Genomic DNA, 53,281 nt, shown 5'->3' on the forward strand with positions numbered 1-53,281 from the left:
GTGAGCGCAGGTTCATCATGTCGTCGGTCATCGGTGGTGTCCCTCAGGTTGGCTCTAAGCAACCCGACCCTACCGGAAATCACCGATGGCTATGAAATCCAGCTACACCACTCCATGGGACACGATCATTGATGGCGGAAAGGCAGCAGCTGCTCATACGGCGCTCAAGATTTTAAAGGCTGGACCGGATGCCCTTGTATCACTGCTTTGTCCGCTATCGTGCAGTAAATGTAGACTTGCTTAAGCTACTACATTATAGTTTTGCGACAGCCATGTTAGGCCGAAGCGCCGCCGATCGAGAGCGAGCTCAATAGACGCCTTAAGAGCCAAGGCCTTTGCAATCATAGTTATCGAACAGACAGAGACCGGAACAACTGCAACAAGGCACGCCTCAACATGGGCTCGATCATTCGCGTGAATTTCTTTGCTCGGTGGTCCAGGCCGGTTTACGTCGGCCTTGGCGATCACCTGGACACTACCATCACAGGCCCGGCTGATGCGATTAGGTACGTGGGGAGCAAGTTTCAAAGCCAGCGAGGAACAAACTATTTTCGGGCTCATGCAATATGCCACCACGCCTTGCTCGGAGAGGTTTGTCCAGACGTGGCTCGACAGCCTTTTCTTGATGCTTGGGTGGATCAAAATTTCCATCTTGCTTCCGAGTGAGGGGTTGAAGAATGAAATGTCGTCGATGTCGCGACACAAAATACGTGTGCTCCACTCATCTCTATAGGCCGGGAATCGGGCTGGTTTCGATGTGATTGCGGCGCTGACGCGATCACCTGTCCTCACTGCCCTGCAAGCACATGGCATGGACCTGCGACGCATGTTCTAACGGTCCTTGTCGATCCGATTATTGCTTTGAAAGCAAGGGCCCGATTGCTTTTAAGTCGGTATCGGATACGCCTGACATTCACTTGCGGAACGTAAGCCAAGATGCGGCCACATCCGAAACAAGAGGGTGGGTAACCGAGTGATATCGAATATCTAGCGCATCGCTGCAACTAACCGTGTGCTCCGTTTGTCCGCTATCGTGCACACAGGCATGGGCGTATTGTCGCCGCCGCCGCCGGGTCTTAAAGGAACCACTATTCGAGTATAAGTTTGCCACATCGTCCGCAGACTTTTTTGGCGCAGACGGCTGGGAGATCCGATTGCTCTTGCCCTTACGAGGAAGAGCAATGTCACCCCTGCACCAACGAGATTTTCAAAATAAACTCCTTCGATTGCTGACTGACGTCGATTTCACGACCCTTGTGGGCTATTTGGAACCTATCGAACTGCCCCGCCACTTTGTCTTTGCCTTAACAAATCGGATCACCGAACATACCTATTTCCTTGAATCCGGGATCTGCTCCGTCGTCGTCCGATCCAGTACTGGGCTGGAAGCCGAAGTCTGTATCATTGGTTCCGATGGGATGGTGCCCCCGACTTCGGTGCTCGGCGCCACTTCTGTACCGTTTGAAATCACAATGCAGACGGAGGGTTTGGGATATCGTATCGAGACGGCCACGCTCATCGCCGCCTACAATGCCAGCGTTTCGTTGAGAGGTATTATCAACCGCTACATTCACACTGCAGCCGTTCAGACTGCTTACAGCGCGTTTTCAAACGCCAACCATCAAATCGAGCAGAGACTCGCTCGCTGGATACTGATGTGTCATGATCGATCATTGACTGATACGATCAGATTCACACACGCGTCTCTTTCAGAGATGCTTGCCGTTCGTAGGCAAAGCATCACCACATGTCTCCACTTGCTCGAGGGAAAACAACTGGTGCGATCTCTTCGGGGTGCAATTGTGGTGCGTGACCGTGCAGGCCTGGAAAGATTGGCGTCGGACGCGTACGGTGTCCCTGAACATGAGTACAATCAGTTTGTGAAGCCGGATCGATAACCGGGCGCACGCTTTCTCCCGTTCATACCGATTTCTTTGGTTGTTCTGCCTCCGCTCTGGTCATAGCGAGAAAAGCGCCGCATTACAGCTGAGGTCAATCAGAGGGAACTGGCTTCGAATTGGATGGAGACGTTTAAGATGGGACGGCTCTGCTCATCCCTAGCTCTGATATCCATGGTCAATTCGGGGCCGTCATTAACAACCACGTCGTTCGCATACTCAGCGATCGCCCGACTTGCTTCGATGCGAGCAGCGTGATGATCTGACAACAGGTCACCGGTTGTGTCATGGGACTTTTCGTCACCATTCTCGAAATCAAAGTAATATATCGGCATTGCTAGGCTTCTTTCTCGATTGAAATAGGCTACGAAGTAAACGCTGCGACGCTTCTAACCACCTAGTCCAGCGCCTCTCCAGCGGTAACCTTTGCGAGCTCCCGGTCATCGCTGTCGCAGATGGTGATGCTAATCAACGTCAGTTGTATTCCTGCCTTGAGATATTGAGCTGCGATCTCGCGGATGGCTGCTCGAGCATCATCTCGCGCCGCTTCTAAGTCGGAAGCCTCACCGCCATCTGGATCGGCAATCGTTTCCTCAGCGAAATCAAAACTAAAAAAGTACCGAGGCATACCAGCTCCCGTCTAACCAGCCGCGACCTTCATCGTGACTTGAAGGAGAGAAGAAGTCATTGGACGGTAGCGGACAAATTTCCATTTGCACGGTAGCGGACGAAATTATGTTCGATTTGTGTGAGCAACAATTCGAGACGATCGAGTTCGCTGCAGATTTCCCCTTTCAAATGCTTTTCGCTCGTGGTCGTGTTGGAACATTTTTTCCCGGAAATGAAAGTCATCGACGACAAGCGGACCACGTGGACCGACACGAAGCGAGTTCTGATCGTCGGCCACCGGGCCCGCCCTGGGCAGTGGTCATCACCGGCGTGTCGCCATCGGCGGTCTGGTGAAGCTCCCCACCCGTACCACGCGTCAGTTTCTGATCGTGGATAGTCGCGGTGATAAACTTCGAATCTGCGGACGCAGTGGCTGGTTTTTGGCCATGGGTCAAGCTCCTGGACAGGGGTGTGAAAATGGGCGACTTGAAAGCAAAAAAGGCCGCCTTGAAAGGCGGCCTGATCATTTGCTGAGGGAGTTTAGCTGGCCTTCTTCAGCGCAGGTTTGGCGCTGGCTGAGGCGTCGCCCATGCCCTTGGCATTGGCTGTCCCTTCACTGAGGGCCGTCAGCTTCTGGTCGGTGGCGATCTCTTCCTGCAGGGTGGCATCGAGCAAGGTGACGGCTTCCTTCATGCCGAGCTGCTTGGCCCAGGATTTCAACGTGCCGTAGCGGGCGATCTCGTAGTGCTCTACCGCCTGAGCCGAAGAGATGAGGCCGGCATCGAGCGCAGCGGTGCCTTTGTATTCTTCCATGATTTCCTCGCCTTCGGCGAGAATGCCCTGGATGGCTTCGCAGGTCTTGCCGCGGGCCGGCTTGCCGAGGAGTTCGAAGATCTGTTCGAGACGTTCGATCTGGCCTTGGGTCTCGTCACGGTGCTGCAGGAAGCCGGCTTTGCCTTCTTCCGACTGAGCGGCACGCGCCATCTTTGGCAGAGCCTTCAGGATCTGTTTTTCCGCAAAATAGATATCCTTGAGGGTGTCAAGAAAGAGGTCGTTCAATGTCTTTTCGGTAGCCATTTGAGTATCCTTAGGTTGAAAATTTATGCGAATGCTAGATGTTGCGGCCGTAAGGGACGCGATCTGGATCACAGTGCAGCGTTGCGGTAACGGCCGCGTTCCTCTTCGACTTCGTTAGCTTTGTAAGGATCGAGCGTATCGTCAAACCTGGTCCAGCCGTGCTCTTTATAGGACGCGCGGCGCTCAGCCGGATCAACCCAGTTCGAGCGCTCCAGGATTACCTCGGCTTCGGGAGCGAGTGCATCGTCCACCTTTGCGGTTACCAGCGAACCGCCGCGGCGAACACCTTCGGCGTAGACATGCGCATCGTCCTCAGACACGCCAGAGCTTGTCAGCGCGCCGATAATACCGCCCGTCGCACCGCCTGCAACCGCACCCGCGACCGCTCCTACCGCGGTTGCCGCCAGCCAACCGGCCGCAACAACGGGTCCAACACCGGGAATGGCCATCAGGCCGAGGCCTGTTAGAAGACCGCCCGCCCCGCCGACGGCTGCGCCGATACCAGCGCCTGTGCCGGCACCTTCTGTCGCGTTCGACGTGTCGGCGTGACGATTATCGGCATTGTTGGAAACAATGCTGATATCCTTGGATGGCACGCCGGCGGATTCGAGCGCGCTGACAGCGGCACTAGCGTCGGAATAGTCGTCGAAAAGTCCTGTTACAGTTTTCATGATCAAAATTTCCTATTGAATGTGTTGAATTATTTGGCAACGACGTTGCCCTGGTAGTCGAGCGCGACATTGACGGATTTTCCGTCCTTCATGCCGGCAGCCATCCAGATGCCCTTGTCGTCCTTCTTCAGGTTCTTGACGTCGGAGAAGCCTGCCTTCTCAATGCGGGATTTTGCCTGATCCTGGGTGAAGCTATTGGCGCCCTCGACGGGTGCGATCGCATTCTTGGAATCGGGCGTTGCTACGGCCGGGGTGTCACCGCTCGAGTTAGCGGGCGGTGTCGTCTGGGCATGCGCAGATAGAGCGGACGCGCTGATGAGCGCCGCGGCAAGAATTATGTTTTTCACTGATGCTTCCTCTCGTATCGGACCTGTATTCACAGACCCGTGAGCATCTAACCTCTGCCGAGCAGTTTCGTTCCGAAATAAACCGGAAATTGTGATTGCCGTCGCGACTAGAGCCTGCAGCATCTTCTGCGCAAAGGCTGCCCGCCCGCCTCACGGAGGGGGGCAGCTCTTATCGCTCTACCACGATCAGGATTGTAGGCTTGCCGCTACATTTGATGGCAGCACCACACTGACCGGGAGAATACGATCCAGAGTATGCCACTACCAGCGCGCTACTTAACGATGTGGATCTTAGCATCTCCCCATCGATCCAAACATTCGTTGCCACGTCGTTTCCGTACCGATGCATTCGAAAATCGGCTGAAGATGAGCCGATCTGAACATTCCGCCGGACATCTCATCTAAGAATGTGGCATGGTCGGTTTACGGAAGCGGTTTTCATTCTAACTGTTGGCCTGCCCGAGACCAAGACACGGCCCCAGAATTCCGGAGGTGGCTGAAGCGGCCCATGCCTGCGGAGAGCAGGCAACCGGATATGGCGTCGGACCTCGACCTGGTTTCTGATAAAGCCACAAAATAACTCAGGCAGACGCCGCATCTCCTGCCCTTTGGTAGCGTCAAAAAGTCCTTCGAACACGCGCACCGCCTCCTCCTTAAGGTCGTATTGCGCAAAGCCGATTGCGATCGCGGCATTGTCATGCGGCCATATAGACCCGTTATGGTATGACATAGGATTATATCGAGCTTCACCCTGAGCAAGCGTCCCGTGGTCGAGCTGCGGACGAATGACGTGATCGAAGTAGTCTTGGTCCGTTGGATCGACCTTTGCAGCAATCTTCAGCGGAATTCCGGTTCGCTTTGCAATCTCGATTGCGCGGTCCGGCCGTTTCTCAGGCGCTACTCGGCCTAGAAAGGCGAGATAATCACGCTTTTGTTTATTTTTTGGCGCAGGTCCTTGTGGAAGTCCATGCTGAATGGTGGCCAGCCAGTTCGCGTTTGGCAGCGGCAAACGCTGATCCTTCGAGATGGAGACCAGCGGCATCTCCGGAAAAGCACGGTAGACCGGATGAAAATCCGGCAGATCAAGCCTCCCGTGTAACGTCGTCAAACACCGTGTCGTACCGAGAACTTAGCCTGTTCAATCATTGACGCACCGGCGGTCGAAGAAGGCGCAGTGGTCGCAGTTGGATCATGATTAGCCGAAGCAGAAACCCCGCCGCCGGAATGATCAAAGTCATGCCCTACCAGAAGACGAAATCAACCGTCAGCTAAGGCAGCGTCCAGAGGCTGACGAAAGGGGCAGCTGCGCCAGTCCGTTGCCAGCATACGGATTGCGATATCTCGTGACGATCTGTAGCCAAGCTTTTCCTGAAAGTCCTGCGGGCCGGTTTCAGCTGCTTCATGTTAATTGTTGCTTACGCGCTTTCTGGAGGGCTGCCGTCCGATAGAAGTGTTCTGCGTGCTGATAAAGATTCTCCGCCTCGATTCTGTCTCCCGCCTGGGCAGTTTCCCGCGCCAGAGCTAGGTATTGCTCATATCGCTTGGTCAGGCTCTGCCAGTTAGGAGTTTCGGTTGCGGTCAGGCGAGCCTTTGCAGGCCTGATGGTCGATGGGCGGGAATTTTGGCGTGATGAATTCAAAAGAACACTTCAAGCCTCACAAGGCTTGCCTCTTAAACGGAATTATTTCTGAGAATGATTGAGTGCCACGAATGTCGGCGAACGCGCCAATGACATAGCCGCATCGGCGCGGCGTCATGAGCTGAAGAGACTAAGCTCTCATTGCGGCTTAATGTTGTGTCCGCCCAACGATAATAAACTCGCACGACATATGATTATCTGTTGCGCTTAACTCATTCGCGACGAGTTTAAGAAAATGACTGCCAGCGCCCGTCAGAGCGCTGTCGGAATGCCCGACATACTTCCCTCCAGGTTCGGCTTGTATTGTTTGCGGAGTGCAACGGGCGCAGATTCAACGCCTCGCCCCTTTAATTCACCTGAACGGCGTGGATGCCTTCCAGAGTTTCAGAGACGGTTTGCGACCCCAGACGCGCAGCTTGCCGAGTTCGGTCTGCCGACCGGAAGGTCTCGTGTGAGGCGGCCAAAACAGAGGGTAAGAATCAATGCGACGCCATCGCCTTGTCCAGTTCTTCTTCAGACACCGGCCATGCCTCGGTCAGGCCATCCGAGGTCAGGAACAGTGTCATCGTTCGGTGATAGGCTTCCCACACCACATCGAGAGGTTCCTCGTCGATTTGGAGCTCGAACGTCCCTGGCGGATGTGGTGCGGCCATCCGAGGCAGTTGGAACGGTCGATCGATGGTGACCGTTTTTATAGTAGTCTTCATGGCTGAGATCCGTTTCTTGAGATGGAACTGTCCAGTGAAGCCGTGATCCGCATCGCGCCTTCATGGTTTGCAAGGCGCTCGGTTTTTGGAGCTATTTCCAGCCCGATGCGCTGTGACAATCACGAAGTCCTGCAAGGTCATCGCAGTCGCCGCTGTCAAAGTGAAAATGCGATCCGTCCTGTAAGGGCGAACCAACCCTTCACAACCCGCGCCTATCGGCCCGCGTTTCTGAGAAGATCTGTCTCTCTGGCGATTGGTCCGAGAAGCTTCCGTAATCTGTTCTCCTCGACCCGATCAAGTCGAAACCGTCTTGCGAAGTCGCTGACCAGAACCATTTTCGCTGTGCCGGGTGGGCTGGTTCCTGGAATGGTTGGCTGACGCATGGTCATATCCTTTAAGAAGACAGCCTGCTCAACCGAAATCCCGTAAGCTCAAGGAGATAGAATTCGATTGCGCTGACAAGTAAGCATTTGTGGCCACTTTTAGAATTCTCCGTCGTGACGCATCGAACGTGGTCAGGTAGTCGCTCTCGCTTGCGTGTCTGTGCGCTTTACCACAGGCGAGTACGTCAGTCGCGAGATAGAATTTGACCTCAAACATCCCGTCGTACCCGCTAAATCGAACACAGCGGTTCTTGTCATCGAAACTTCGAGCTTCATTCGGAAACCTAATACCCATCAACGCCCACCTTCGTCCCGCCACCGGTCGAGGGCATCTTCTTTCGAAAAACGGCCGAACCGGGCGCCGACCGTTGAAGACCGGCTGCGCCGAGTGAGCGCGTCCAATAGTTTGGCTTTGGTCCTGACCCCACCGCGAAATTCGGAGGTGAGAAAGATCAGTGCGTCGCGCTTCATATCGGAACTCGCATCGGTTTCGACGCCACGAAGACCGGCAGTCCTCAAGACGTCCCGGATCAGCTTGAAGCCGTCGTTGTCGATCTGCGCTGCTGCTGGTGGATTGGAAGACATGCTGTCCTCCTTTAGTTGGGGCAAGGATTTGCGACCTTGGCGACAGCGCCCTGAAGACAAACCGTCGCTGCACTATAAGTCGTGCTAATATATTCGATTACAAGGCTGAGCCGTGGTAATTGATCGCCCTCGAAACCGCGAATGAGAAGGAGGCACGGTTGCTCGGCGCAATTCAAATAGTAGTCGGCAGTTACTCGTAAGCAATTTAGATGCTTAGTTATTCTAAGTGAGCGCAACGGCTCCGAACCTGTTGTGTAATCGCCTGTATGAGGTCAAACGCATCGCTATTAAATTCGTCCGGCGCCGTGGGCACGGTTTGCTCCGCGGTCGACATACGGTCGCCGCATGATGGGTTTTCGAAGGGCGGGTCTTCCTGTGTTCAAGACGCAGTCTACATGAGCTGCCACCGATTCGACGGAATGACCCAACCCACGTCCACAGCAGGGACGCCCAGTATCTCAATTGGGTTGAGGCACTGAGGCAGGTAGGCCGGCTTTTCGCCTATGCGGTAGCACCGGCCAATGGATGGAACGCTTCTCGGGTTTTGAGCATCCTATGCATGATGACAGCAAGTTTTCGCGCAACAGCAACCGCGGCACGTTTGAAGCCCAGCCGCTCACGCAGTTTAAGCCCCCAGGACTTTAACGTTGTTGGAGAGTTTTTTGTAGGCGCCGCGATGCCGTTCATCCTTGGTCGAATCTGCAAGAAGGTCGCGGTGGAGCTGACGGATATGGTTCTCAGTGAACGAGATTGCGTCGTAAGCACTGAAGATTGTCTCCATCACTTCCGCGTAGCCGGCAACCTCTTGTTCGTCGCGCGTCGTAAAGGACCCCAGGCGAATGTTTGCAAGCAACCTTTCGACCTCTCGATCGGTGAGGCGCGCTCCTTCGATACGTGTGGAGGAACCGACACTCTCAATTGTCGCGACGCGCCGGAGGCTGGATAACCGCTCTGGCGCGATCCGGCCGATCGCGCGCCAAGCGCTTTTAATTCGTCGATTTCGGCAATCAAGGAGAGGATTTCGGGGGTGATGCGGACGGTCGTAGTATTTAGAGTTTCCGTTCTTTCATCCGTTTCCATCCAATTTCGATCAGGCGCTTGGTCCATCTAGCCGCTGGTTGTGATTCAGACGGTTCGCAAGTCTACAATAGAGCGGATCCAGACTTCGGCAGCCAGACAAAAGAAGATGTTTGAGAATGGTTGCCGCCAGAAGCTGAAACCGTCTTTAGAATTCACAGGGATTGAGATGGCGACCAAGAACTGGGGTTTAAGTCCCTGACTTTCTTGAAAAATCGGGAATGGAAGCGAAGCAAGATCAGGTTTCAGGTCCGGATACCTTCAAGGCGAAGTATCGCGCGTTGAGCTCTCGCGTGGTGGTCTCTCCATCCCCCGATTGAATGCGAGCTGGTCCAAAGCATCGGAATTTGCTCGACCCCAGCCATAGAGTAGCTCCAGCGGCTCCACAAATCGCTTACCTAGTGGGCTCAGCGTATAATCGACTGCCGGCGGCACTGTCCCGTAAACGCGCCGTGTTACCAGCCCGTCCGCTTCCATGTCGCGCAGCGTTTGCGTGAGCATCTTCTTCGATATCCCTGGAAGGCTACGCTGGAGTACGCCAGTGCGGGCGCGGCCCCCGTGTCTCGTATCGAGCACATGCAGGATCATGCTTGTCCATTTGCTCGAGAAAATTTCAAGCACACGGCGGGGGGCGCAGTCCTCGCGCCATTCGCTGTCCGGTGATCCTGCCCGCATAGTGGTTACCTCTGGGTGTCTATGTCCCGTTAGGGTGCCTTCTAGCGCATCTCGGCCTCTCAGCCTAGATCAGAGGCTGACGCAAAGGAGCAAACATGACGAAGAAAGCACTGATCGTTGGCGCGAGCGGTATTATCGGCAGCGCAACGGCGGATGTCCTGCACAATGACGGCTGGAAGGTTTGGGGTCTGGCTCGCAAGCCATCGCAGCAAGGGAATGCAGTTCCTGTCCCAGCAGATCTTCTGGATTCCGCTGGCTTGGTAAATGCGCTCGCTGGCCTCGATCCGACACACGTTTTTATCTCAAGCTGGCTGCGGCAGCCAACTGAGGCGGAAAACATCCGCGTCAATTCGGCGATGGTGCGAAACCTCCTCGATGCCCTGCGCCCCGTAGGATCAGTCCGCCACGTCGCGCTCGTCACCGGTCTGAAGCACTATCTCGGCCCATTCGAAGCTTACGGAAAAGGCGCGCTGCCGCAAACGCCATTTCGGGAAGAGCAGGGCAGGCTCGAGGTCGACAATTTTTACTACGCCCAGGAAGACGAGGTTTTTGCTGCGGCCGAGAAGGATGGTTTCAACTGGAGTATCCATCGCCCCCATACGGTCGTTGGCAAAGCGGTTGGCAATGCCATGAACATGGGCACCACGTTGGCCGTCTACGCAACGATCTGCAAAGAGACAGGCCGGCCGTTCCGTTTCCCGGGAGTGGCAGCCCAATGGGACAGTCTTACCGACATGACAGACGCACGTCTGCTGGGTCGACATATGCTCTGGGCATCAACGACGTCGGATGCGACCAACAAGGACTTCAATGTCGTAAACGGCGATGTTTTTCGGTGGAGCTGGATGTGGACGCGGATCGCGAAGTGGTTCGGAATCGAGCCTATAGCATTCGATGGACAGATAAGACCATTGCAGGAGCAAATGGCCAATGACTCCGAAATCTGGCGCGATATCGCCGGCCGGTATGAGCTGGTGGAAAGCGATCTGTCCCGCCTAACCTCTCCCTGGCATACAGATGCGGACCTCGGGCGACCGATCGAGGTGTTGACGGATATGTCGAGGAGCCGGAAACTAGGCTTTCTCGATTACCAGGCAACAGACGACGCGTTTTTTGATCTGTTCGAGCGGCTGCGTTTTGATCGCATTATTCCGTAACGCAGGCGTAACGGGATAGGTCACCCACTTGTCAGGCGAGGGCGTCCTATCCTCGTCGTGTTGGATTGGCAGTAGGCCTACCTACGATCGCCTGCAATCTCCGCTATCCGAAGGATGGCTGTTACTGCCACTATAAGGTAACTTCCTAGTCGAAGTCGCCTATCGTGCCTGATCGGAAGACGATTTCAGAATCACCTTCCTCTCCGACGACCGGATCTCCCTCCCGGTTCCAAAGGACGACGCCGGCATGCCGAGCAGCCAGATCCTCTGCTTCCTCAATAGCAAGCCAATCGGCGATACTAGCCATGCCGTTTCCTTTCGTCCGCGGTCGCAGGCGGACGCTGGAGGTTCAACATTGGTTTTCTCGTGGGGTCGTCAAGGCGCCAGACATTCGTCGCAAATGCCGCAGCCATCTTCGTCCATCATCGAGCGTAGGCGCTGGCGACAACAACAAGCGCAGATGGACGTTTCGCCTTCAGTGGTTTGCTCCGGCGCTAGGATTTCCAAGTCTGCGTCTGAATACGTGTGAATTGCTGAGCCGTCCATCTCGATGCTCCCAAGTCGAGGATTGAGCATCGAAATAGGATGAGATTTGCGACGAACAAGAGCCGTCAAATTCACTGGAAAAATTTTCCGATGAGGCCTTGAACGGAGAAATCCGAGAAACCAAATGGTTCGGCACCGACGGCCCAATGAGGGAGTCGGTTGACCAAGGAAGCGGACACATCGCCTCCTTCCATGTTGCTTTGCGGAGGATATGGTTATGAGAACTGAGCTTGATTTTGCACCGCTGTACCGCTCGAGCATTGGCTTCGACCGTGTGTTCAACCTGCTGAGCAATAGGCAGCGCCTCAATGCTATCGATACCTGGCCTGCCTACGACATCGTCAAGACCGGAGAAGACGACTATCGCATCACAATGGCCGTGGCCGGCTTTGGCGAGGGCGATCTGGATATCACCCAGGAGCGCAACGTCATGGTGATCAAAGGCGGCAAAGCTGAAGAGCTCCAGGGCGAATATCTGCACCGCGGCATTGCCGGTCGCTCGTTCGAGCGTAAGTTTGAGTTTGCGGATCACGTAAGGGTAGACGGTGCTGATCTCAGGCACGGCCTGCTGACGATTACTTTGAAGCGCGAGGTGCCGGAAGCTATGAAGCCCCGTAAGATCGAGATCGGTGTTGCACCGTCTAACGAACGGCTTCGCTTGGAAACTGACCGTCAAGTTGCCTGAACGAGAAGGCGGCAGCCCGCGGGGGCATTCGGTTGATAGGCCTCTGATCGTGATCGGGTCACATCCGACCGAAGGTCTCGTATAACCTACAGCTCGGCCGGCCTCATCGGGGCCGGCTTCCCCTTTCATGCAGAGCAAAGAAGGAGGTTCCGATGTTACTCGCTCTGTTCGATAAACCGCTCTATGCGCAGCGTCGGTATTTCGTGCAAGAAATCACCGGGCTGGATGATGTGTTCGATTTCCTCGACGAGTGGCCACACGAGAAGCGCAACCTCGCTTATGACACGCTTGTCCGTTATTGCCGCGAGGCGGCAAACGGTCGCTGGCCAATCGACGCGGTTCGCGAGAACTTTCGAGTGTTTCTTAAGCAGAATGGCAAACTTGCCGAACTCGAGGACGTCCCACCGCACCTCCGGCGCGACACCGGCGCCAAGATCGGCGGAATGTAAGTGCCGGCCTAGCTCCTTGGTGCCGGAATCAAACCGGCACCCTGATTATCATCTCCTAAAACGGACCTATCGCGGTGAAGCTCTTGTCTTTGGAGGAAAACGGTAGCGGAACCCTGTACGGCCGACGATCCCGAAACTCGTCTGGCGCTCTTCGACTTTGCCTTCGAGAACGCGCCGCTCGCACTCGTTGATCTTGAGGGCTGCATTATCCGCGGCAACGCTGCTTTCGCCAAGCGTCTTTCGCTTCCTATAAGGTTCTTGGAACACATTTCAGAGACTTCACTTATCCAGAGGATCTTGAAGCGGATCTGATCCACGGCGCCGCGATGCGCGATGCCGAGGGTATCGCAGGTGACCGATCCGCAGGTGAGGCGGCTGCAAGCATAATTCTCGAGCGGGTCCGGGAGCCGATTGCAATTGCTGGTCAAGTCGCTGACGTCCGTGCGAGCATTGGCGGAACCTGGACGAACGCAAAGCGCGATGTGACACAGCTCCTCGAGGAGGCCGCCGCGCTTCTTTATAATGCGAGGGCGGCCGGAAGAGACGCCGTCAGGTTTCAGTAGGCATTCCTGACGATGGGTTGATAGAACCACCATCGGCGTCAGGGATGTCGGTTGGTTTTGCATCGGGTACGTTCGGGTCCACTGCGCCAGCGACAGACCGCAGTCGTTGCGCCCGGCGGGCAGTTAGGTCGTTGTATCGAGAGCTTAAATCAGAAATGTCGTACTCGCCGCTGATCCATAGCACGACCCATCCCAGGAACTCGGGGGCGTCGTCAATGGCCGTTCCCCGCAACGCCGCTTTGGTGCGAACCTGTTCGAAAATCATTCACCGTCTGTCGCTGTCGATCACCAGACCGTATCTCCCGTCATGAAGGCGTCTAAAGAAAGACCGCGAGACATTCCGTATTGACGACGTATATGAATTCTTCCCATGCTTCGCGCGCAGACGAGAAAGGATCCATTTCATTCGGTGACCTGGGCTTCTAGGCTTTTAACCTCCATCGCCAATCATCACCAACTGAGGGGCGGAAGATTTCCACAATGACGTTGATGGCGCCTTAGAGAAACAAGCGTAGCGAAGTTGCTTCGGCAAAGCTCAGTCTTTGAGTTAGTTGCTTTATGATTTCGAGCTCAACGGGTCGTGCATCAAAAATCTTGTTCTGGCAACCTAGTCGTCCTTGGCCTAAGGAAAGACCTATGCCAGAACAGGACGACCATATCCACCCAGACGCAACCGTCGCTCCCGGCTATCTTGCTAACCACGCTGCCCGGGTGTTCAACCGTTTGATAGATACTGCCCTTCGGCCGTACGGGCTGTCACTTTCTCTGATTGCTCCGATCATGCTCCTGTCGTGGAAAGGGCCGATGCTCCAGCGCGACCTCGTGCGTTCCTCTGCCGTCAAACAACCGGCGATGGTCGCGCTTCTGGACAAGCTGGAAGCAATGGCCCTGATCCGCAGATCACCTTCGTTTACCGATCGCAGGGCGGCAATGGTGGAGTTGACGAGCAAGGGGCAGGAGGCGGCCTTGCGCGGACGCGACGCGCTCTTGGCTGCGAATGCCAAAGGGCTTGAAGGCTTTTCGTCGAAAGATGCGGCGACGTTGATACAGCTCTTACAACGGCTGATCGACAATTTCGAAAGCTAACGACGGAACAAATATATCATCAGTGATGTTCTTTGCGAAAAGGAGATCGTTGTATGTCCCGTCGCATCCTCATCACCGGTGCAAGCGTCGCCGGCAACACCTCTGCCTGGTGGCTCGGCCGCTATGGCTTCGATGTGACCGTCGTCGAACGCAGCCCCGAATTTCGAGATGGCGGTCAGAACATTGACATTCGAGGTGTCGGCCGTGAAGTGCTTCACCGGATGGGACTTGAACAGATGGCGATCGATCATGGGACAGGGGAAGAGGGAACCGTCTGGATCGATGAGCAGGGCGGAGAGGTTGCCAAATTTGTTACCTCCGAGCTCGGTAGTGACGGCCCAACAGCGGAGATGGAAATCCTGCGTGGAGATCTCGCTCGCCTACTCTACGAGCCAGCCCGTGAACGCGCGACGTTTCGCTTCGGCGATTCCATAGATCGGATTGAAGATGGTGCAGATGCTGTCTCTGTCACCTTCACCAGTGGGGAGACTGAACATTATGATGCGGTCGTCATAGCGGAGGGCGTAGGCTCATCGACACGCGAGCTCGTTTTCCCTCAAGAAAACGTGCCGCGATGGATGGACCTCACGACTGCATATTTCACCATACCGCGGCAGGCCGACGACGATCGGATGTGGCGCTGGTACCACGCGACAGATGGCCGGAGCATATCGCTGCGACCTGACACGCATGGAACGACGCGGGCCATGCTGACGCTGCAACAGCCACCAAATGGCGAGCAGGAATGGAGCGTCGAACGGCAGAAAGCCTATTTGCATGAACGCTTTTTGGACGCTGGCTGGGAGGCGCATAGGGTGTTGGCTGCCATGGAGGAAACCAAAGACTTCTACTTCGACGTGCTACGCCAGGTGCGAATGAAGCGATGGTCGAAGGGGCGCGTCGTTCTGACAGGCGACGCCGCCTGGTGCGCGACACCGCTTGCAGGCATAGGCGCTACGCTCGCGGTGACCGGCGGCTACGTGCTCGCCAGCGAATTGATGTGCAGCAGCGATATTGGGCAGTCTTTCTCGGCTTACGAGGAAGCCATGCGGCCAATGATCGAAAAGGGACAGGGCGTACCAAAGATTGCTCCTCGCCTGATGAACCCCCATACCAGACTTGGCATCAACCTCCTGCACAGCGTCCTCGACATCGCGAGCATGCCAGCTATCCGCGGCCTTGCTACTAAACTGTTTGCAAACGAACCGAAGACACCCGACCTTTCGCGTTATGATGAGCTAATGGTGCGCAACCAACAAATGGACTTAAACAATCAAGGCGTCGAAATTCTGTAGATTTCAAATGCGCTGATCGTTGGGCAAAGCGCCTGATAACTCTCCATCATCTATCGCGATCGAGTCAGGCGGCCTCCTCCTCGATCGCAAGTTCTCTCAGCAGGGCATGGATCTCGTCGCCACTCAGGCGAGAAGGGTCAAAACCACTGGAGGCGCCAATGCCGGCAAAGCGCTTGGCGAGGATGTCCGATGTGCCGATGAAGCCCATTACCCAATTCGGAAAAGACCGGGATCGATTGAATCCAAGGCAAGCAGCGACACATCTTTCGTTCGTCTTGCTGGATGGGCTCGAAGGCTGCCTCGACGGTTCTGTTGCGAATATTCCGGATGGCTGAGAAGGGGTTTTCGTACGCTTGAGTCACGCGGATTTGATGTCGCGATTCTGCTGGAGCATTGCCACCATTCCGGTAAGCGCGCTCGGCCCAATACCGATAGCGCGTTCAACGATGCGGGCCTCTTCGCGAATAGCCTTTCGATCACTGCTGCTTGGATCGAGGATACAGATGCGGTGCTGAGCGATAGGTGGACTTGCAATAACTCATTTATGGCAATAACCATGAGCTATAGAAAGGCTGCCTATAGCTCATGAAATGGAACTGGCAGAATGCCAAATGGCCAAATTTAAGGTATGACGCAGCAAGCGTGATACCGTTGGAACAGAAATTCCTGCAGTCTGCCGGCGAGGTCATTGGTGCCGTCCGGCATTTCAATGAGGATGACAGCAATCAACTTCGCACGGATTTCCGCATTGTCTTCACAATGACAGCGGAATTCCGCATGATCTCTACTGTTTTTCAGTCATTGGGTGCACAACTCCTCGCCGTTCGGAAAAAGCGTAACTTGAGCCAACCGGCACTGGCTGAGCGACTTGGCCGAAATCGTGCCCGCATATCCGAACTGGAACGTAATCTTGCCAATAATCGTTTGGGCAGGGACCGTCTGAGCCTGTTTGCCGAACTCTTCGATACGCTCAACGTACGGAATTCCGTTCTGCCAAGCTGCAGGTCACTGGTATCTCAATGGCGCAATCTCTAGCCACCCGAAGCTATCCGACAATAGTTTATCAGAACCCGCCGATCGTCACCCGCTGATGGGGCAGCTCGCTATAAGTTGAGGCGTCAAGCGACAGCGGAACATCGCCGGATGTCTATATCTGCTGTCTGGTCAATCTGCACAAGATGTTACAAAGTTTCAGATGTTTGGCCAAAGCGCTTGTGTGGGATTTAGGTTCAAATCCGTCCGCACAGCCTGAAAATAATGTGCGCGGTGCAGAAACTTTATCATTCGACGAACCGTCCTTGCTTCTATGTTGGAAACTTGAGCTCCACGTCAGCCGGAGGAAATATGGTATATCGCGACAAAGACATTGATGTCGTTCTTGCGGATTTCCTTTGGGCAACAGTTCTTTTCGGAGGAAGTTGTCTCGATAGTTTGCTTAATCGCAATGTGCGCATTTTGGGGCAGTGGCCCGGTGTCAGGACTATCCTGATAATCGACGATCGCCCGCTTAGGACCATCTCGTTTCGTCTTGATCGGTCGCTGCCAAGATTTATTGACCGAGCCTCCTTGTCTTTCCAACTCCACGATCTCTATAAAAGGTCGGCGACAAGGTTTTACCGGATGCAAACCAGTGACATCGCAGATTTGATCAATAGGGTCGCCATCGGAGATCGATCCGCATTTGCGTCTCTCTACCAGGCCACCAATCCGAGATTGTTCGCGATCTGCCTTCGGATCCTGAAGCACAGACCAGACGCGGAAGAAGCGCTACAGGAAGTCTATATCAAGGTCTGGCAACGAAGCAAAACCTTTGCCACCGGTTCGGGTTCGCCACTAACCTGGCTTTCCGCGATTGCCCGAAACCACGCGATCGACGTCATCCGTGCCCGTAAACCGGTAACCGATGATATCGATGAGGCATACGATCTCGCAGACGAGACTATCGCGACACCAGAGCAGCACATTCTGATTGCCGACGAGGGACGCCGCATCGACATCTGCATGCGCGAACTGGACGAAACCCATGCCAAAGCCGTCAGGCGTGCTTACGTGGAAGGGTTTAGCTATCTCGAATTGGCCGATCACCTGGATGTTCCCTTGAACACCGTTAGAACTTGGCTGCGCCGAAGCCTGTTGAAGCTCAGGGAGTGCATGCAGCGATGACACCAGGCGATCACATTCAAGACGGCGGCCGGGCGCAGGACGAAATCATTGCGGGCGAATATGTCTTGGGTGTGCTGTCCGAAGAAGCCCGCAGGCGCGTCGAGCAACGGATTTCGAGGGACTGGTCTTTCGCGCTGCTGGTCGAACGTTGGCAGTCGGACCTCTCCTCTTTCAACGAGGATTATCGGGAGGCAACGCCAGGAGCGGCAGTTTTTGCGCAGATCGAAGGACGACTGTTTGGTGCGCAATCGTCGCCTATTTCGGCCAGGCTTTGGAACGCCGCAAGCTTCTGGCGCTGGATGTCTCTCGGAACGTCAGCCATAGCTGTTGCAGCACTTGTCTACGCATCCGGCGTATTCCAGCCATCCTCGTCGCGCGCACTGGTGGTGGCGCAGCTTTCAGCCCCCGACAATCCCGTCAGTCTGCTGACTTCATTCGATGCGACCAGCGGTCGCTTGAGGATCGTCCCCGTCGCGGCCGGCGGAGCCCGAGAGAAATCCCTGCAGCTTTGGCTGGTGCCGGGAAGTGGCAATCCACAGTCGCTCGGCGTCGTTCAGCCGAATACAGAGGGTGAATTGCTGATCCCGGCGGATTTGCGCCAGACCATCGGCGCCGGTTCCACGCTTGCCGTCAGCGTGGAGCCATTCGGCGGTTCGCCGACCGGGCTGCCGACCGGTCCAATCGTTGCCAGCGGCATAGCGCGGCAACTTTAACCCATGCCGGTTCGATTTTTTTGTCTGATCGCCGCATTCCTGACCATAGGTTCCGTCGCTTTCGTGACGTCGCGCGCAGTTGCTGCGCCAAGCCATGACGACCGACCGGTCCGTATCGATGTCGGCGGCTTCAAGCTCAATAGCGTCTTGGTTGAGCCGAGCAGGAGGGCAGACCTTCCACCGATTATCTTCATCCATGGCGCCAGCGCCAGCCTCTACGACCCAATGTTTTCGTTTCGCGCGAAGCTGCAGGGTCGGGCAGAGCTGCTCTTCGTCGATCGTCCGGGCCATGGCAAATCCGACATCGGCGGCGACCAGAACATTTTGCCCGATGGTCAAGCAGACGCCATCGCCGTCCTGATGAAGAAGCGGGGTATCGCAAAAGCGATCTTCGTCGGCCATTCCTTTGGAGGGGCCATCGCTGCGTCGTTCGCGGTTCGCCATCCGGAAATGGTCTCTGGCCTCGTTTTCCTGTCTCCGGCCGTCTATCCATGGAACGGCGGGATCGCCTGGTACTACGAGGCTGCAAGTGCCCCGGTGACAGGGGCTTTATTTAGTACCCTGATCGTGCCACCCATCGGCATTGTAGCGATCGATCGCGCGACGAAAGGTGTCTTTGCGCCGAACCGGATTCCGCCCGGCTATGTCGAAAAGACCAAAGCAAGGCAGGCGCTACGACCAGTCGCGTTCCGGCACAATGCGAAAGAAGTAGCCGCCTTGAGCGATTGGGCCAGAGCCGCTTCCGTAGATTACCGCAAGATCACAGCGCCGACAGTTATCATCACTGGGGATACGGACGGGGTTGTCTCACCAGAGGTTCATTCCAGGCACCTTGCTCGCGATATACCCGGTGCACGTCTCATCGTCGTACACAATCTCGGGCACAAATCCGATTTCGTCGCCAGCGATCTGGCAATTGCGGCGATCGAGACAGTCGCTGGCCGCAAGGTGAATCTGGCTGGCGCAAGGCGGGATGTCGAAGGGCGGATCGCGCGTGATGGAAAGAACTGATGTCTGGCAACGACGTTGCCGTTGGGGATTATACGCTTTTTACGGTCTCGCGGGCATTCTGCATATGGCCCTGCCCAAACCATTTGTTCGCATTACCGGTGCCTGGGTTCCCGATCCAGAAACCGTCATTTTCCTGACTGGGCTGCACTAGATCGCCGGTGCGGTTGCGCTTTTTGTGCCACGGCTGCGGAAAGCTGCCTGCATTGGCCTTGGCGCTCTATGCCGTCTGCGTATTTCCGGCCGATATCAAGCAAGCTATCAACCGCCTTGGGGCCGAGAACGTTTTACTCTCGCAGTGGCTCTACCACCTCATCCGATTGCCCTTACCGCCTCTTTTGGTCTGGATGGCGCTCTTCGTAGCCAAAGTCCTCAACTGGCTATTCAGGCGAGCCAAGACATAGCTCTGCGATCGTTTGAGGAAAATTCGAAAAAACCGCATTCTGGCTGAAACTCTTTTCGTCATGCGCTCGTCTCTTGATGCGTCACCCATCAGGGGACGGCCTTGGAAGGCGCGCATTCGCGCCGGGGCGTTTAGAGGAAGAGGAAACCATCATGGTGAAGTTCGCACTTCGCGCGATTGCAGTCGCGACCATCGTATCCGCAACGGCCATCAGCGCCTATGCCGCCAATCCGAAAGTCGGCGGCGCGGCTATGTACGAAAACAAGAACGTCGTCGAAAACGCGATGAATTCCAAGGATCATACAACGCTCGTCGCCGCAGTGAAGGCCGCCGGCCTTGTCGAAACCCTTCAAGGTAAGGGTCCGTTCACGGTATTCGCGCCGACCAACGAAGCTTTCGCAGCCCTCCCAAAGGGCACTGTAGACACGCTTCTGAAGCCGGAAAACAAGGCCCAGCTTACCAAGGTTCTCACCTGCCACGTCGTTGCCGCAGACGCCATGTCCAAGACCATCGCGAAGATGATCAAGGACGACAAGGGTACCCATGACGTCAAGACGGTCGGCGGATGCATCCTGAAAGCCAAGGAAAGCATGGGCAAGATTACGCTTACGGACGAAATGGGCGGCGTGGCCCATGTGACGATCGCTGACGTCAAACAGTCCAACGGCGTCATTCATGTCATCGACAAGGTTCTTTTGCCCAAGATGTGAGCTGGCTCGATTGCGTCATGAGAAAGGCCGGCCCTTCAATGGACGCCGGCCTTTTCACTGTTCACAGGTGGTGGCCTGCTTAGCACTCTCCGGATTTACATTGCCTGCAGGATGGCGATATCGCGGACCTCGTTGTCGAGCCCGGTGACCGGGCCTATTTCGGTGGCCGCGCCGGTCTCGAGGTTGACGGTGTAGAGCGTCTTGTTTGCAGCATGGTAAGCCCGTGTTCTTACCGCCTTCCTCGCCGTGGATGTCAAAGGCCTAGGTGGCCGGCATTTCATTGGTGCCGAGCTTGCCGATCGCCTTCAGTGCACCGTCATTTGCTTTGGTCTGCTGGATTAGAGCGATGGTGGCGTCGATGTTTCCCGTCCAGGTATAGGTTTCAAAGGAGACAGTCTCCGCTATCGGTATTGGGAGAAGGTATTGACGCTGATGGGCTCTGCCAGACGATCTCGATACGGCACTTGCCGCCTGCGCCAAGGGTGATCGCAATGCGCTATGCTTGGTCTTCGATCGTAAGCCGGGGCGTCTGATTGCGGTCGCCGAGCGCATCGTCAAGCGCCGCGAGCTTGCCGAAGAGGTCCGACATTACCAACTCCAAGAAACGATCAGCTCCACGTGATCACGCTGGAACAGGCCGGCGGAAAGCCGACCGAGCGTCCGACCGGGCCGATCCTCGCCAAGGGCCTAGCGAAGTTGCCCCGTTAAGCGAGGAGCTGGCCACTATTTCTGCGGTAATCTGAAACTGAAAGTTTGCGTCCTCCGTACATCTAGTATGAGCCGCCAGTTCCGACTCAGGTCGGCTTGATCGGCCACAGGAAATCAACCCTGTAAAGCGGGAGGACGTTATCATGCTCGGCTTGTTGACATTAGACGAATTGACGGCTCAGGTCATCTCCATGGCAAGGGATTATACACCGAGAAACTCAATCGAGCTCGGTGTGATCCAAGGGTTCTGTGTGGATGTTGCAGGAGACCTATCGCCCGATCTCGTGCCTTTGCTGTCGAGCGTCAATGGTCTCGAACAACTCGTTTCCAGCCTGGAATCGATGCCGGACCTGATCAGACCGGCTGCTCCTGACAGAGCGTTGTGGAATTTCGTGCGGGGGGAAGCGTGAACCGCTTCGCGCTATTTAGATTATGCTATATATCGATAACCATCATTTAATTCGACGCTCACCGAACGCAATCCTTCCGCAACGCCGCAAGCGTGCCGCGGGGCTGATTTCATGACGGGTATTCGCATCCGCCTGGCGCAAATCATAGAAGCATGAAGTTAGGCCCGAGGGGTGCAGGTTCCTGAAACGCGCGGCCCTGCCGCATGATATCGGAAAGCTCGGTGTCGGTAACAGCGTACTCGACAAGCCCGGCAAGCTGGACGATCTGGAATCGATGCAGATGAAGTGCCATTCCGAATTCTTCCAGCATATCCTTTCGAAGATCCGTGCCTTTTCGAGCGCCGCTGTCATCGGTGGAGCAGATCACGAGCGACTGGACGGAAAGGGCTATCCTCGCGGGCTGCTGGCCGAAGAGATATCCATAGAGGTTAGGATCGTTTCAACGGCAGACGTATTCAACGCTCTGACAGCCGACCGGCCTTTTCGGTCAGCCTTGCCGATCGAAAAGGTAATCGCCATCCTATGGGAAGGCCAAGGCCAGTCACACGATCCGATCTGTATTGAGGCTCTCAAACGGGCCTTTGCCAAAACGGCTCTCAAACAGGCGGCATGATAAGCCGCTGTCCGCCTTCACAACCCGTCATTGACGGCATCGGCCGATAAGGTTGGTCGGAGCCGATCGGCGAGGCGCAGGCGAAGTCCTGGAGGCGGAGGTGCACGATCATGAGAACTTCGAGCGTCCGGCCATCATCATTCCTCCCGAGCAAATGCATCGGCTGGTTGACCGCGAAATCAGGAAACTCGTCCAGAGGCGGATGCCGTTTCGCGAGCATATCAGCTACAACGAGAACATCACGCCGTTCCTCGACGCATTGGAAGCCCTCAACCGGGAGATCCCTTTCAATGGACTGCGGTGGAGCCTCGAGCATGCCGAGACCATTACCCCGGAAAACATCGAACGGGTAAAGAAGCTGGGCGGAGGCATCGCGCTGGACCACAAAATGGCACTTCACGGCGACGTTTTTATAAAGAGCCGTGGACTGGATCAGGCCTTGCGGACGACGCGTCTACGCCAGCTTGTCGATAGCGTTATTCCGCTTGCAATGAGCACTGCATTTCGTGCCGCCACGTTCAATCCTTGGGTCGGTCTGAGCTGGATGGTCACCGGCAGGTCTGTGTCGGGATCCGAGGTGCTTGCTCCGGAAAACAGGCTCACCAGCGACGAAGCCCTGAAACTCTTCACCAAGGGGGCGCCTGGTTCATGAACACGGAATCGGAGATGGGCTTAATTGCTCCTGGCAACCTTGCAGATTTCGCCATCCTGGACCGGGACGACTTCTCGGTCCCCGACGATCAGATCAAGTCAGTGTCGTCGGTGCTCACCGTCATGGACGGCAGGGTGGTCTTCGGTGCACAGGACTACGCCGCCCTTTCGCCGATTTTGCCTGCGTGGTCGCCGGTCAAGTATTTCGGAACGTACTACGGAGAGAAATGAGCTCGCAGCTTCCTTTGAATTGCTGACATGGCGGCGCGACGGTTGGAAGGCATTCCCGCAAGGGCTGCACTCACATGACGGACGATGGCAACTTCGCCAGTTCCGGAACGAAGCGATGATCGGGCGGAAATGCGTGCAGCTCCCAGAAAAGCGTTCGTCCCGGCACGAAACCACACATCATCAACTCACGGAGATCGATTATATGAAACCCTCTATCAAGCCTTCAGGTGAAGACGCAGCCGCCACCTCGGCCCGACTGGAAATCGAAAAGGCGCTCGCGCAATATGACGCCGCCTTGAATGCTTCGGACACCACCGCCGTCGCTGAAATGTTCGTGGCCGACGCCGCGTTTATGGCGCCGAACAATCCTTCCGCTATCGGCCTAGATGCGATCCAAAGGGCCTATGACGGCATATTTCAGACGATCACCTTCGACATGGAACTGACTGTGGCGTAAGTTGTGCAGACCGCTCCAGAGTGGGCCTTCGTACGGACGAATTCGAAAGGGTTCGTCACCGTCAAGGCCATCGAACAACGCGTTCCAGACGCCAACCACGAGCTGTTCATTTTCCAAAAGGACGTTGGCAATCAGTGGAGAATAGCCCGCTATTCCTTTGCGACAACCAATCCGCTGCCGCATTGGATTCAAGCTGCGCTATCGACCTCTGGAGTCGCGGCAAGAATGCCACCTTGAACATGAGAGAGCGGCATCAAATAGCGCCGCTCTCGCCCGAAGGCTGCCTGTCCAGGTGTGGACGATCGAAACATTCAATAAGCATCTCCGTGAGCGTCTTCACTTTCTCCGACGGATAGGGACTGGGGCGCCCGCACGACGAATATTCCCGCCGGGGGCACAGGATATCGGTTCATGACGGCGACCAGCGCTCCTGAAGCGATGTGATCCGCGACGAGTGGTTCCGGGAGATAAGCGAGACCCACCCCCTCCACAGCGGCTGCAACCAGTGACAGTGCATTGTCTGCGATGAAGCGTCCGGTGGGGCGCACGGCAGTGATGTCGTCTCCGTCCACGAATTTCCAAACTTCTGCCTCCCGCATCACAACCCGATGGTTCGCGATCTCCTGAGGCGTCTGGGGCGCTCCTTCAGCATCGATGTAGCTCGGGCTTGCGACGAGCTTCCGAACATGGGGCCGACCGCTTTGCAACGAGATTCGAATCTGGAAGATGACCTACCCGGATTGCACAGTCGAAGCCTTCTCCCACGAGGTCCACGAAGCGATCCGTGTACGACGAAAGCACCTGAAGCTTTGGATGTCGTCGCGCTAGGCTGGCTATAACAGGAGCGAAATGCGTGGGTCCGAATGATAGCGGAGCGGCGATCCTCATTCGCCCCTGCAACTCGCCCGCCTGCGAAACCGCCTCCAGAGCCATGTCAACTTCGGCGCAGATGCGGGCGGCATTCGCCCTGAACGTCACTCCGGTTTCGGTAACGACCATGCCGCGCGTTTTTCTCGCGAGCAGTTGCGCGCCGAGATCGGCTTCCAACTGGGTAATCCGCCGGCTGATTATGGTTTTCGAGATGCCCAGACGGAGCGCGGCCGCGGAGACGCCGCCGGACTCTGCAACCTCCAGGAAAATCCTCAGATCTTCTATTTCCAAGGCTGAATCCTTTCTTGGTAGAAGGTACCGTGGGTTCGGGGGTCGGACCCCTCGGCCCACCTGAGCACAGCGAAGGGGACGGCCCTTCGTCCGAAGGCCGTCCGTGGGATGAATATGGCTCAGGCGATCGCGCCGCCATCCGCGGTGATCGTCGCGCCCGTGATGACGCTCGCGGCGGAGCTTGCCAGGAATACAACGGCGTTTGCGATCTCCTTTGGCTCGCCAAAGCGCCCGAGCGACGTCAGGCTTCGCTGGAAGTCTGCTGCCGCGCCGTCGGCCGGGTTGGCATCCGTGTCCGTCGCCCCAGGCTGCACCAGATTCACGGTGATGCCCGCTGGTCCAAGCTCACGCGAAAGGCCGCGCGTGAAGGACGTGAGCGCCGCCTTCGACATGGCATAAGGCGTTATACCGGGAAAGGGCACCCGCTCGCCGAGAGCGGAACCGATCGTGATGATACGGCCGCCGTCTCGCAAATGTGGGATGGCCGCCTTTGCAAACAGCACCGGTGCCCGAACGTTGACGTCCATGAGGGTTTGATATTCGTCCAGGTTCAGATCGGCGATGTTTCCTGAATGGCCGATCGCTGCGCTGTTGACGAGTATATCCAGCCCGCCTAGCGCGGCCACGGCGTCTTCGGTCGCCCGCGCGATCGCCTGCGGATCGGCGCTGTCGGCCTGGATGGCGACGGCTCTACGGCCGTGGCTTTCGACGGACCGGGCAACCGCCGCAGCCTTCTCGCTCGAACTTTGATAGGTGAACGCCACATCCGCACCATTCTCCGCAAGCGCTTCCACGATGGCCGCGCCGATGCCGCGCGAGCCGCCCGTGACCAAGGCGCGCTTTCCACTCAAATCGATCATAGGATTCGGTTCCTTTCTTCGTAGTCGTGAATTCGGGAGTGCCGCGGCTCTGCGGATGCGCGCGACAGGGTGTCCGGCCTATTTCGTGGCTCCAGCGCAGCGGTTGAAGTGGCGGTGAATGCGACAGCTTGTTGCACGGCGGGGAACGGCAACCGCTTTCCATCCCGCCGTTGCAAGTCGCGCAACATGGCGTTCCCGACAGGGAGCCCTTTCTCGGGACCGTGGACTACCTACATGTCTCCACAAGTTTCTTCTGAGAATGGAGTGAAGATGAAGGCTGCCGTCTACGACAATCCGGGACCACCGTCTGTGCTCAAATACGCCGACGTACCTGATCCGGTCTGCGGGCCGAACGAAGTCCTCATAAAGGTGGAAGTAATCTCTATCGAAGGCGGAGATCTGATCAATCGCAGATCGATGTCCCAGGTACCCCGGTGGGTGGTCGGATATGCAGCGGCTGGAACGGTCGTGAGCGTGGGCAAGGACGTAACCACCCGTACCGTTGGCGAAAAGGTCGCTGCCTTCAGTATGCAGGGATCGCACGCTGAACTCTGGGCCGTTGTTGCTTCGCGAACGTGGCTGATTCCTGCGGGCCTGGACATCGCAAAAGCCGCCGTGCTGCCCATCTCCTTTGGCTCCGCCTATCACAGCGTGGTCACCCGAGGAGGTGTCGGGGAGCGCGAAACCGTCCTCATCCACGCCGCGGCTGGAGGCGTGGGGCTGGCGGCGGTACAGCTCGCCAAGCGGGCAGGGGCAACCGTGATCGCGGTGGCGAGCGGGAGCGAAAGGCAGGCTCGTCTGATCGAACTCGGTGCCACCTTCGTCGTCGATCGCCTTCAGAATGACGTCGTAGGAGAAGCGCGCCGACTGACCAATGGGAAGGGCGTCGATCTGGTCATCGACCCGGTCGGCTCCACATTGCAAGCTTCGCTTTCGGCGCTCGCACCGGAAGGGCGTCTCGTCTTCCTTGGCAATGCTGGCGGCGGAAAGCTCGATGTCGATCTATGGCAGCCGATGCAGAACAATCTGACGCTGCACGGGGTATTTATGGGATCCATCTTTGAACGGCCTTCGGTGCGCGGCAGCGTCGACGATCTCCTTGCTGCCGCCGCAGCCGGAAAGATCGACGTCGTGATCGACCGATCTTTCGCGCTCGAAGACGCTGCGCACGCGCACGAGTACGCCGAAACGGCCAGGCCCCTCGGGCGCGTCGTGATGACCCCATGGACAGAAGGAAGAAGGGCCACCGTATGATAAAGCGGGTTACGTTCAGGAACAGAGATATCGAGGTCGTGGGTAATATCCACCTGCCGCCGGACTTCGAAGAGGTTGGCGCATATCCCGCGGTTGTCCTTGCGACGCCGGGCAGCAGCGTGAAGGAACAGATCGGCGCGATCTACGCCGAGCGACTCTCCGCAAAGGGCTTCATTGCGCTTACGTTCGACCCGTCATACCAGGGCGAGAGCGGCGGCGAACCACGTGATCTCGAAAGATCCGGCCGTTCGTGTCGAAGACATTCATTGCGCTGTCGATCATCTGGCGACGCTATCCTATGTCAATGATGCGCGGATCGGACTCCTTGGGATCTGCGCAGGTGGCGGCTACGCGATCAAGGCAGCACTGACCGAACGGCGCGTCAAGGCGGTGGGCACGGTCGTCGCCAATGACATCGGCGAAGCGATGCGCCGCCTGCTTCCCGACGCCGGTCAGACGCTCCTTGACGTCGCGGCGGAGCGCACTGCGCAGGCGCGCGGTGCCGCGGCACGGAGAGATCCATGGATTCCTGATAGCCTAGACGACGCCAAGGCCGCAGGAATAACCTATCCTGAATTGCTGGAGGCCGTCACGTTCTATCGGGAGTCGGCGTATCGGCATCCGAATTCGACGAACCACCTGCTGTTCGTCAGCTATGGCGCCTTGCTGGGTTTCGACGCGTTCAGCCTTGTGCCCGAGCTACTGACCCAGCCGCTGCAGGTGATCGTCGGCGGGCGCCGGGGGCCGACCGGACAATACGAGGCGGGGAGGCGTCTGTTCGACCTTTCGTCGAGGGCGAAGCACTTCTTCGAAGTCGAAGGCGCGGGACACTACGACATGTACTACAAGCCGGAATATGTCGGCCCGGCGGTCGCACGGCTGGCCGAGTTCTTTTCAGAACATCTAGCGCCGTAGGACCCGACGGGCTGCTAGGACGAGCCTGAGTCGTAGCACTCGATCAGCATCTCTGTCAGCACACGCACCTTCTTGGCAGGATGCTGTCCAGGAGGCCTGACCACGAAGATGCCGGCGGTGGGAGGCGGATACTTCGGCATCACTTCGACAAGGGCACCGGAGGCGATGTGTTGGTCCGTAAGACCGTTCGGAAGTCTGGCGATGCCTAGCCCTTCCAGCGCGGCAGCGAGCAATGCTACTCCATTGTCGGCCTTGAACCGTCCTTGCGGCCGGGTGTTGAGTACCTGGTCGCCATCTGTGACTTGCCAAGTCTCAGTTCCCTGCATGAGCGCCTCATGCTTGAGAAGTTCGCCCGGCGTCTCGGGCGAGCCATTCCGGGTGATGTAGTCGGGGCTGGCAACAAATTTCGCGTAGAGTGGTCCAACGCGCCTGGCAACGAGATTGGAATCCGGCAGGTATCCGATCCGGATCGCACAGTCGAAACCTTCCGTGATGAGATCGACGAAGCGGTCGGTGTAGCACGAGGTAACCTGGAGGCGCGGGTGTCGGCGCGCCATCTGAGACAGGACAGGAGCGAGGTGGGTCGGCCCGAACGACAGTGGGGCGGCGACCCTGATGCGCCCGCGAAGCTCGCCCGCCGGCAATATCGTCTCGCGGGCGGCATCGATCTCCGCCGAAACCCTCGCCGCATAATCTCGGAACGTCGCGCCTTCCTCAGTCAGTGCGATGCCGCGGGTCGTTCGCGCGACGAGCTGCACGCCCAACTCCGCCTCAAGACGAGCGATACGCCGGCTGACCATCGACTTGGAGACGCCTAGTCGCTCCGCGGCGGTTGTCACCCCTCCTGCGTCGGCGACTTCCACGAAGGTCCTAAGGTCGTTGATTTCCATCTTGCGTTCCCCTTTGTGCAACACAGCTCGCGTTTTCGAGGGCTACCGCATCAGGGCTGGCACTGACAAGGTTTTCGTGGATCGACGTCCAACGGACGCGTTCGCATCTGTCGACGAACAAACAAACAAGGATGTTTCATGACCTTTCGTAACGGCCTCGCCTCGCTTCTCCGCCCCGAAGATTCGGTTCTCGTCCTCATCGACCATCAGCCATATCAGCTCGCGAACGTGAACAGCCACGAACCGACGATGGTGGTCAACAACACGGTCGGCCTGGCCAAAGCGGCCAAGGCCTTCGACGTTCCGACTATCCTTACCACGGTGATCGCGGAACGCGGCGGCAAGCTGTTCCCGCAGATCGCCGACGTTTTTCCCGGCCAGGAAATCATCGACCGAACGCTCATCAACACCTGGCAGGATTCGAAGGTTGTAGACGTGGTCAAGGCGACGGGTCGCAAGCAACTGATTATCGCCGGCCTTTGGACCGAGGTGTGCGTCGCCATGCCGGCGATCCAGGCCGCGGGCGAAGGCTGGGACGTAACCGTCATCACGGACGCCTCGGGAGCAGTCTCCTCCGAGGCGCATCAGGTCGCAATCCAGCGCATGATCGCAGCCGGGGTCAACATGATGACCTGGCTGGCGCTCGCAGCCGAATGGCAGCGCGACTGGGCCCGTGCCGAACAGGCTGAGAAGATCACCGACGTCATCGTCCAGCATTCTGGCGGGAGCGGTATCGCATATCTATGGGAGCAGCAGTTGCTCAACACTGCCGCGCCCAAGGCTGGTGCTGGAGCGTAAGTACGCTTAAAAAGAGGAGCGGATGCGTCACGCGTTACCGCTTCTCGCTATGAATGGATGATCATCGGCCGAAGAAGAGGACGAAACACATGAGCTGAAACCCTGCGATCGAACCAGGATGCCCTGATGAGGTCGGCGTGGAGGCGATTGAGTCCTTGATCGTTCCGCGAGCTCGCGATCTTGGCGGTTTCGAAGTCCGACGGGCGCTGCCCGCGCCGAACCGACAGATGGTCGGCCCGTTCATATTCTTCGACCAGGCCGGTCCCGCCGAACTCCTGACGGGGCAGGGCGTCGACATCCGGCCCCACCCGCATATCGGTCTCGGCACCGTGACCTACCTCTACCAAGGAGACTTTCATCACCGTGACAGTACCGGCGCCGACCAGATCATCAGGCCGGGCGAGTTGAACTGGATGGTCGCGGGCAAAGGCGTATCGCACTCGGAGCGCACGAGTGCCGCGGCAAGGAGCGGCCCGAACAGCCTTTTCGGAATACAGGCATGGCTCGCCCTGCCTGACGGCCACGAGGACGTGGCGCCTTCCTTCGAGCACCACGGCCGGAGCGCGCTTCCGATGATCGAAGACGAAGGCGTCTCGGCGCGGCTGATCCTCGGAAACGCCTATGGCGAGCGCGCTCCCGCTAAGATGTTTTCGGAGACCTTCTACGCCGACGTCAAGCTGGATCCGCTCGCCCGTCTTCCGATCCCAGATGAACACGAAGACCGCGCTATCTACGTCGTTGAAGGTTCGATCTCGCTCGCCGGGCAGGAATTCGGCACGATGCAGATGATGGTGTTCCGTCCCGGGGACAGGATAACCGTCGCGGCCGGCGAACGCGGCGCCCGGATTATAATACTCGGAGGCGCAACGTTCTCCGGGCCAAGATACATCTGGTGGAACTTCGTCGCCTCGTCGATGGAACGTATTGAGGAAGCCAAGGCCGAATGGCGAGCCGGAAAGTGGGGAGAGGGCCGTTTCGACCTTCCTGCTGACGACCGCGATGAGTTCATCCCCTTGCCCGATTGATGCCTCATGTAAGCCTGGACGCGAGGGCTTGACCCGATATCATGTAACGAAGGGAGCTAATTCGTGGGAGAGGCTCATGCCAAAGAGAATAGACGAGGTGCATCAGGCGGACGAGGAGTTGTTCCGAGCTGTTGATGAAGCGATCGATCAAGCCGTTCGAGCCGCCGGCGCCAAGCTCCAGTCCCTCGGCGTTTCCGCTGCGCCACACGACTACTTCAGCGATGGAGCGCTTCGCCACCTCTTCATGGGCCTTTGCGGCGCCGATGCCCAAACATTCGAGAATGGCGATCCCGACGTCGCCTGGAAGATTCTCTATGCCGGGCGCAACGTCGCTCGGAGGTGGGAAAGGCAGCAAGGCAGGCCAGCGTCGATGCGGCAGAAGAATGAACGCGCAGAAGATATCGCGAAGAATCAAAGCGAACGACAACAGTTGGCTAGATCAGCGGAATCCTTTGCCTTGAGAACCGTCCTTCGTGCCTTGATGGAGAAAGCGCGTGCCACCGATCCGCAGATCGACGCTCGGCTACAAGCGCCGGTGGACGCCCGTGCGGCCGAACTCGCCGACGGCTCCGAAGCAGAGCTAGCTTTCATCGAAACCGCGCGAAACTACCTAGCGCTCTTCACCAAATCAACCGGCTGACGACCGTACCTACCGCCGAAGGAAAGAGGCATGACGAGAGACAATTCTGCTGGCAGTTCCGCCGATAGGGAAATCGCCGACGTCATTGAGCGTGCCGACAAAAGATTGGCCACAGCGATCTTCGCCGCTCTGCAGAATGCGAGAAATCAAGCCGCAGAAGACATGGCGGCTATCGGACAAGAGGACGCGACGCCGGCCCCGGAATACTTCGCTGCGGTCGTCCATCAGCGCATGTATTGCGTTATGTGCGGCGCTGATCCCGACACGTTCGCCGGAGGGGATCCTGAAATGGCCTACCACGTCATTCGCAACAGTCGGAACATTGCCAAACACTATTGTCGGCGGAGATCGACGTTGATCCTCCGGAATTTAAGGTCACGTAGTGCCTCTTGAACTAGGACTTTTCAGTCCGGACAATTCACATGCCACGGCGGGTGAGGTCATCACCCGCCTAGTCATCTACATATAGATTACTCGTCGTCGTCCCATGATAGGTGTTCAGGTCCGGTTCCCCTGGGTCGAGCATCCCATTCGGCACTAGCCTGGGACCAATGCTCACACTCTTGGCCGTCAGGCTGACCAGCTTGCTCCCATAAATCGTAGGCGCGACGGGCAATCCATTCGTCACGATTTTCGTCCATCTCAACCTCCCTGCAGGAAAAACGAGGTCATCCTCGCCAACCAAATTGTTGTCATCCTCAATCTGCTGATCCGATCAGAACCGCGAAGGCTATTATACCCCGGCGCGACACCTCCCAAAGGAACAGCGGGCGTAGAACGTTGGCGTCTTTGGGTGGGTTCCTGACGATAGAGAAAATCAGGTCGAGGGTACGATGCCGTACCGACGCGGCCACAGATTTTTCTCCGCGGCACGTGGCTCGCGTATGGGCCGATCGCTAGAGAAGTGCGACGCCGGGAGTCTTACGGCGAAACTGGCGGCCATCCCGGTAGCGATGTCGACGTCAAAGATATCGGCGCGAGCCTATGACCCGCGCCGAATGATTGTGTTTAAGCTGCAGTTGCCGATGCCGAGCCGAGCTTTACTGACGGCTCACGTCCCCAGACGCGAAGCTTGCCAAGCTCTTCGACAAAACTTGCCACAGTCGTGCCGCCGGAGAGCTCCAGAACACCCTCGTCAACGTCCTCCGCGATCCCGGCCTTTTCGAGCAATGGCAGGGCAACGTCGCTGTAGCCGATGAACTTGCAATGTTGGAACGCGTCTGCCACGAAATCCCGTGCTGTCGCCTCCTTTAGCAAATCTTCCAAACCTGGATCGGATGGAAGGAGTGCGACAGCATCAAAGAGCACCGAGGGGCCACCGTCGATCATATGGTGCGCCTCGATGAAGCTGCCGTCGGAAGCTGTCACGCCGCCGACCTTTGGTGCGATGAGCTCGACCAAGCCCTTTTCTTTCAAGACAGCGCTCGTCAGAGCCGTCAACAGTTTTGCATCGACACCGTCTGTAACGAGAATGCCCAGCTTGCGTCCTTCGAAACGCTTCGGCCCACGATCGACGATACTGAGCGCCGGAGACGGCTCAAGATCTTGTCGTGTTGCCACGGCCGCCGGTGCTGCCTTTGGCATGGCGGCCATTCCCAACCGATGAGCGACCTCGGAAGCGAGCGTCTCATCGATGTTGATCAGATGGGACACCATGCGCTCGCGGATCGCAACTGTCTCAACTTTGCTGAGTTCGAAGGTGAGCGCCATGATGATATGACGCTGTTCCGGCGGTGTTTGGCTGATGAAGAACTGTCGCGCCTGGCTGTAGTGATCCGCGAAACTTTCGGGACGAAGTTGCACCTTCGCGCCTGACTCCTCCGCTGGGAAGTGGCGATAGCCGCGCGATTTGCTTTCCCGCGGACCTGCTCCGAACGAGTTCGGTTCGTAATTCACCCGCCCGACTGGATTGCGCATTGCCATGTGACCGTCCTGCTGGAAATGCGCAAAGGGGCACTTGGGGGCGTTGATCGGCAGATGGGTGAAGTTTGGGCCGCCAAGCCGCTTCAGTTGCGTATCGAGATAGGAGAAGTTACGGCCCTGCAAGAGCGGGTCATTGCTGAAACCGATGCCCGGGGGAACGTTCTGCGTCATGAACGCGACCTGCTCTGTCTCGGCGAAGAAGTTGTCCGGCATGCGGTCCAACACCATTCGCCCGATCGGCTGTACAGGCAAGACCTCTTCCGGGATGATCTTGGTCGGGTCTAGGATGTCGAAATCGAAACTGTCGGCGAAGTCCTGATCGAAGAGCTGGACCCCGAGCTCCCATTCCGGAAAATTGCCTGATTGGACTGACTGCCAGAGATCGCGACGGTGGAAGTCAGGATCCGCGCCATTGATCTTAACCGCCTCGTTCCAGGCGACCGACTGAAGGCCGAGCTTCGGCTTCCAGTGAAACTTTACAAAGGTGGACTGGTCCTTGCCGTTGATGAAGCGGAACGTATGAACCCCAAATCCTTCCATGAAGCGCAGCGATCTTGGTATGGTCCGGTCGGACATGATCCACATGACCATGTTCATGCTTTCAGGTGTCAGACTGATGAAGTCCCAAAAATTGTCGTGCGCCGTTTGAGCCTGCGGGAAGGCGCGATCCGGCTCCTGCTTGGCCGCGTGGATGAGATCAGGAAACTTGATGGCGTCCTGGATGAAGAAGACCGGGATATTGTTGCCGACCAGATCCCAGTTGCCTTCTTTGGTGTACATCTTGACGGCAAAACCGCGGACGTCGCGCACGAGATCGGCCGATCCTTTGTTGCCGGCGACCGTGGAAAAGCGGACGAAAACTGGTGTCGTCTCACCAGCCCGCTGGAACACGTCTGCCCGGGTGTACTTAGCAAGAGACTGATACGTCTCGAAATAGCCGTGCGCACCATACCCGCGCGCATGCACGACGCGCTCTGGAATTCGCTCGTGATCGAAATGGAAGATTTTTTCTCTGAAATGGAAGTCCTCCATCAAAGCGGGTCCGCGAGGACCTACACGCAATGTGTTCTGATCGTCGGCGACCGGAGCGCCTTGCGATGTCGTTAGCACTTCGAAGCCATCTTCGGCCGTCTGATGAAGCTCGCCACCTTGGCCACGCGTGAGAGTTTGATCGTGGATGGTGACTCGATCCGTTGATGATTGTGTCTTCTTGGCCATTTGCCCGTCCTCAGGTTTAAGAAACAGAAAAAGGCCGCCTTGCGGGCGGCCTCTCGTCATTCCGGTCAATCAGGCAGCTTTCTTGCCCTTGTCGTTGGCGGAAGCTTTTGCCAGTGCCGTCAACTTCTTGTCGGTCGCCACTTCTTCCGACAAATTCTGTTCGAGTAGCGGCACTGCATCCTTCAGGCCGAGCTGTTCGGCCCATTCGATAAGGGTGCCGTAGCGCGCGATCTCATAATGTTCGACGGCCTGAGCAGACGAGATGAGACCGGCATCGAGCGCTGGCGATCCCTTGAACTCCTCGATGATCTCTTCGCCTTCGGCGATGATGCCCTGGATGGCTTCGCAGGTCTTGCCGCGTGCCGACTTGCCGAGAAGCTCGAACACCTGTTCAAGGCGCTCGATCTGTCCCTGAGTTTCTTCGCGATGCTGCAGGAAGCCTTCTTTCCCCTCCTCAGACTGCGAAGCACGCGCCATTTTCGGCAGCGCCTTCAGGATCTGCTTTTCTGCAAAGTAAATGTCTTTCAGCGTGTCCAGAAACAAGTCGTCGAGTGTCTTGGCGTTTGCCATGTTTTACTCCATCGATTTTGAAATGATGCGTGTGGCGCCGACTGCGGCGCCGCCGCTGACGGCGTGGAATGTCTCATACGAATGAACGGTTCCCGTACGCCACCGTACCATGAACGCCGACCTGCGGCGTCTCGCCAGCTACCTCCCAACGGCGCGAGCGCCGGAGGCGCAAGATCATCGTGTGATCCCGATCAGAAAGCCGACGAAGACCCCAATCCCGACTGCCTGCCAGGGATTCCTGCGGATTTGAAAGCGAACTTCGTCTGCCGCCCGGTACCGAAGAGTATCGACCTCTTCTCTCAGTGCCGACAGTGTCTCCTTCGGCTCAACATAAGGGTCGTTACGATGTTCAAGAACGGAATTCAGCGCCTGATCGACTCGTGGCGCATCCGAAGTGTGGAGCGGACCGGGAACTGGCGTAGAGGGACTACCAGCCGATACTGGAATGGCCGGCTCCTTCGTTTCTAGATCCTCAACTCGTACGGGTGAGCTGAGATTAGGGTCGTGTGTCATAGCGCTCTTCTCCTCCTCGCGACGCCGCGGCGTTAATCCACTGCCTTGGACTGAAGAGGCTAAGCACTGATGCCGACAATTGTTCCACATGCTGACGCGGCATTCTGCGGACGTACGGTATGGGCGCGTTTAGTGGTGAGGGGTCGACCAGTGCGGGACTGGACCAGCTTCTCGAGCGGATGGAGCGTGATGAGTTTGACCTCATAGCTGTTGGTCGAGCGCTCATTGCTGATCCTGCCTGGGTCAAGAAGGTAAGATCGGGTGATTGGGCAGAGATTAAGGGCTTCGACGCTGCCACACTTGCTGAACTGGTGTGAGCTGTAGTTGTATTTCTGCTGTGGCGGACTGACTAGATTTGGTCCACGTAAATGTCCCTAACGCCGCTGCGAAGGATAGCAGCTCCGCTAAGTGCGGCCAGCCACTTTGGACTGGCCGCACTTAGCTCTCGGTAAAACCAATCTGCGTCTACACTTTTACCCAACCGCGAGGATTTGGCGGCCAAAGCTTTTAGGTCGTAAGTGAATACGAGCGACTGGAGCAGGCCTTGCTCGCGGTATGCATCACTGATACCTGACGGCGTTTTACACAGCTGGTTTGAGTGGCAACGTCGCGCGAATCCCTGCTATGACTTGGTCGACGACCCGCTAAGCATGCTCTCGACAGCGTGTGGCACATCTGTCGCGACGCCGAGATCGGTCAGTGCACCCTGTATCCCAAAATAGTGGTCCAGCGCCTCACGGTACAGTCCTGCTTTGCTGCAGAACGCGGCGTAGAGACTCGGCGGAGCAATGCCAAGACAACGTGTGTTGAAGAAAAGCCCGTACATGATTCGTTAGTTGCCGCGGCGTGCAAAAACTGGGAGATCAACAAGGCGCATACCAATGAGGATGTCGGGATCATCGAGGCAATCGTGAGGGACGGGATGAAATCCGGCGAATTCCGAGCCGCGGATCCAAGGCGTGAAGCTAGAAACGTAACGACTGCGTTCACGCCATTCTATCACCCTGTGCTCGTTGAACAGTCGGTCCGCGATGGCAACGATACCGGAGCACGTCTTCACGACCAGATCACGTTCTTATTAGGGCGCTGGCCGGTTCCATAACTGGTGGGCATCATCAGTTGTAAACGAATGCTGGCTACCCGTGGAATGCCCTAGCAACCGTATGCGCTGGTGCCCAATTCGTATCCCCTCGGCGAAGGCTTCGGGTCGATGGTTGAGACTGGGAGAGTTGGTTGATGCGGGATAAACTATGGACCCACCTAACTTTTTGTTTTTGCGATTCCGGGAACTCAGAGCTGAGAAAGTCAGCTTCTTTTCTACTCAACCAATTTTCTTGCGGCTCGCGCTAACGAACTTGCAGCCTCCGATAGGACTTCAGGCGCAAAACCAGAGAAGCCGAGAACGAATGCTTCGATGCCGGTCGTCACGGTTTGCGTCTCAGACAATAACAACGCCTCGACCCCAGCCTCGGCGCGGATCTTGCGGCCAGCGCCACTCGCAAGGTTTGAAGCTAAGCGGACAATCATATGCAAGCCCTGCTCAGGCACAATGGGTGTGAGCACACCGGCAGCTTCCTCGATAAGGATCCTTGCAATCCGGTCGCGCGAGTGGCGGTATTGCTTTCGCATTCGGCGCAGATGGGCCGAGACGGTGCCATTGGACATTAGATCTGCGAGGGCGTCCTGCATAAACGCGGGCGGAAACCGGTCTATGGCGGCGCGGGCAGCCAGGACTCGGCCGAGAACGTCCGGCGGCACCACGACGTAGCCAATCCGTAATGCAGGAAACAAGGTTTTTGCAAAGGTTCCGAGATAGATTACCCTCGTGGATGAAAGGCCGGCAAGCGCCGTAAGCGGTCTCCCGGTATACCGGAATTCGCTATCGTAGTCGTCTTCCAACACCCACGCGCTTGCATTTTCGGCCCAGTCGAGAAGTTCTACGCGACGGCTCATAGACATCCTGACCCCAGACGGGAACTGATGCGAAGGCGTAACATACGCTGCCTTCGCATCAGGTGCGCGTTGGCGGCCAGCACGAATATCTAGCCCTTCTTCATCTACATTAATGGGAACGGGAACGGCACCAGAAGCCAAGAGTGTGGTACGAGCAGCCGCATACCCGGGTTCTTCCATCCAGACACGGTCTCCGGGCTCAACCAGTGCATCCATGCATAGACGTAAACCGTGCTGAGTGCCGCTGACTATAACAATGCAATCAGGATCGCAGCGCAAGCCTCGGTCGATCGCGAGGGCGGCGGCAATCTGTCGGCGTAAATGCAGGCTGCCACGCGGATCCCCATAGCCGAGATCGAAGGGATCAGCGTCAGAAATACGCCGACGACTAGCTGCGGCCAGACGGTTAAGGAGCGCCGGTTCCACACGTGGCTGACCAAGCGCAAACGGTTTCTTAGGACCGGGAGGGGAGCGGGGCTCAATCACGGGCGTTACGTTAATGTTTGCCTGCAGAGGCGGGACGGTGGCGACAAAGGTGCCGGAACCGTGGCGGGCTTCGGCAAGTCCGTCGCTCACCAATAGCTCATATGCAGCTACGATGGTATTGCGGCCGATACCGATCTGACGCGACAGAGCCCGGCTGGACGGCAGAGCCGTACCGGAGGGTAGGAGGCCGTCGAGTATTGCTATGCGTAGCGCGCTATGCACCCGCTGCGCTTGATTACGGATTAACGGATCGAGACGAAGCTGTTCCATCGGGCCGGTCGCAATGACCGGTCCGAAAGTTTCGAGCTTTGAGGTGGTTGGCATGTTTTGTCTCAAACTGGACCTAGATGAAACCACTCTACCTGTGTGAGGTGGTCACAACAATCATTGTGAGGAACCGGTTCATGCCCCAGCAGCCTTCAGTAAACTACCCCGTTGATCCCATAAACAAGGTCAAACGTCGCCATGATCGCGGCTTTTACGATCAAGCCACGGTGCATCAACTGCTGGATTCCGCCGCGCTTGCTCATGTCTCCTACGTGATCGATGGGCAGCCCTTCTGCACTCCAACTCTCTTCTGGCGCGAGGAAACGCGTCTCTATTGGCATGGCAGCAGTGCGAGCAGGATGTTACGCAATCTTTCAAAAGGGGAGCCTGCATGCCTAACCGTCACACATTTCGACAGTATCGTCTTGGCGCGCTCGGGCTTCAACCATTCCGCCGATTACCGCGCGGTGATGGCTTTCGGAAAGGCTCGCCTGGTGACAGATGCGCTCGAAAAGGATCGCGCACTGACGATGATGGTGGACCGGTTCTTCCCAGAGAGGACTGCTGGCCTCCGAGCGACGACTAGACAAGAGACGAAGGCGACGGCGGTGATCGTAATGGAAATCGAAAAGGCTTCAGCCAAGATCCGTGCGAAAGGCGTTATTGATGACGAGGAGGATTATGCCCTGCCTGTCTATGCCGAACGCCTGCCAATCCGCACGGTGATTGGTGGCCCCGAGCCCTGTCCCCGCACTAGGCCTGGTGTTGAGCGCCCGACGACGCTTGGGTCATATCGTGAGGGGCGGCTTCTTGAAGAGGCTTTGCTAGAAGCCCACGGGCTCACCTACGGCTAAAGCCCCGCAAGGCCCCATCAGCTTGAGATGGACGTCGGTGACGTGGCACGCTCACTTGCAATGATGACGCCAGCGCAGGCGCAGGGACCGATCCTAAGCGTAGGAAGGGCGGCAAGACTTGCTGCTCGATGTTCGGCCGAGGCTCATCGGAACGAGGACATGGGTTACCGCAACATTGCGCAGCGTCTCATCGATGCGCAATAATTTGATCCTGATCGACTAAATCAAAGAAAACTTGTTGCCCGTCGCCATGATTTTCATGTGGTTATCAATAACTTGGAGTATGCTGAAACGTCAAGTTGGCCGGATTGGTTTATGGCAGAATGCAGCTTTGTATTCCTCGTGCCGATTACTATGCACCACCGTGATGATCTGATGGAAGCTGAGGGAACGTGACGCTACTGGAAGCGAGCCCCATCCTGCGGTGCCTGACGTAGATCACGAAGAATAGCATGCACCCGGCGCGATACTCCAGATAGATATAATAGCGATGCGCCAGCTGCGATCAGACCGTACTTCTTATGGTGTTGAACACCGGGGCAAGCAGATGGGAGCTGCTCGACCCATCGCTGTTGCCGTCGACCGAAATCAGCAAATGGATGAGCCCCGATCTTCCCTACATAAAAAGCAGGCCAACGATGTCGGCCTGCCTTGGGATTCGCTGCCACCTGATTCGTCACGCGTTCAGATAACGTTCCGCCAGCCTTGCCCACATGGCCGCGCCGATCGTTAGGCTTTCATCGTTGAAATCGTATTTCGACGAATGCAGGATCGGCGAGCCTTTGCCGTTGCCCAGACGCAGGAAACTGCCGGGGCGGTGGTGGAGGAAATAGGCAAAATCTTCGCTGCCTGGAAGCGGCGGGCAGATGGACACGTTGTCGCTGCCGACCAGTTCCTGCGCTACTTCATTGGCAAAGGCGGTTTCCGCTTCGGAGTTGATGACGACCGGATAACCGTATTCATATTCGATGTCTGCCGTCGCGCCATGGCCTTCGGCCACGCTTCCAGTCAGCTTGCGAATGCGCTCCTCAATAAGCTCCGCCACGGCTGGGTCGAAATAGCGGACGCTCATCGAGATCTTTGCAGTGTTCGGGATGACGTTGGACGCTTCGCCCGCATGAATGGTGCTGACGGTCAGAACGGCTGTCTCGGTCGGATCGACATTCCGTGATACGACTGACTGCAGCGTCATGACGAGATTGCATGCGATCAGAACCGGGTCTATCGTCAGATGCGGACGCGATGCATGGCCACCCTTGCCGTTTATGGTGATCCTGACCGTGTTGCCGCCCGCCATGATCGCACCGGGCCGTGTCAACAGCGCCCCCGCCGGCATGCCCGGATGGTTGTGCAGGCCGAAGATGGCATCGATCGGAAAGCGCGCGAACAGCCCGTCGGCGATCATTTTCTGCGCACCGCTTTCCTTGCCTGCCTCTTCTGCCGGCTGGAAGATGAGTGTGACCGTGCCGTTGAAACGCCTGGTGCGGGCCAAATATTCGGCAGCACCCAGAAGCATGGTCGTGTGGCCGTCATGGCCGCAGGCATGCATTTTGCCGGAAATCGTGCTTGCATATGAAGCGCCGGTTTCTTCCAGAATAGGAAGCGCATCCATGTCGGCGCGGATGCCGATGCTTTTCGTGCCGGTGCCGTTTTTCAGGGTGGCGACAACACCGTGGCCACCGACGTTACGACTCACTTCGTAACCCCAGCCTTCCAACTTGTCGGCCACGTAGCGTGCCGTCTGTGCCTCCTCGAAGGAGAGTTCAGGGTGAGCGTGCAGATGATGGCGGGTTGCCTTCAGTTCGGCTTCCATCGCGTCGAAATCGGCAACGCGGGCATATAGATTGTCTTTGGGCAGATTGTCTTGGGTGGGCATCGCTTATCCAGACTTTTCGAAATCAAACAAAAGACCCCGGCGTTTCGGCCGGGGCTAGGCGGGGAGGAGCTTCTAAAGGAAACGCGACAGGAAGGCCTGCGTGCGTGGATGCTGCGGGTTGCCGATCACCTCTTCCGGCTTGCCCTGCTCGACGATGACGCCACCATCCATGAAGACCACGCGGTCGGCAGCCTCCCTGGCGAAGCCGATCTCGTGGGTAACGACGATCATGGTCAGGCCCTGTCTCGCCAAGTCTTTCATCGTCGCCAGCACTTCGCCGACGAGTTCCGGATCGAGTGCGGAGGTCGGCTCGTCGAACAGCATCAGTTTCGGCTTGATCGCCAAGGCACGGGCAATCGCCACACGCTGCTGCTGGCCACCGGAAAGCTGGCGCGGATAGTTATCCGCCTTTTCCAACAGGCCGACGCGCTGCAGCAGGCCTTTCGCCGTCTCGATGGCTTCCTTGCGGTTATGGCCATGAACGCCGACCGGAGCCTCGATGATGTTCTGCAGCACCGTCATGTGCGGGTAGAGGTTGAACTGCTGGAACACCATGCCGATCTTGCGGCGCTGCTTGGCGATACCATTGGCGGAAAGCTTTTCCAGTCGGTCATTCTTGACCCGGTAGCCGATCTGCTCGCCATCCACCTCGATAAAGCCCTTCTGGATGGCTTCGAGGTGGTTGATGCAGCGCAGAAAAGTCGACTTGCCCGAGCCGGACGGCCCAAGGATCACCACGACTTCTCCGGACATGACATCGAGATCGATCCCTTTCAGGACTTCCAGATGCTCGTAGGCCTTGTGAACGTTGCGGGCCTGAACGAGAGGCTTTGTATTAATGCCATCTGATTGAACAAATGCGGTCAATGGCTTGCCTCCTCGGTCGTTGCGACCGGTTTTGGGGCGCCGGCATTACGACGGTCGCTACGGCCGTAGTAAGCTTCGATATAGTTCTGACCGATATTGAGGATCGAGGTGATCAGCAGGTACCAGAGAACAGCCACCAGCAGCATCGGGATGATCTCGAAGGTGCGGTTGTAAATCGACTGTACGGAGTAGAGCAGGTCGGCCATAGCGATAACGCTGACGAGCGAGGTCGCCTTGATCATGCTGATCAGCTGGTTGCCGGTCGGCGGTACGATGGAGCGCATCGCCTGCGGAATAATGATCCGCCACAGGGCACGCGCCTTTGTCATGCCGAAGGCTTCCGCGGTTTCAGCTTGTCCACGATCGACCGAGATGAGGCCGCCACGGATGATTTCCGCCATATAGGCCGCTTCGTTGAGAGCAAGGCCGACAATCGCCGCCGTCATCGGGGTGATCACCGAATTGGTGTCCCAGCTGGCAAGCGTCGGACCGAAGGGAATGGCAATCGACAGGTTCGGAAACAGCGTCGACATGTTGTACCAGAAGATTAGCTGGACCAGCAGCGGCGTGCCGCGAAAGAACCAGATGAACAGAGAGGCAAAACCGCTCGCCAGCCGGTCGCTCGACATGCGCATGATGGCTATGACGAGACCGACGATAACGCCGAGTATCATGCCGACGACAGTCAAGCCGAGGCTGACATAAAGCCCCTGGATGACAGTCGGGTCGAAGAAATACTGGGCGACGACCGGCCAGCCGAAATTCTCGTTATTGGCGACAATCCAGCCGAAGTCGACGACGACGATGGCGATCACGAGCCAGAGAAGCAGGCGCCAGGTGCGGAACGGCGTGTGGGCGGTTGCCACATCGCGAAAGTCAGCAGCGCCCGAAGGCGCTGCATTGGTTGTGATATTGGTGCTCATTTCGGAAGCTGTCCGCCGAGGTTGATGCCGGGTTCCTTGATCATGTTGTTCTCAAGGCCCCACTTCTTCATGATCTTGGCATAGGTGCCGTCCGCCATCATCACCTTGAAGGCGTCGACGAAGATCGGGCCGAGCGGCGAACCCTTCGGCACGACGGCGCCCTGGAAGATATCGCTGAAGCCGTTGCTCTGGCCGACGCCGGTGAGTTCCAGCTGGCCGTTGGCCTGGGAGACGAAATAGGTGAGCGGTGCCTGAGACGAGAAGAACGCATCGGCACGCTTCGAGCGGACCGCGAGGATCGAGGCGGGCTGGTCGGTATAGGACTGCACTTCGACGGCGGCCTTGCCGTCGGCCACGCATTTGTCGGACTGGACCTTGATCACGCGTTCGGCCGAACCGCCGGCCATGACGGAGACGCGCTGGCCGCAGGAGGTATCGAGCGATGTGATGCCCTTCGGGTTGCCCTTCAGCGTGGCGAAGACGACGAATTCCTGAACCCAGTCGACGAAATCGTTGGCGGCTTCGCGATCCTTGTAGTCACCCACCGGGCCGAAGGCGAACTGGTAACGGCCCGAATTGACGCCGGCAAGCAGAGCCGGCAGACCACCGACGGTTGCGTGTTCGATCTTGACCCCGAGAAGCTGGCTGAGCGCGTCGGTCAGGTCGGCGCTGGCACCCGTCATGACCGTGCCGGTGACGATTTCATAGGGAGGGAACGAACCGTTGTTGACGGAAATCATCTTGCCGGCGGACTTGATATCTTCCGGCAGGCGATCATGCAGTTCCTTGTTCACTTCCAGCTTGATGGAAGCATCCTGCGCCTTCGCAACGCCGGCAAAGGCAATGCCGGCGAGCGCCAGAGCGATGAGTTTCTTATGCGACATGTTCATTCCCCTTTTTAGGTGACGTTTTTATCTGATGAAGTGACGTCTGTTGCAGTGTTACGGTTTCAGGTTATCGATAAACCGATACGGCTTCCGTCGGTGTCGTATGCAAAAAGCTCTTCAGGCGTCATGTGGCGTTTCATGATGCCCTGGGCATGCAGTTCGCCGGCGAAGTCATCAATCATCTTACGGTTGACGGCAAAGCCACTGGCGTCCCAGCCCTTTGGCAGATCGCGCGAGGTTTTCAGCACCTCGTCGAACATCCAAGGTGTGGTCTCGGCATATTTGCGGCGCTTCTCGGTCCACATTTTCTGCGACTCGTCGATCAGGCGACTGACTTCGGCGATCGCCCACGGGTTCTCGGCAACGATCCCGGCCTTGATGCCGATCAGGTGCATGCCCGGGACGTAACCGACATCATCGAAATAGCGCTGTTCCTCGTCGCGGAAATCCGACAGGACCTGGCGGAAGGGCGAGCCCGGCTCGAAATAGCCGTTCGGCATGAACGGGGTGAAGATCGCATCGAGACCACCGTCACGCAGAAGGTCCACCATCGGCTTCTCTCCGGGACATGCTTCGATAAGGCCAGGCTGGCCAAAGCCATCGAGGCGGTCGGTGATCGGATGCGCCTCGGTCAGGCGGCCAGCATACCACATGGCGTCCGTGACCTCGACACCTTCACGGCGAATGGCGGCGCGTGTCCAGGTATTGCCGCTGTCGCGCCAGCCGGTCACGCCGATGCGCTTGCCCTTGAGCTGGCCTAGTGTTGTGATATCGCTATCGGCCATGGTCATGATGCAGCGATGGCGGAAACCGCGCATGATGAAATTGGGTATGCCGACGACACTGTCATCGCCGTCATGGCGCAGCTGCGAGTAGCGGCTGAACGACATTTCGGCCGCATCGTGGTCGGGATCCTTGCCCACATGCGAGACCAGCGTACCGATGCGGTCGACCTCAAGGTCGAGCTTATCGGAGGAGACGTCACCGAGAACCAGCGGCGTCATGTAGTCCCAGTCACGCAGTGCAATTCTAAGGCGCAGTGTCATTCGAGCTACTCATGTCAGAAAATGCTGATGTACTGAGATTAAAATGTTCATTTTGAAATGATCAAATGTTATTACGTTATTGAACATTAAATCTGGTGATAAAATGAGCGACGCCTATAATTCGACTTGGTTTGCCGAAAAATTAAGCGACCGTACAATTCGCGGAATTGCCTTGGAAACCAGTGCGTTGATCCGTGCCGGCGCTCTGCCGGTTGGCGCGAAATTGCCTCCAATCCGTGACCTGGCATTTTCGCTCGGCGTCAGCCCGGCAACCATTTCCGAGGCCTGGAGCGACCTTCGCAGGCAAAAGATCATCACTGGCAGGGGGCGGAACGGTACTTGGGTGAGCGGCGATCGCTTCATCGCCAAGCCTGAACGGCTGGCGAGTTCGGGACATTACGGCGCCGGCGCTCTAGATCTCACCATGGCCGTGCCGGACCCCGCCTTGCTGCCGCCGCTCGAAAGGGCGCTTGCCTACGGTGCTTTAGCGCAAAACCTCAACAGCTATGAACGCAGCCGAATTCTGCCGGAACTGGAGGCCGAGGTCCGCAAGACCTGGCCGTATGAGGCGGAGGCATTTCTGGCGATGAATGGCGGCTATAACGCGGTCTACACTGCGATCCACGCATTGGTGACGCCCGGCGCGCCGGTGGCGATCGAGGAGCCGACCGCCATGCGTCTGCTCGATATTCTCGAACATCAGGGCGCCCGCATCATTCCGGTGAAATGCGACGAGCAAGGGCCGCTGCCATCATCATTGAACGAAGCTATGCTCTATAAGCCCGTCGTCTTCCTGTTCCAACCCAGATTGCATTCGGTTACCGGCAGGACGGTAACTCCGGAGCGGCTTGGTGAGCTTGCCGACGTCTTGCGCTACAGCGACGCGGTGATCATCGAGGATGATGGTATGGGCGACATCTCGTCCGCGGAACGTCATTCGCTTGGCCGGGAGTTTCCCGACAGGGTTATTCATGTCCTTTCGCTGTCCAAAACGCTTGGGCCGGACCTGCGCCTGGCTGTGTTGTCGAGTACCAAGGCAATCGTCGAACAGGTGCAGTCCTATCGCAGTTTCAGTGCTGCCTGGACCAGTCGGGTTCTACAAGCCGCCGGCACATGGCTTTTGCGTCAGCCTGAAACCGCAGACTGCATCGCCGCGGCCAGGATCACCTATGACGAACGGCGAAACAGGCTTGCAGACGCTCTTCGTGAGCGTGGTCTGACGGTCCAAGTGGGGCACGGTCTGGCTCTATGGGTGCCCGTGGAATCGGAACCCTTCGCGATGGTGACGCTTGCTGCTCGTAATATCGCGGTTAATTCGGGCAGCAAGTTTTGCGTGGGCAGTAGCGCGAACATTCGGGTGGCAACCTCGATGCTAAAAGAAGGGTTTGATGAGGTCGCCCATGCAATTGCTTTGGCGCGTAGTCCATAAGCGCGCGCTGACGGCGCCTCAACAAAGGGGGGTTAGGCCTACGTTGCCGAGGCCTATAGAGTTAGCGCCAGCTGTGGGACGTTCCCTCTTGCCAAAAAAAGGGTTGGGCCATCTATGGATTGAATAGCCAGTCTAACCCATCGACTAGCGTCGTACTACCATATCAAACAGGGTACCCTGATTTTATCAGATCCGCCGAAAATATCAATGAAGACATTCAAATAAAGAGTTGTTTTTAAACGAAGATCTGAAATTAGTGCCTACCGCATCAACAAGAGCCTTAGCCTTCATAAAGAAGGCTAACAGCGAAGAACTGACCGCCTACTACTGCCCCGCTGGTGTCCCGACGATTGGGTTTAGAAACACAGAGACCGTCACTAAAGTCGATGGTCAGCGAAAGCAGACCATCACCAAAGCCGAAGCTGAACGCCTATTGCGCGACGATCTAGCTGGCTTCGGACGGGATGTTGCCACGCTCGTCAAAGTCCCGCTCACCGATGATTAAATCGGGGCGCTCGTATCCTTCGCTACAATCTAGGACGGGAGCGTTGGCATCGTCTCCGTTGCTACAGCGGATCAATATGAGGGCGCCTCTGAAAGACATTGGAGCCTGTTGGCTTCAATGGAACAAAGCCCGTGTTAATGGCGCCGTGACCCCGCCACGAGGGCTGACAATCCGCCGTCAGGCGGAATATGATCTGTTCAAGTCGGCGGTTCAGTGATCGGGGCTTTTCCGTCCACATAGCCGAAGCGGTCAGTCATCCAAGTCTGGACGACGTAAACCGACGCAAAGATCGCGATTGAGAATAAGGAATGTTGTTACGAGTGGGCGGCGTTCTAGAAACTTCATGAAGATCGAACGTTGTCATTCTGGATCGGTTCCCCGTCCGCTTGGGGCGCATAGCCCAGCAGCCATATTTCCATTCGCTCCGGGTTCTGGTCGTGAACGAACGGACACCGTGTTGCCGTTTCCCCGCGTTCGCCAGCTTCTCTTCCAAGATGAAAGAGATGGATGCGTTCGATAGCGATTAGATCGTCAAAATCGACTGCAGCATAACCGTCATGCCATGCGCTGCGCTCAGTTCCGGCGTCACGATAAGGATTTGTCGCTTGCGGCATGCCGATTCGTCCGGCTCTGCGCCCTTCATCAAAGCACTTCGTGTAAATCACATCATCTTGCGACATTTGAGCGATCCGCGTTGAGGATGCAGCTTAACCGAATAAAGTGACTTTCGTTCCAGCCGATCGCATCGATTGTGCGGCTTAAATAGCTAAAACACTAGCTATTGAGGCCCGATTTATGGCTGTTGCCCAACTCGTTTTATCTATCATCAAATTCGAGGCCGCAGTCATGTCCTGCGACTTTCAAAGCCAGGAATTGGACGCAGGGCAGGGCTATACCTTCGCCTCTACATCTAAGAAGTATCTGATCATCACCGCATTGGTTGACATCTACGTCGCATTTTCGAGCGGTGCAGCCGCCCCGAATGCCGCCGTTACTCCGCGCATCTAGATCGCTGCCGGTCAATCGTTCCCGTTCTCCATTCGCTCAGCCGTGAAAGAAACGATCGTATCAGCCTGATGGGTGGACTTCGGTCTAGGTTTCGGCTTCTCGAACGTCGGTTTCTGAAGCCCGCTGGCGCTGCGTTAGAGCGACTTCGCCCGCTGTCTTACATCAAGGCACTCGGCAATGAATACAGTGGTGGTCAGGGTCTCGGTGCAGCTTCACCGGCTGTCGGCGGCACGGTCCACGGCGTGGCATATGAAGACATCACGGATGGCAGCTTCCAACTGTGGTTTCCGCACTATGGCGCATCGGCTGGTTACGGCGAATGCTCTACAGGCGGAACCGCCACGATCGATGCGTCGATCAAGTGGATCGATGCGACCGGTGTCCAGAGGATCACAGTTCTTCAAACCAAAGCCGGTGCAAACGTCGCTTCAGCTAGCGCTTTCCCGAATGCGACCAGTGACAAGAAGGCGCGAACGGTGCAAACTTCAACGTCGCGTCCAAGATCACTGGTGCGACGGCGGTCAATGCTGGTGTGATGCTTGCGACTGGTGCTATCTATCTGAACAAAAGCCGGTTGGAGCTTGGGTGCTGGCACCGCACGTACAGCGCAAGGCGTTTATTCTCCGGAACATAAGCTAAAAGCGGCGGAAATCCGTGAGCTGTCCACTGATCCAAGCCATCAAATCCTGATTACTTCATCGATCTCCCTTGCGAGCATGGCAAAAGAATACTCGGTCAGCATCGCACGCGGAACAGAGACAAGGAATGCGTCGTTGAGATTAGCAAGAATGGCGGCAACTATGCTTCCATGAAATACGGCATCAACCTTGCGACAGGCGCTGTGCCCGCACAACCGGCGATGATGGCACTGCACAGGTTCATCGAAGCATGACGGTGACACAAGATGCTGGTGGATTTTGGCGCATGGTGGTCCGGATCGCTTATGACGCGACGATGCCAGCTGATCCGTTCCTGTTCGTTAGAATGTCTAACGATACAGCCGGAACGACCACCTACACCGGTGGCAACACTTCCACCCTGAAGATTTGGGGCTACGACGTCCGCTAAAACGCGGTTCCGAAGACGTAGACGTATGCCTCCACGAGCACCAAATAAGCATACATTACAAAGTTGTAGATCGTCAGGCGCATCGTATGGCTCCGTTAAGCTGACCTAGCATAGAGCCTCCGGTGACGGGCGATATATGATCTTCGGATCGTGGGTGAGCAGCAACCAATTCTCAGAATGCTTTACGACTTCGGGTTTACCACCTCTGAAGCGGGCGCATCGTTGATCTCACCGGGCGTCTGGAAAAATGTGTAATAGCCCGCAAGCATGAGGCCCAACACAAAGATTGCAGCGACGAAAATGTACATGCGCGAACGTGCTTGGCTTCCAGTGCTCATCGTTGATCCTTGCTGTTTTTGACGACGCAAAAACGGACGACGCCCATATTAGTTGCCTAGCTTAGCCCGCCGATTTCATAAATACCAACACGCCACAGAGACAGGCGAGATTAGCCGCCTGTCAGCCAACCTTTTCCCTACAAAATCATATTTTCAGAAGATTTTTTCAAAGGCCCAAAATCCTTTCGCTCCACCCATCTGATCTGAAACCCCGCCAGCCGAGGGCAAGCTAGTTCGCGATGCAAACGCCCTCGAATGGCTGAACAAAGGTGAATTCCTAGCTGACGAAGCCAAACGCTCATTCGAGCGGAACAAGACTATCGCGTGCCGGGACGCATTCTGGCTGCACTTACGGCATTGGAGAGGGGTATAGCTGCGAGGAACGCTGATGCCACCGAACTGAAGCGGACCACAGCAAACACCGCCGCGATTTCCACCGTCTTCACGGACGCTGTTAAGGCTGAAGAAGCTGAACAGATCGATGATGCCGAAGTCCGCACCGAAGCTCTGAAGACGCTGCACGGCTTGATGACAGATGAGTATGTGCCTCACGCCATTCTCGCCGATATCGCGAAATACATCATCGAGAGCCGTATCGGCTGATCATCGAGCCACAGCCTGAAACGAGAAAGCCCGCGCGCGTTATGGCGGGCTTTCGTTTATTCGAATACAGCGCCGACTAGGCGGCAGCTTCGCCGACGATGATGATGCGGGACAGAACGCGGTCATAGCCGACGATTTCACGGGCGACGCGGAGGGCGCGGGCCTGATCGCTGGATGAGTGAACAACGCCTTCGAGCACGATGTAATCGCCTGTCACTTCGACCGATAAATCTCTGCCGTCAAAATTGGCGAGATAGCTGAGTTCGGTTTCGATCGCCGTCTTCTCCATGGAGATGCCGTGATCGCGGGCGAATTCGAAAGTGGCGGAAGGCTGAAGGGTCGAAAGAAACATTTTGTTGTCCTCGAACATGAATGCACGATGAACAAACCGTTGTGCGACGTTTATGTTCCTGTCGCGATGAGACTATTTTCTTGTCGCATCCTGAGTGCATCGATCGATGCGGCGAAAGTGTCGTTGGCACGCGCCTCTAGCACAGCCGCATCGCCGGTATCGAACTCCAGGTCCAGCGCATCGATCGTGTGCCACGCTTCGACATGCTCCATTCTGGCGGCACCAATCCGGCTGGTGAGCTTTTGATTTGACGCAGCAAGAACCTGCGCATCGGCAATCAAGGTGGCGATCGTGCGTTCGTTCTGTTCGACAGCGCTGGTCAGAACGACATTGCGTTGACTGAGGTTGTTGATCTCAGCCGATGAGACGCGGTGAGAGATGTACCAGCCGCTACCAAGGACGACGACAGCGATGATAAGGGCTATGATTGCGTACAGGTGGAATTGGGCGAACATGCCTATGTGGCGGCAATGTCATTCATCGCTCACGCGCATTGAGTCCCACATGACCTCCTTCAAGGACGTTTCACTGATAGAAGCGACGAGACCGGATTTTTGTGACATTGCGTGATTGCGAACCGCTAAGCAATGCTCTTCCATCGGCGGTCCACCGCCCTTGACAGGATCGACGTGCAGACTGGACTTTTTCACATCGAGATAAAAGAAGAGGCAGATTAGGGCGAGGGGTGAGAATACGCCCGCAACGAAGTCGCCCACTTCGGTCAGATCGCCTGTTGTGAGGAACGACCATTTCTTCCGCTTCCGCGTGTGGCCCCTCAAAGGCGGCAGGATCTTCGTGAACCAGAGAACGTCTTTTTGCCGATGTAGGCCCGGTTGGTGTGCCGGTCTCGGATTATGTAAACGAACCCGACGTAATCGCCGATATCGGGCGCTGGTGAACGGCTCACCTTGGTAGGTCCACAATATGCGTCTTCTCCAAACGCATATTTTATCCCGCCCCATTATTATTCACGTTGATAAGTAAGCCTTAATGTATGCTCTTCGAATATTCGCGGTAAGCGCCGCCAATCTCCACTCCGATGCAAGCCTTTGGTACGATATCGTACCGCAACGCCGGGGGCGTCCGCGCGTTATCAACGCGAACGCGGGAGTGGTTAGTTGTCAAAGCATATTGATAAAGCTGATTTGAAAATAGAAGGCGCTCAAGAGGTGATGACGATCACTGATTTTGCGCTAAAATATAAACTGACGAGCGATGAGCAATTGCGTCTGACCAAGCTATTCGGGATGTTCGCTACAAAGCAAGAGCTTCTGATGAACGCCCGCATCAAGTCCCGAATTCGTCACTGACAGAGATGGAGGTCGATTGGCTTCAGCATGGCTTTGAGTTCTTCAGAGCCGCGAAAACCGGCAAGCCAAAGTCCAAGCGCACATCTTCGAGTACCGTCCTGAGCAGATCAAGATCGGCTGTTTCTAGCGCTTCAAAAGCCGTGGAGTACATGCAATTGCCCCATTTTCCATAATTTACCAGAGACGAACCGTAAGCGGAAAGATGCGAGAAGTTGCAATAGCTTACAAGTGATTGTCCTCATCCATGTTGACTCCATCGCATAATGAGAACATACCAGGAACATAATCCTATTTGGAGGCTGTTATGTCCGCTGTTCACCGCGTCGAAGAAGTTGAGATCGATCAGGCTCAGGCAGTTTTGGATGCCTTCGGTGGCAATGCGCTGGCGGCTCTGCGATCGGTCATTGCCGATGCTGAATTCCTGTGTGAGCAGCTTGAAACGGCAAGCCTGTATCTCAGCCATGGTGCTGCTCGTGGCTGGACGCCATCGTTTCAACGAGAAGGATAATGGAAACGATCGAAGCTGTCCTCGAACGGTTGCGGGTGCTCGATGCAAACAGAGTGACGCTTGTCAGGCCGTTGTGACGGACAGGACGCAAACGCTCAGCACACCAACAACAACGAACACAACTGACATGACTGCCAAGATCAAACTGCGATATCTCGTAACAGGCTTTTGCTGTTGTTGGGCTTTGGTCGGCTGGCCGCCAGCGAGATAGGCATGAGGTCTCCTTGTATTGGGAAACCGAGCGGAACTCAGCTTTGTACCGGATACGTGGATCTTTGCTTTCTAGGTCCGCCATATAGGGTCTTTTTAGCGATGCCAGCTGCCGTCAGTCGATATTTCGAGGTGGCAGAGAATTCGCCATCAGCTTCGACCAGACCTTCGTTCGCAGCTTGGATCGCTGTCTTTAACCCGACACCATCGGGCAAGCTTTTGAATGCGCGTGGACCAAGAGCCATGATTAGAGTGCGTAGTCTGCTGTATGCCATGCGGGTTCGCTGTTTTCTTGTGTTCTGGTTGCCGCAACCCGACCGGACTATGCCGGTGAGGGGAGCAGTACACGGACAGCCGACGTCCATGCGAAGGCATCCGCTGTCCACGAAACCACGACTTTTTGCGATTTGTTCCGAGCAAATTTTGATAAATGAAAACCCCGCCGCGATGTCGGGGAGGAAGGGTGCAGCGGGGTCTAGTTTGAGCCGCTGGGCAAGGGGGAAGCCAGAGCGTGCAGCAACAGCGGCGATTGCGTCGATTGGTTCCCTCAACGCAAAAAGGTCCGTAAGCTAAGGCCGCCGAACACTATGTATGCAGGAGACGCATACGTGAATAGCCCCGAGTTTCGTAGATACCCTCGGGTTAGATTTACTGCCACTCCTCGAACTCGACGGGCGAGGCATTCCGTTTCTGACGTGCTGGCGTTTCGGGTTGTAGAACATTTCGATGCTAGGGGCTATTCAGTTCGTGCATCTCGGGATTGAGCAAAAAAGCGTGTATCACGCGCTCTCGCGGATCATCAATCTGCCTTGAAATAGCTTGTCGAAATCGCGGTTTTCCTCACTGCCGAGAACTTTTACGAGATATTCGGCCATATCGGTCAACGGTTGGCGGTATGTCGTGAGGCGATAATTGGCGCCCTCCGCCTGCGGCACGTCGTCGAACCCGGTAATTGCTATGTCCTGAGGAATACGCAAGCCTAGCCTATGGCGGATTACATCTGTGGCGCCGATAGCGAGTGCATCGTTCTCGCAAACGAGGATATCCGGCAGCGTCGCCTTGTTGCGACCGGCCAGCGCATTTTCGACTATGCCTCCCGCAAGCGCTGGATCGTAGGCCGTCACGGAAATGGTTTCCGGTTCGTTGCCAAAATGCAGGCGCCAGTAGTCGACAAACGTCTCCTTGCGCAGCAGATGCGCGGAAGATGTTCGCGGGCCCGCGAGAAAAAGCGGGCTGCGGAAACCACGCGCATGCACATAGTTGGCGATTTCCTTCATGGCATGAACATCATCGACCGCAATCGAGATCGTATTTGGATTGCGCGACGTGCGAGCAAAAATTATCAGCTTGCGAAAACGCCGCGCATGCAGCGCCGTATCCAGAACCTCGTCGTCGAACTGGATACCGATCAGGATCACGGCATCGACCCTTCGCTGGCTTGCGTTGAGAAGGGCATGGCCTGCATCTGCGCGATCCAGCGTGTTGACAAGAAGTATGTCCCAGCCTTC

Annotated in this window: 64 protein-coding genes and 8 pseudogenes (1 of these 72 cut by a window edge); 35 read left to right on the forward strand and 37 right to left on the reverse strand. The window is 56.7% G+C overall.

Features of this window, described 5'->3' with window-relative positions:
- The first annotated feature begins 396 nt into the window (after positions 1 to 396).
- Together ACI3K0_RS21495 and ACI3K0_RS21500 are read left to right on the forward strand one after the other, a co-directional pair.
- Positions 397 to 666 carry a DUF982 domain-containing protein gene (locus ACI3K0_RS21495; RefSeq protein ID WP_404946226.1) on the forward strand — a complete coding sequence of 90 codons (270 nt, stop codon included), beginning with the start codon at positions 397 to 399 and terminating at the stop codon, positions 664 to 666.
- Positions 667 to 1,181: 515 nt separating this feature from the next.
- Positions 1,182 to 1,898: a Crp/Fnr family transcriptional regulator gene (locus ACI3K0_RS21500; protein WP_404946227.1), complete on the forward strand. Its 717-nt coding sequence runs from the start codon at positions 1,182 to 1,184 to the stop codon at positions 1,896 to 1,898.
- 98 nt (positions 1,899 to 1,996) lie between these two features.
- Here the strand turns inward: ACI3K0_RS21500 and ACI3K0_RS21505 are convergent, their stop codons facing one another.
- The 14 genes and pseudogenes from ACI3K0_RS21505 to ACI3K0_RS21570 form a co-directional block, all read right to left on the reverse strand.
- Positions 1,997 to 2,233 (reverse strand): DUF6894 family protein, encoded by a 237-nt coding sequence (locus tag ACI3K0_RS21505; protein WP_404946228.1) that lies wholly within the window; start codon positions 2,231 to 2,233, stop codon positions 1,997 to 1,999.
- Positions 2,234 to 2,295: 62 nt separating this feature from the next.
- Positions 2,296 to 2,526 carry a DUF6894 family protein gene (locus ACI3K0_RS21510; RefSeq protein ID WP_206829613.1) on the reverse strand — a complete coding sequence of 77 codons (231 nt, stop codon included), beginning with the start codon at positions 2,524 to 2,526 and terminating at the stop codon, positions 2,296 to 2,298.
- 177 nt (positions 2,527 to 2,703) lie between these two features.
- Positions 2,704 to 3,034, reverse strand: a pseudogene (locus ACI3K0_RS21515) (catalase); the annotation flags it as partial.
- A 13-nt stretch (positions 3,035 to 3,047) separates the two neighbouring features.
- On the reverse strand, positions 3,048 to 3,584 hold the full coding sequence (locus tag ACI3K0_RS21520) for a ferritin-like domain-containing protein (protein ID WP_404946229.1): 537 nt from the start codon (positions 3,582 to 3,584) through the stop codon (positions 3,048 to 3,050).
- Positions 3,585 to 3,652: 68 nt separating this feature from the next.
- Positions 3,653 to 4,255 (reverse strand): general stress protein, encoded by a 603-nt coding sequence (locus tag ACI3K0_RS21525; protein ID WP_148147864.1) that lies wholly within the window; start codon positions 4,253 to 4,255, stop codon positions 3,653 to 3,655.
- Positions 4,256 to 4,284: 29 nt separating this feature from the next.
- Positions 4,285 to 4,602 carry a PepSY domain-containing protein gene (locus ACI3K0_RS21530; RefSeq protein ID WP_404946230.1) on the reverse strand — a complete coding sequence of 106 codons (318 nt, stop codon included), beginning with the start codon at positions 4,600 to 4,602 and terminating at the stop codon, positions 4,285 to 4,287.
- 766 nt (positions 4,603 to 5,368) lie between these two features.
- A pseudogene (locus ACI3K0_RS21535) lies at positions 5,369 to 5,716 on the reverse strand (glycosyltransferase family 4 protein); the annotation flags it as partial.
- Positions 5,717 to 6,001: 285 nt separating this feature from the next.
- Positions 6,002 to 6,241 (reverse strand): DUF4167 domain-containing protein, encoded by a 240-nt coding sequence (locus ACI3K0_RS21540; protein WP_206829609.1) that lies wholly within the window; start codon positions 6,239 to 6,241, stop codon positions 6,002 to 6,004.
- Between the two features lie 479 nt (positions 6,242 to 6,720).
- A complete protein-coding gene (locus tag ACI3K0_RS21545) occupies positions 6,721 to 6,948 on the reverse strand; it encodes a hypothetical protein (protein WP_148147861.1) in 228 nt (75 codons plus the stop codon).
- A gap of 411 nt (positions 6,949 to 7,359) precedes the next feature.
- On the reverse strand, positions 7,360 to 7,626 hold the full coding sequence (locus tag ACI3K0_RS21550; protein ID WP_148147860.1) for a DUF1488 domain-containing protein: 267 nt from the start codon (positions 7,624 to 7,626) through the stop codon (positions 7,360 to 7,362).
- Positions 7,626 to 7,916 carry a hypothetical protein gene (locus ACI3K0_RS21555; RefSeq protein ID WP_148147859.1) on the reverse strand — a complete coding sequence of 97 codons (291 nt, stop codon included), beginning with the start codon at positions 7,914 to 7,916 and terminating at the stop codon, positions 7,626 to 7,628. Before ACI3K0_RS21555 ends, ACI3K0_RS21550 begins: the two co-directional genes overlap by 1 nt.
- A 501-nt stretch (positions 7,917 to 8,417) precedes the next feature.
- Positions 8,418 to 8,561: pseudogene (locus ACI3K0_RS21560) on the reverse strand (IS110 family transposase); the annotation flags it as partial.
- On the reverse strand, positions 8,542 to 8,769 hold the full coding sequence (locus tag ACI3K0_RS21565; RefSeq protein WP_206828326.1) for a hypothetical protein: 228 nt from the start codon (positions 8,767 to 8,769) through the stop codon (positions 8,542 to 8,544). The gene ACI3K0_RS21565 and the pseudogene ACI3K0_RS21560, both read right to left, overlap by 20 nt.
- Positions 8,770 to 9,254: 485 nt before the next feature.
- A complete protein-coding gene (locus ACI3K0_RS21570) occupies positions 9,255 to 9,668 on the reverse strand; it encodes a winged helix-turn-helix transcriptional regulator (protein WP_404946231.1) in 414 nt (137 codons plus the stop codon).
- Positions 9,669 to 9,763: 95 nt separating this feature from the next.
- Between ACI3K0_RS21570 and ACI3K0_RS21575 the strand changes: the two genes are divergently transcribed.
- Positions 9,764 to 10,825 (forward strand): SDR family oxidoreductase, encoded by a 1,062-nt coding sequence (locus ACI3K0_RS21575; RefSeq protein ID WP_148142932.1) that lies wholly within the window; start codon positions 9,764 to 9,766, stop codon positions 10,823 to 10,825.
- Between the two features lie 145 nt (positions 10,826 to 10,970).
- On the opposite strand, the gene ACI3K0_RS21580 is transcribed toward ACI3K0_RS21575, so the two are convergent.
- On the reverse strand, positions 10,971 to 11,132 hold the full coding sequence (locus ACI3K0_RS21580; protein WP_183687014.1) for a hypothetical protein: 162 nt from the start codon (positions 11,130 to 11,132) through the stop codon (positions 10,971 to 10,973).
- Positions 11,133 to 11,588: 456 nt separating this feature from the next.
- On the opposite strand from ACI3K0_RS21580, the gene ACI3K0_RS21585 reads away from it, so the two are divergent.
- Both ACI3K0_RS21585 and ACI3K0_RS21590 read left to right on the forward strand, forming a co-directional pair.
- The gene (locus ACI3K0_RS21585; RefSeq protein WP_404946232.1) at positions 11,589 to 12,056 is read left to right on the forward strand and encodes an Hsp20 family protein; all 468 of its coding nucleotides are present in this window, start codon (positions 11,589 to 11,591) and stop codon (positions 12,054 to 12,056) included.
- A 152-nt stretch (positions 12,057 to 12,208) separates the two neighbouring features.
- Positions 12,209 to 12,505: a DUF982 domain-containing protein gene (locus tag ACI3K0_RS21590; RefSeq protein WP_148142935.1), complete on the forward strand. Its 297-nt coding sequence runs from the start codon at positions 12,209 to 12,211 to the stop codon at positions 12,503 to 12,505.
- Between the two features lie 549 nt (positions 12,506 to 13,054).
- On the opposite strand, the gene ACI3K0_RS21595 is transcribed toward ACI3K0_RS21590, so the two are convergent.
- Positions 13,055 to 13,333 carry a hypothetical protein gene (locus tag ACI3K0_RS21595; protein WP_404946233.1) on the reverse strand — a complete coding sequence of 93 codons (279 nt, stop codon included), beginning with the start codon at positions 13,331 to 13,333 and terminating at the stop codon, positions 13,055 to 13,057.
- Positions 13,334 to 13,704: 371 nt separating this feature from the next.
- On the opposite strand from ACI3K0_RS21595, the gene ACI3K0_RS21600 reads away from it, so the two are divergent.
- Complete coding sequence (locus ACI3K0_RS21600) at positions 13,705 to 14,154, forward strand: MarR family winged helix-turn-helix transcriptional regulator (protein ID WP_148142937.1); 450 nt, start codon at positions 13,705 to 13,707, stop codon at positions 14,152 to 14,154.
- Between the two features lie 53 nt (positions 14,155 to 14,207).
- Positions 14,208 to 15,449 carry an FAD-dependent monooxygenase gene (locus ACI3K0_RS21605; RefSeq protein ID WP_404946234.1) on the forward strand — a complete coding sequence of 414 codons (1,242 nt, stop codon included), beginning with the start codon at positions 14,208 to 14,210 and terminating at the stop codon, positions 15,447 to 15,449.
- Between the two features lie 64 nt (positions 15,450 to 15,513).
- On the opposite strand, the gene ACI3K0_RS21610 is transcribed toward ACI3K0_RS21605, so the two are convergent.
- On the reverse strand, positions 15,514 to 15,657 hold the full coding sequence (locus tag ACI3K0_RS21610; protein WP_183687016.1) for a hypothetical protein: 144 nt from the start codon (positions 15,655 to 15,657) through the stop codon (positions 15,514 to 15,516).
- Between the two features lie 377 nt (positions 15,658 to 16,034).
- Between ACI3K0_RS21610 and ACI3K0_RS21615 the strand changes: the two genes are divergently transcribed.
- The 5 genes from ACI3K0_RS21615 to ACI3K0_RS21635 all read left to right on the forward strand — a co-directional run bounded on the left by ACI3K0_RS21615 (position 16,035) and on the right by ACI3K0_RS21635 (position 20,446).
- Entirely contained in the window at positions 16,035 to 16,484 is a 450-nt protein-coding gene (locus ACI3K0_RS21615) for a DUF4172 domain-containing protein (protein ID WP_404946235.1), read from the forward strand.
- A gap of 585 nt (positions 16,485 to 17,069) precedes the next feature.
- Positions 17,070 to 17,612, forward strand: coding sequence for a sigma-70 family RNA polymerase sigma factor (locus tag ACI3K0_RS21620; protein WP_148142986.1), 543 nt, complete (start codon positions 17,070 to 17,072; stop codon positions 17,610 to 17,612).
- A complete protein-coding gene (locus ACI3K0_RS21625; RefSeq protein WP_206828193.1) occupies positions 17,609 to 18,325 on the forward strand; it encodes an anti-sigma factor domain-containing protein in 717 nt (238 codons plus the stop codon). The genes ACI3K0_RS21620 and ACI3K0_RS21625 overlap by 4 nt, the downstream gene beginning before the upstream one ends.
- 3 nt (positions 18,326 to 18,328) lie before the next feature.
- Entirely contained in the window at positions 18,329 to 19,336 is a 1,008-nt protein-coding gene (locus tag ACI3K0_RS21630) for an alpha/beta fold hydrolase (RefSeq protein WP_206828194.1), read from the forward strand.
- Between the two features lie 552 nt (positions 19,337 to 19,888).
- Positions 19,889 to 20,446: a fasciclin domain-containing protein gene (locus tag ACI3K0_RS21635; protein WP_148142941.1), complete on the forward strand. Its 558-nt coding sequence runs from the start codon at positions 19,889 to 19,891 to the stop codon at positions 20,444 to 20,446.
- Positions 20,447 to 20,541: 95 nt separating this feature from the next.
- Here the strand turns inward: ACI3K0_RS21635 and ACI3K0_RS21640 are convergent.
- Positions 20,542 to 20,809: pseudogene (locus tag ACI3K0_RS21640) on the reverse strand (DUF4394 domain-containing protein); the annotation flags it as partial.
- A gap of 76 nt (positions 20,810 to 20,885) precedes the next feature.
- On the opposite strand from ACI3K0_RS21640, the pseudogene ACI3K0_RS21645 reads away from it, so the two are divergent.
- From ACI3K0_RS21645 to ACI3K0_RS21670, 6 genes and pseudogenes are all read left to right on the forward strand, one after another.
- Positions 20,886 to 21,029 (forward strand): annotated as a pseudogene (locus ACI3K0_RS21645) (RNA polymerase subunit sigma); the annotation flags it as partial.
- Positions 21,026 to 21,154 (forward strand): annotated as a pseudogene (locus ACI3K0_RS21650) (anti-sigma factor); the annotation flags it as partial. The pseudogenes ACI3K0_RS21645 and ACI3K0_RS21650, both read left to right, overlap by 4 nt.
- A gap of 143 nt (positions 21,155 to 21,297) precedes the next feature.
- Complete coding sequence (locus ACI3K0_RS21655; RefSeq protein WP_183687024.1) at positions 21,298 to 21,564, forward strand: hypothetical protein; 267 nt, start codon at positions 21,298 to 21,300, stop codon at positions 21,562 to 21,564.
- Between the two features lie 208 nt (positions 21,565 to 21,772).
- Positions 21,773 to 22,177, forward strand: a complete 405-nt coding sequence (locus ACI3K0_RS21660; protein ID WP_404946269.1) for an HD-GYP domain-containing protein — start codon at positions 21,773 to 21,775, stop codon at positions 22,175 to 22,177.
- A 154-nt stretch (positions 22,178 to 22,331) separates the two neighbouring features.
- Positions 22,332 to 23,059 (forward strand): annotated as a pseudogene (locus ACI3K0_RS21665) (amidohydrolase family protein).
- Between the two features lie 202 nt (positions 23,060 to 23,261).
- Positions 23,262 to 23,516, forward strand: a complete 255-nt coding sequence (locus ACI3K0_RS21670) for a YybH family protein (RefSeq protein WP_404946236.1) — start codon at positions 23,262 to 23,264, stop codon at positions 23,514 to 23,516.
- A gap of 253 nt (positions 23,517 to 23,769) precedes the next feature.
- On the opposite strand, the pseudogene ACI3K0_RS21675 reads toward ACI3K0_RS21670, so the two are convergent.
- Both ACI3K0_RS21675 and ACI3K0_RS21680 read right to left on the reverse strand, forming a co-directional pair.
- Positions 23,770 to 24,677 (reverse strand): annotated as a pseudogene (locus ACI3K0_RS21675) (LysR family transcriptional regulator).
- 119 nt (positions 24,678 to 24,796) lie between these two features.
- On the reverse strand, positions 24,797 to 25,537 hold the full coding sequence (locus ACI3K0_RS21680) for an SDR family NAD(P)-dependent oxidoreductase (RefSeq protein ID WP_404946237.1): 741 nt from the start codon (positions 25,535 to 25,537) through the stop codon (positions 24,797 to 24,799).
- A 270-nt stretch (positions 25,538 to 25,807) separates the two neighbouring features.
- Between ACI3K0_RS21680 and ACI3K0_RS21685 the strand changes: the two genes are divergently transcribed.
- Together ACI3K0_RS21685 and ACI3K0_RS21690 are read left to right on the forward strand one after the other, a co-directional pair.
- Positions 25,808 to 26,791: a zinc-binding alcohol dehydrogenase family protein gene (locus tag ACI3K0_RS21685; RefSeq protein ID WP_404946238.1), complete on the forward strand. Its 984-nt coding sequence runs from the start codon at positions 25,808 to 25,810 to the stop codon at positions 26,789 to 26,791.
- Positions 26,792 to 27,016: 225 nt separating this feature from the next.
- Positions 27,017 to 27,706, forward strand: coding sequence for an alpha/beta hydrolase (locus tag ACI3K0_RS21690; protein WP_404946239.1), 690 nt, complete (start codon positions 27,017 to 27,019; stop codon positions 27,704 to 27,706).
- A gap of 14 nt (positions 27,707 to 27,720) precedes the next feature.
- Here ACI3K0_RS21690 and ACI3K0_RS21695 read toward each other — a convergent pair whose 3' ends face one another.
- Complete coding sequence (locus ACI3K0_RS21695) at positions 27,721 to 28,596, reverse strand: LysR family transcriptional regulator (RefSeq protein WP_404946240.1); 876 nt, start codon at positions 28,594 to 28,596, stop codon at positions 27,721 to 27,723.
- A gap of 138 nt (positions 28,597 to 28,734) precedes the next feature.
- Between ACI3K0_RS21695 and ACI3K0_RS21700 the strand changes: the two genes are divergently transcribed.
- From ACI3K0_RS21700 to ACI3K0_RS21715, 4 genes are all read left to right on the forward strand, one after another.
- Positions 28,735 to 29,394, forward strand: a complete 660-nt coding sequence (locus ACI3K0_RS21700) for a hydrolase (RefSeq protein ID WP_404946241.1) — start codon at positions 28,735 to 28,737, stop codon at positions 29,392 to 29,394.
- A 146-nt stretch (positions 29,395 to 29,540) separates the two neighbouring features.
- Positions 29,541 to 30,419 carry a pirin family protein gene (locus ACI3K0_RS21705; RefSeq protein ID WP_404946270.1) on the forward strand — a complete coding sequence of 293 codons (879 nt, stop codon included), beginning with the start codon at positions 29,541 to 29,543 and terminating at the stop codon, positions 30,417 to 30,419.
- 97 nt (positions 30,420 to 30,516) lie between these two features.
- Positions 30,517 to 31,059 carry a hypothetical protein gene (locus ACI3K0_RS21710; protein ID WP_404946242.1) on the forward strand — a complete coding sequence of 181 codons (543 nt, stop codon included), beginning with the start codon at positions 30,517 to 30,519 and terminating at the stop codon, positions 31,057 to 31,059.
- 30 nt (positions 31,060 to 31,089) lie between these two features.
- Positions 31,090 to 31,452, forward strand: coding sequence for a hypothetical protein (locus tag ACI3K0_RS21715; RefSeq protein ID WP_404946243.1), 363 nt, complete (start codon positions 31,090 to 31,092; stop codon positions 31,450 to 31,452).
- A 77-nt stretch (positions 31,453 to 31,529) separates the two neighbouring features.
- On the opposite strand, the gene ACI3K0_RS21720 is transcribed toward ACI3K0_RS21715, so the two are convergent.
- The 3 genes from ACI3K0_RS21720 to ACI3K0_RS21730 form a co-directional block, all read right to left on the reverse strand.
- Entirely contained in the window at positions 31,530 to 31,700 is a 171-nt protein-coding gene (locus ACI3K0_RS21720) for a DUF2934 domain-containing protein (RefSeq protein WP_148142945.1), read from the reverse strand.
- 367 nt (positions 31,701 to 32,067) lie between these two features.
- On the reverse strand, positions 32,068 to 34,200 hold the full coding sequence (catE, locus tag ACI3K0_RS21725) for a catalase C (protein WP_404946244.1): 2,133 nt from the start codon (positions 34,198 to 34,200) through the stop codon (positions 32,068 to 32,070).
- 69 nt (positions 34,201 to 34,269) lie between these two features.
- On the reverse strand, positions 34,270 to 34,770 hold the full coding sequence (locus ACI3K0_RS21730) for a ferritin-like domain-containing protein (protein WP_148142947.1): 501 nt from the start codon (positions 34,768 to 34,770) through the stop codon (positions 34,270 to 34,272).
- 632 nt (positions 34,771 to 35,402) lie between these two features.
- Between ACI3K0_RS21730 and ACI3K0_RS21735 the strand changes: the two genes are divergently transcribed.
- On the forward strand, positions 35,403 to 35,600 hold the full coding sequence (locus tag ACI3K0_RS21735) for a hypothetical protein (RefSeq protein WP_404946245.1): 198 nt from the start codon (positions 35,403 to 35,405) through the stop codon (positions 35,598 to 35,600).
- Between the two features lie 404 nt (positions 35,601 to 36,004).
- The gene (locus ACI3K0_RS21740) at positions 36,005 to 36,385 is read left to right on the forward strand and encodes a hypothetical protein (RefSeq protein ID WP_404946271.1); all 381 of its coding nucleotides are present in this window, start codon (positions 36,005 to 36,007) and stop codon (positions 36,383 to 36,385) included.
- Positions 36,386 to 36,600: 215 nt separating this feature from the next.
- Here ACI3K0_RS21740 and ACI3K0_RS21745 read toward each other — a convergent pair whose 3' ends face one another.
- Entirely contained in the window at positions 36,601 to 38,046 is a 1,446-nt protein-coding gene (locus ACI3K0_RS21745; RefSeq protein ID WP_286195013.1) for a PLP-dependent aminotransferase family protein, read from the reverse strand.
- Between the two features lie 80 nt (positions 38,047 to 38,126).
- Here ACI3K0_RS21745 and ACI3K0_RS21750 point away from each other — a divergent pair, with 80 nt between their 5' ends.
- Positions 38,127 to 38,843, forward strand: a complete 717-nt coding sequence (locus tag ACI3K0_RS21750) for a pyridoxamine 5'-phosphate oxidase family protein (protein ID WP_206828209.1) — start codon at positions 38,127 to 38,129, stop codon at positions 38,841 to 38,843.
- Positions 38,844 to 39,519: 676 nt separating this feature from the next.
- Here the strand turns inward: ACI3K0_RS21750 and ACI3K0_RS21755 are convergent.
- The 5 genes from ACI3K0_RS21755 to ACI3K0_RS21775 form a co-directional block, all read right to left on the reverse strand.
- Positions 39,520 to 40,719, reverse strand: coding sequence for a M20 aminoacylase family protein (locus ACI3K0_RS21755; protein ID WP_206828211.1), 1,200 nt, complete (start codon positions 40,717 to 40,719; stop codon positions 39,520 to 39,522).
- A gap of 72 nt (positions 40,720 to 40,791) precedes the next feature.
- Entirely contained in the window at positions 40,792 to 41,586 is a 795-nt protein-coding gene (locus ACI3K0_RS21760) for an amino acid ABC transporter ATP-binding protein (RefSeq protein WP_404946246.1), read from the reverse strand.
- The gene (locus ACI3K0_RS21765) at positions 41,583 to 42,509 is read right to left on the reverse strand and encodes an amino acid ABC transporter permease (RefSeq protein ID WP_404946247.1); all 927 of its coding nucleotides are present in this window, start codon (positions 42,507 to 42,509) and stop codon (positions 41,583 to 41,585) included. The genes ACI3K0_RS21760 and ACI3K0_RS21765 overlap by 4 nt, the downstream gene beginning before the upstream one ends.
- Positions 42,506 to 43,393: an ABC transporter substrate-binding protein gene (locus ACI3K0_RS21770; RefSeq protein ID WP_183687039.1), complete on the reverse strand. Its 888-nt coding sequence runs from the start codon at positions 43,391 to 43,393 to the stop codon at positions 42,506 to 42,508. The genes ACI3K0_RS21765 and ACI3K0_RS21770 overlap by 4 nt, the downstream gene beginning before the upstream one ends.
- 65 nt (positions 43,394 to 43,458) lie before the next feature.
- Positions 43,459 to 44,442 carry a nitrate ABC transporter substrate-binding protein gene (locus ACI3K0_RS21775; RefSeq protein ID WP_148142953.1) on the reverse strand — a complete coding sequence of 328 codons (984 nt, stop codon included), beginning with the start codon at positions 44,440 to 44,442 and terminating at the stop codon, positions 43,459 to 43,461.
- A gap of 103 nt (positions 44,443 to 44,545) precedes the next feature.
- Between ACI3K0_RS21775 and ACI3K0_RS21780 the strand changes: the two genes are divergently transcribed.
- Complete coding sequence (locus ACI3K0_RS21780) at positions 44,546 to 45,871, forward strand: PLP-dependent aminotransferase family protein (protein ID WP_206828215.1); 1,326 nt, start codon at positions 44,546 to 44,548, stop codon at positions 45,869 to 45,871.
- 229 nt (positions 45,872 to 46,100) lie between these two features.
- Positions 46,101 to 46,376, forward strand: coding sequence for a glycoside hydrolase family protein (locus ACI3K0_RS21785; protein ID WP_404946248.1), 276 nt, complete (start codon positions 46,101 to 46,103; stop codon positions 46,374 to 46,376).
- Positions 46,377 to 46,717: 341 nt separating this feature from the next.
- On the opposite strand, the gene ACI3K0_RS21790 is transcribed toward ACI3K0_RS21785, so the two are convergent.
- Complete coding sequence (locus ACI3K0_RS21790) at positions 46,718 to 47,056, reverse strand: hypothetical protein (protein WP_148142955.1); 339 nt, start codon at positions 47,054 to 47,056, stop codon at positions 46,718 to 46,720.
- A gap of 115 nt (positions 47,057 to 47,171) precedes the next feature.
- Here ACI3K0_RS21790 and ACI3K0_RS21795 point away from each other — a divergent pair, with 115 nt between their 5' ends.
- The 3 genes from ACI3K0_RS21795 to ACI3K0_RS21805 all read left to right on the forward strand — a co-directional run bounded on the left by ACI3K0_RS21795 (position 47,172) and on the right by ACI3K0_RS21805 (position 48,452).
- Positions 47,172 to 47,384, forward strand: a complete 213-nt coding sequence (locus tag ACI3K0_RS21795) for a hypothetical protein (RefSeq protein WP_148142956.1) — start codon at positions 47,172 to 47,174, stop codon at positions 47,382 to 47,384.
- Between the two features lie 68 nt (positions 47,385 to 47,452).
- Positions 47,453 to 47,920 (forward strand): hypothetical protein, encoded by a 468-nt coding sequence (locus ACI3K0_RS21800; protein WP_206828217.1) that lies wholly within the window; start codon positions 47,453 to 47,455, stop codon positions 47,918 to 47,920.
- Positions 47,921 to 48,272: 352 nt separating this feature from the next.
- Positions 48,273 to 48,452 carry a hypothetical protein gene (locus ACI3K0_RS21805; RefSeq protein ID WP_206828218.1) on the forward strand — a complete coding sequence of 60 codons (180 nt, stop codon included), beginning with the start codon at positions 48,273 to 48,275 and terminating at the stop codon, positions 48,450 to 48,452.
- Positions 48,453 to 48,634: 182 nt separating this feature from the next.
- Here ACI3K0_RS21805 and ACI3K0_RS21810 read toward each other — a convergent pair whose 3' ends face one another.
- Positions 48,635 to 48,790: a hypothetical protein gene (locus tag ACI3K0_RS21810; RefSeq protein ID WP_183687111.1), complete on the reverse strand. Its 156-nt coding sequence runs from the start codon at positions 48,788 to 48,790 to the stop codon at positions 48,635 to 48,637.
- 324 nt (positions 48,791 to 49,114) lie between these two features.
- On the opposite strand from ACI3K0_RS21810, the gene ACI3K0_RS21815 reads away from it, so the two are divergent.
- Entirely contained in the window at positions 49,115 to 49,393 is a 279-nt protein-coding gene (locus tag ACI3K0_RS21815) for a hypothetical protein (protein WP_404946249.1), read from the forward strand.
- A 76-nt stretch (positions 49,394 to 49,469) separates the two neighbouring features.
- Here the strand turns inward: ACI3K0_RS21815 and ACI3K0_RS21820 are convergent, their stop codons facing one another.
- From ACI3K0_RS21820 to ACI3K0_RS21835, 4 genes are read right to left on the reverse strand one after another with little or no spacing between them, the layout of a single operon-like run.
- A complete protein-coding gene (locus ACI3K0_RS21820; RefSeq protein ID WP_206828220.1) occupies positions 49,470 to 49,745 on the reverse strand; it encodes a BON domain-containing protein in 276 nt (91 codons plus the stop codon).
- Between the two features lie 50 nt (positions 49,746 to 49,795).
- The gene (locus ACI3K0_RS21825; protein WP_404946250.1) at positions 49,796 to 50,200 is read right to left on the reverse strand and encodes a hypothetical protein; all 405 of its coding nucleotides are present in this window, start codon (positions 50,198 to 50,200) and stop codon (positions 49,796 to 49,798) included.
- 18 nt (positions 50,201 to 50,218) lie between these two features.
- Positions 50,219 to 50,461: a hypothetical protein gene (locus tag ACI3K0_RS21830; protein ID WP_404946251.1), complete on the reverse strand. Its 243-nt coding sequence runs from the start codon at positions 50,459 to 50,461 to the stop codon at positions 50,219 to 50,221.
- 59 nt (positions 50,462 to 50,520) lie between these two features.
- Positions 50,521 to 50,652, reverse strand: a complete 132-nt coding sequence (locus tag ACI3K0_RS21835; protein WP_404946252.1) for a hypothetical protein — start codon at positions 50,650 to 50,652, stop codon at positions 50,521 to 50,523.
- Positions 50,653 to 50,863: 211 nt separating this feature from the next.
- On the opposite strand from ACI3K0_RS21835, the gene ACI3K0_RS21840 reads away from it, so the two are divergent.
- Complete coding sequence (locus ACI3K0_RS21840; protein WP_148142962.1) at positions 50,864 to 51,055, forward strand: hypothetical protein; 192 nt, start codon at positions 50,864 to 50,866, stop codon at positions 51,053 to 51,055.
- A gap of 304 nt (positions 51,056 to 51,359) precedes the next feature.
- The gene (locus tag ACI3K0_RS21845; protein WP_148142964.1) at positions 51,360 to 51,563 is read left to right on the forward strand and encodes a hypothetical protein; all 204 of its coding nucleotides are present in this window, start codon (positions 51,360 to 51,362) and stop codon (positions 51,561 to 51,563) included.
- Between the two features lie 989 nt (positions 51,564 to 52,552).
- Here ACI3K0_RS21845 and ACI3K0_RS21850 read toward each other — a convergent pair.
- On the reverse strand, positions 52,553 to 53,281 hold the 3' portion of the coding sequence (locus ACI3K0_RS21850; protein WP_148142965.1) for a LacI family DNA-binding transcriptional regulator. Its footprint extends 294 nt past the window's final position; only the last 729 of its 1,023 coding nucleotides appear in the window; the start codon falls outside the window, past its right edge; the stop codon is at positions 52,553 to 52,555.

Source organism: Rhizobium sp. ZW T2_16 (assembly GCF_044987325.1).
Taxonomy (GTDB): Bacteria; Pseudomonadota; Alphaproteobacteria; order Rhizobiales; family Rhizobiaceae; genus Neorhizobium; species Neorhizobium cellulosilyticum.

Bases quoted from the DNA above. Each gene is read 5' to 3' on its own strand.
- ACI3K0_RS21825 (WP_404946250.1), bottom strand. From the start codon at position 50,200: ATGTTCGCCCAATTCCACCTGTACGCAATCATAGCCCTTATCATCGCT.
- ACI3K0_RS21620 (WP_148142986.1), top strand. From the start codon at position 17,070: ATGCAAACCAGTGACATCGCAGATTTGATCAATAGGGTCGCCATCGGA.
- ACI3K0_RS21545 (WP_148147861.1), bottom strand. From the start codon at position 6,948: ATGAAGACTACTATAAAAACGGTCACCATCGATCGACCGTTCCAACTG.
- ACI3K0_RS21585 (WP_404946232.1), top strand. From the start codon at position 11,589: ATGAGAACTGAGCTTGATTTTGCACCGCTGTACCGCTCGAGCATTGGC.
- ACI3K0_RS21595 (WP_404946233.1), bottom strand. From the start codon at position 13,333: ATGATTTTCGAACAGGTTCGCACCAAAGCGGCGTTGCGGGGAACGGCC.
- ACI3K0_RS21735 (WP_404946245.1), top strand. From the start codon at position 35,403: ATGGGCGCGTTTAGTGGTGAGGGGTCGACCAGTGCGGGACTGGACCAG.
- ACI3K0_RS21550 (WP_148147860.1), bottom strand. From the start codon at position 7,626: ATGGGTATTAGGTTTCCGAATGAAGCTCGAAGTTTCGATGACAAGAAC.
- ACI3K0_RS21590 (WP_148142935.1), top strand. From the start codon at position 12,209: ATGTTACTCGCTCTGTTCGATAAACCGCTCTATGCGCAGCGTCGGTAT.
- ACI3K0_RS21800 (WP_206828217.1), top strand. From the start codon at position 47,453: ATGGGTGGACTTCGGTCTAGGTTTCGGCTTCTCGAACGTCGGTTTCTG.
- catE (WP_404946244.1), bottom strand. From the start codon at position 34,200: ATGGCCAAGAAGACACAATCATCAACGGATCGAGTCACCATCCACGAT.
- ACI3K0_RS21605 (WP_404946234.1), top strand. From the start codon at position 14,208: ATGTCCCGTCGCATCCTCATCACCGGTGCAAGCGTCGCCGGCAACACC.
- ACI3K0_RS21765 (WP_404946247.1), bottom strand. From the start codon at position 42,509: ATGAGCACCAATATCACAACCAATGCAGCGCCTTCGGGCGCTGCTGAC.
- ACI3K0_RS21695 (WP_404946240.1), bottom strand. From the start codon at position 28,596: ATGGAAATCAACGACCTTAGGACCTTCGTGGAAGTCGCCGACGCAGGA.
- ACI3K0_RS21635 (WP_148142941.1), top strand. From the start codon at position 19,889: ATGGTGAAGTTCGCACTTCGCGCGATTGCAGTCGCGACCATCGTATCC.
- ACI3K0_RS21510 (WP_206829613.1), bottom strand. From the start codon at position 2,526: ATGCCTCGGTACTTTTTTAGTTTTGATTTCGCTGAGGAAACGATTGCC.
- ACI3K0_RS21625 (WP_206828193.1), top strand. From the start codon at position 17,609: ATGACACCAGGCGATCACATTCAAGACGGCGGCCGGGCGCAGGACGAA.
- ACI3K0_RS21845 (WP_148142964.1), top strand. From the start codon at position 51,360: ATGTCCGCTGTTCACCGCGTCGAAGAAGTTGAGATCGATCAGGCTCAG.
- ACI3K0_RS21520 (WP_404946229.1), bottom strand. From the start codon at position 3,584: ATGGCTACCGAAAAGACATTGAACGACCTCTTTCTTGACACCCTCAAG.
- ACI3K0_RS21755 (WP_206828211.1), bottom strand. From the start codon at position 40,719: ATGCCCACCCAAGACAATCTGCCCAAAGACAATCTATATGCCCGCGTT.
- ACI3K0_RS21805 (WP_206828218.1), top strand. From the start codon at position 48,273: ATGACGGTGACACAAGATGCTGGTGGATTTTGGCGCATGGTGGTCCGG.
- ACI3K0_RS21750 (WP_206828209.1), top strand. From the start codon at position 38,127: ATGCCCCAGCAGCCTTCAGTAAACTACCCCGTTGATCCCATAAACAAG.
- ACI3K0_RS21525 (WP_148147864.1), bottom strand. From the start codon at position 4,255: ATGAAAACTGTAACAGGACTTTTCGACGACTATTCCGACGCTAGTGCC.
- ACI3K0_RS21580 (WP_183687014.1), bottom strand. From the start codon at position 11,132: ATGGCTAGTATCGCCGATTGGCTTGCTATTGAGGAAGCAGAGGATCTG.
- ACI3K0_RS21495 (WP_404946226.1), top strand. From the start codon at position 397: ATGGGCTCGATCATTCGCGTGAATTTCTTTGCTCGGTGGTCCAGGCCG.
- ACI3K0_RS21745 (WP_286195013.1), bottom strand. From the start codon at position 38,046: ATGCCAACCACCTCAAAGCTCGAAACTTTCGGACCGGTCATTGCGACC.
- ACI3K0_RS21555 (WP_148147859.1), bottom strand. From the start codon at position 7,916: ATGTCTTCCAATCCACCAGCAGCAGCGCAGATCGACAACGACGGCTTC.
- ACI3K0_RS21790 (WP_148142955.1), bottom strand. From the start codon at position 47,056: ATGTCGCAAGATGATGTGATTTACACGAAGTGCTTTGATGAAGGGCGC.
- ACI3K0_RS21655 (WP_183687024.1), top strand. From the start codon at position 21,298: ATGCTCGGCTTGTTGACATTAGACGAATTGACGGCTCAGGTCATCTCC.
- ACI3K0_RS21670 (WP_404946236.1), top strand. From the start codon at position 23,262: ATGAAACCCTCTATCAAGCCTTCAGGTGAAGACGCAGCCGCCACCTCG.
- ACI3K0_RS21575 (WP_148142932.1), top strand. From the start codon at position 9,764: ATGACGAAGAAAGCACTGATCGTTGGCGCGAGCGGTATTATCGGCAGC.
- ACI3K0_RS21730 (WP_148142947.1), bottom strand. From the start codon at position 34,770: ATGGCAAACGCCAAGACACTCGACGACTTGTTTCTGGACACGCTGAAA.
- ACI3K0_RS21780 (WP_206828215.1), top strand. From the start codon at position 44,546: ATGAGCGACGCCTATAATTCGACTTGGTTTGCCGAAAAATTAAGCGAC.
- ACI3K0_RS21720 (WP_148142945.1), bottom strand. From the start codon at position 31,700: ATGGACGAAAATCGTGACGAATGGATTGCCCGTCGCGCCTACGATTTA.
- ACI3K0_RS21505 (WP_404946228.1), bottom strand. From the start codon at position 2,233: ATGCCGATATATTACTTTGATTTCGAGAATGGTGACGAAAAGTCCCAT.
- ACI3K0_RS21610 (WP_183687016.1), bottom strand. From the start codon at position 15,657: ATGGGCTTCATCGGCACATCGGACATCCTCGCCAAGCGCTTTGCCGGC.
- ACI3K0_RS21795 (WP_148142956.1), top strand. From the start codon at position 47,172: ATGGCTGTTGCCCAACTCGTTTTATCTATCATCAAATTCGAGGCCGCA.
- ACI3K0_RS21775 (WP_148142953.1), bottom strand. From the start codon at position 44,442: ATGACACTGCGCCTTAGAATTGCACTGCGTGACTGGGACTACATGACG.
- ACI3K0_RS21820 (WP_206828220.1), bottom strand. From the start codon at position 49,745: ATGTTTCTTTCGACCCTTCAGCCTTCCGCCACTTTCGAATTCGCCCGC.
- ACI3K0_RS21600 (WP_148142937.1), top strand. From the start codon at position 13,705: ATGCCAGAACAGGACGACCATATCCACCCAGACGCAACCGTCGCTCCC.
- ACI3K0_RS21810 (WP_183687111.1), bottom strand. From the start codon at position 48,790: ATGAGCACTGGAAGCCAAGCACGTTCGCGCATGTACATTTTCGTCGCT.
- ACI3K0_RS21680 (WP_404946237.1), bottom strand. From the start codon at position 25,537: ATGATCGATTTGAGTGGAAAGCGCGCCTTGGTCACGGGCGGCTCGCGC.
- ACI3K0_RS21770 (WP_183687039.1), bottom strand. From the start codon at position 43,393: ATGTCGCATAAGAAACTCATCGCTCTGGCGCTCGCCGGCATTGCCTTT.
- ACI3K0_RS21685 (WP_404946238.1), top strand. From the start codon at position 25,808: ATGAAGGCTGCCGTCTACGACAATCCGGGACCACCGTCTGTGCTCAAA.
- ACI3K0_RS21700 (WP_404946241.1), top strand. From the start codon at position 28,735: ATGACCTTTCGTAACGGCCTCGCCTCGCTTCTCCGCCCCGAAGATTCG.
- ACI3K0_RS21615 (WP_404946235.1), top strand. From the start codon at position 16,035: ATGAAATGGAACTGGCAGAATGCCAAATGGCCAAATTTAAGGTATGAC.
- ACI3K0_RS21630 (WP_206828194.1), top strand. From the start codon at position 18,329: ATGCCGGTTCGATTTTTTTGTCTGATCGCCGCATTCCTGACCATAGGT.
- ACI3K0_RS21570 (WP_404946231.1), bottom strand. From the start codon at position 9,668: ATGCGGGCAGGATCACCGGACAGCGAATGGCGCGAGGACTGCGCCCCC.
- ACI3K0_RS21715 (WP_404946243.1), top strand. From the start codon at position 31,090: ATGACGAGAGACAATTCTGCTGGCAGTTCCGCCGATAGGGAAATCGCC.
- ACI3K0_RS21500 (WP_404946227.1), top strand. From the start codon at position 1,182: ATGTCACCCCTGCACCAACGAGATTTTCAAAATAAACTCCTTCGATTG.